This window comes from Bacillus sp. 01N45, assembly GCF_056399205.1.
Genome location: NZ_JBFTQW010000020.1, coordinates 1 through 50,920, shown reverse-complemented (window position 1 = coordinate 50,920; position 50,920 = coordinate 1). Strand labels below are relative to the sequence as shown.

39 protein-coding genes and 6 pseudogenes are annotated in these 50,920 nt (G+C 32.0%); 30 read left to right on the top strand and 15 right to left on the bottom strand.

What is annotated here, in order from left to right:
- The 8 genes from AC1DMU_RS27955 to AC1DMU_RS27920 all read left to right on the top strand — a co-directional run.
- Positions 1–1,791 (top strand): thioester reductase domain-containing protein (locus AC1DMU_RS27955; RefSeq protein WP_476941663.1); only part of this gene is annotated, 1,791 nt, incomplete at its 5' end.
- Positions 1,792–2,332: 541 nt separating this feature from the next.
- Positions 2,333–2,743, top strand: a complete 411-nt coding sequence (locus tag AC1DMU_RS27950; RefSeq protein ID WP_353842055.1) for a hypothetical protein — start codon at positions 2,333–2,335, stop codon at positions 2,741–2,743.
- Positions 2,744–3,127: 384 nt separating this feature from the next.
- Positions 3,128–3,937, top strand: a complete 810-nt coding sequence (locus AC1DMU_RS27945) for a class I SAM-dependent methyltransferase (protein WP_000651404.1) — start codon at positions 3,128–3,130, stop codon at positions 3,935–3,937.
- 746 nt (positions 3,938–4,683) lie between these two features.
- Positions 4,684–5,475 carry an enoyl-CoA hydratase gene (locus AC1DMU_RS27940; protein WP_476941662.1) on the top strand — a complete coding sequence of 264 codons (792 nt, stop codon included), beginning with the start codon at positions 4,684–4,686 and terminating at the stop codon, positions 5,473–5,475.
- A 176-nt stretch (positions 5,476–5,651) separates the two neighbouring features.
- Complete coding sequence (locus AC1DMU_RS27935; protein WP_476941661.1) at positions 5,652–8,210, top strand: glycosyltransferase; 2,559 nt, start codon at positions 5,652–5,654, stop codon at positions 8,208–8,210.
- Between the two features lie 19 nt (positions 8,211–8,229).
- Positions 8,230–9,360: an aminotransferase class I/II-fold pyridoxal phosphate-dependent enzyme gene (locus AC1DMU_RS27930; protein ID WP_088063440.1), complete on the top strand. Its 1,131-nt coding sequence runs from the start codon at positions 8,230–8,232 to the stop codon at positions 9,358–9,360.
- Entirely contained in the window at positions 9,353–9,919 is a 567-nt protein-coding gene (locus AC1DMU_RS27925; RefSeq protein ID WP_088063441.1) for an acyltransferase, read from the top strand. The genes AC1DMU_RS27930 and AC1DMU_RS27925 overlap by 8 nt, the downstream gene beginning before the upstream one ends.
- A 49-nt stretch (positions 9,920–9,968) precedes the next feature.
- A complete protein-coding gene (locus tag AC1DMU_RS27920; RefSeq protein ID WP_371878399.1) occupies positions 9,969–10,322 on the top strand; it encodes a hypothetical protein in 354 nt (117 codons plus the stop codon).
- Between the two features lie 833 nt (positions 10,323–11,155).
- Here the strand turns inward: AC1DMU_RS27920 and AC1DMU_RS27915 are convergent.
- From AC1DMU_RS27915 to AC1DMU_RS27905, 3 genes are all read right to left on the bottom strand, one after another.
- Complete coding sequence (locus AC1DMU_RS27915; RefSeq protein WP_098368421.1) at positions 11,156–11,800, bottom strand: GNAT family N-acetyltransferase; 645 nt, start codon at positions 11,798–11,800, stop codon at positions 11,156–11,158.
- Positions 11,801–11,894: 94 nt separating this feature from the next.
- Positions 11,895–13,547: a pyridoxal phosphate-dependent decarboxylase family protein gene (locus tag AC1DMU_RS27910; protein ID WP_476941660.1), complete on the bottom strand. Its 1,653-nt coding sequence runs from the start codon at positions 13,545–13,547 to the stop codon at positions 11,895–11,897.
- Between the two features lie 484 nt (positions 13,548–14,031).
- Positions 14,032–14,958 carry an aldo/keto reductase gene (locus tag AC1DMU_RS27905; RefSeq protein ID WP_476941659.1) on the bottom strand — a complete coding sequence of 309 codons (927 nt, stop codon included), beginning with the start codon at positions 14,956–14,958 and terminating at the stop codon, positions 14,032–14,034.
- Positions 14,959–15,324: 366 nt separating this feature from the next.
- Between AC1DMU_RS27905 and AC1DMU_RS27900 the strand changes: the two genes are divergently transcribed.
- A complete protein-coding gene (locus tag AC1DMU_RS27900) occupies positions 15,325–22,923 on the top strand; it encodes a non-ribosomal peptide synthetase (protein ID WP_476941658.1) in 7,599 nt (2,532 codons plus the stop codon).
- A 239-nt stretch (positions 22,924–23,162) separates the two neighbouring features.
- On the opposite strand, the gene AC1DMU_RS27895 is transcribed toward AC1DMU_RS27900, so the two are convergent.
- Positions 23,163–23,789, bottom strand: a complete 627-nt coding sequence (locus tag AC1DMU_RS27895) for an ATP F0F1 synthase subunit alpha (RefSeq protein WP_088063445.1) — start codon at positions 23,787–23,789, stop codon at positions 23,163–23,165.
- Between the two features lie 164 nt (positions 23,790–23,953).
- Between AC1DMU_RS27895 and AC1DMU_RS27890 the strand changes: the two are divergent.
- From AC1DMU_RS27890 to AC1DMU_RS27880, 3 genes and pseudogenes are all read left to right on the top strand, one after another.
- Positions 23,954–24,512 (top strand): annotated as a pseudogene (locus AC1DMU_RS27890) (pre-toxin TG domain-containing protein); the annotation flags it as partial.
- Positions 24,513–24,521: 9 nt separating this feature from the next.
- Positions 24,522–24,935, top strand: a complete 414-nt coding sequence (locus tag AC1DMU_RS27885; protein ID WP_000212604.1) for a CDI toxin immunity protein — start codon at positions 24,522–24,524, stop codon at positions 24,933–24,935.
- A 258-nt stretch (positions 24,936–25,193) separates the two neighbouring features.
- Positions 25,194–25,583 carry a hypothetical protein gene (locus AC1DMU_RS27880; RefSeq protein ID WP_476941657.1) on the top strand — a complete coding sequence of 130 codons (390 nt, stop codon included), beginning with the start codon at positions 25,194–25,196 and terminating at the stop codon, positions 25,581–25,583.
- Positions 25,584–25,797: 214 nt separating this feature from the next.
- On the opposite strand, the gene AC1DMU_RS27875 is transcribed toward AC1DMU_RS27880, so the two are convergent.
- Positions 25,798–26,472, bottom strand: a complete 675-nt coding sequence (locus AC1DMU_RS27875; protein ID WP_215559192.1) for a hypothetical protein — start codon at positions 26,470–26,472, stop codon at positions 25,798–25,800.
- Between the two features lie 471 nt (positions 26,473–26,943).
- Here AC1DMU_RS27875 and AC1DMU_RS27870 point away from each other — a divergent pair, with 471 nt between their 5' ends.
- Together AC1DMU_RS27870 and AC1DMU_RS27865 are read left to right on the top strand one after the other, a co-directional pair.
- Entirely contained in the window at positions 26,944–27,114 is a 171-nt protein-coding gene (locus tag AC1DMU_RS27870; RefSeq protein WP_215559193.1) for a hypothetical protein, read from the top strand.
- Positions 27,115–27,137: 23 nt separating this feature from the next.
- Complete coding sequence (locus AC1DMU_RS27865; RefSeq protein ID WP_215559194.1) at positions 27,138–27,272, top strand: IS3 family transposase; 135 nt, start codon at positions 27,138–27,140, stop codon at positions 27,270–27,272.
- Positions 27,273–27,358: 86 nt separating this feature from the next.
- Here AC1DMU_RS27865 and AC1DMU_RS27860 read toward each other — a convergent pair whose 3' ends face one another.
- Together AC1DMU_RS27860 and AC1DMU_RS27855 are read right to left on the bottom strand one after the other, a co-directional pair.
- The gene (locus AC1DMU_RS27860) at positions 27,359–27,655 is read right to left on the bottom strand and encodes a hypothetical protein (RefSeq protein ID WP_426936090.1); all 297 of its coding nucleotides are present in this window, start codon (positions 27,653–27,655) and stop codon (positions 27,359–27,361) included.
- A 682-nt stretch (positions 27,656–28,337) separates the two neighbouring features.
- Entirely contained in the window at positions 28,338–29,057 is a 720-nt protein-coding gene (locus AC1DMU_RS27855; RefSeq protein ID WP_426936091.1) for an S-layer homology domain-containing protein, read from the bottom strand.
- An 867-nt stretch (positions 29,058–29,924) separates the two neighbouring features.
- On the opposite strand from AC1DMU_RS27855, the pseudogene AC1DMU_RS27850 reads away from it, so the two are divergent.
- A pseudogene (locus tag AC1DMU_RS27850) lies at positions 29,925–30,122 on the top strand (5-deoxy-glucuronate isomerase); the annotation flags it as partial.
- A 237-nt stretch (positions 30,123–30,359) separates the two neighbouring features.
- On the opposite strand, the gene AC1DMU_RS27845 reads toward AC1DMU_RS27850, so the two are convergent.
- A complete protein-coding gene (locus AC1DMU_RS27845) occupies positions 30,360–30,566 on the bottom strand; it encodes a hypothetical protein (RefSeq protein WP_215559197.1) in 207 nt (68 codons plus the stop codon).
- A 260-nt stretch (positions 30,567–30,826) separates the two neighbouring features.
- Here AC1DMU_RS27845 and AC1DMU_RS27840 point away from each other — a divergent pair, with 260 nt between their 5' ends.
- From AC1DMU_RS27840 to AC1DMU_RS27790, 11 genes and pseudogenes are all read left to right on the top strand, one after another.
- Positions 30,827–31,426, top strand: coding sequence for a hypothetical protein (locus AC1DMU_RS27840; protein ID WP_426936114.1), 600 nt, complete (start codon positions 30,827–30,829; stop codon positions 31,424–31,426).
- Positions 31,427–31,684: 258 nt separating this feature from the next.
- A complete protein-coding gene (tnpA, locus tag AC1DMU_RS27835; RefSeq protein ID WP_000762752.1) occupies positions 31,685–32,083 on the top strand; it encodes an IS200/IS605-like element ISBth16 family transposase in 399 nt (132 codons plus the stop codon).
- Between the two features lie 11 nt (positions 32,084–32,094).
- On the top strand, positions 32,095–33,207 hold the full coding sequence (locus AC1DMU_RS27830) for an RNA-guided endonuclease TnpB family protein (RefSeq protein WP_426936093.1): 1,113 nt from the start codon (positions 32,095–32,097) through the stop codon (positions 33,205–33,207).
- A 199-nt stretch (positions 33,208–33,406) separates the two neighbouring features.
- Positions 33,407–33,634, top strand: a complete 228-nt coding sequence (locus AC1DMU_RS27825) for a hypothetical protein (protein ID WP_071732440.1) — start codon at positions 33,407–33,409, stop codon at positions 33,632–33,634.
- A gap of 74 nt (positions 33,635–33,708) precedes the next feature.
- A pseudogene (tnpA, locus tag AC1DMU_RS27820) lies at positions 33,709–34,013 on the top strand (IS200/IS605 family transposase); the annotation flags it as partial.
- Positions 34,014–34,583: 570 nt separating this feature from the next.
- Entirely contained in the window at positions 34,584–35,657 is a 1,074-nt protein-coding gene (locus tag AC1DMU_RS27815; protein WP_088065118.1) for a response regulator aspartate phosphatase, read from the top strand.
- Positions 35,654–35,779, top strand: a complete 126-nt coding sequence (locus AC1DMU_RS27810) for a hypothetical protein (RefSeq protein ID WP_017658030.1) — start codon at positions 35,654–35,656, stop codon at positions 35,777–35,779. The genes AC1DMU_RS27815 and AC1DMU_RS27810 overlap by 4 nt, the downstream gene beginning before the upstream one ends.
- 152 nt (positions 35,780–35,931) lie before the next feature.
- Entirely contained in the window at positions 35,932–36,321 is a 390-nt protein-coding gene (locus AC1DMU_RS27805) for a hypothetical protein (protein ID WP_088065119.1), read from the top strand.
- A 134-nt stretch (positions 36,322–36,455) separates the two neighbouring features.
- Positions 36,456–36,830, top strand: coding sequence for a metal-dependent hydrolase (locus tag AC1DMU_RS27800; RefSeq protein WP_476941664.1), 375 nt, complete (start codon positions 36,456–36,458; stop codon positions 36,828–36,830).
- Positions 36,831–37,012: 182 nt separating this feature from the next.
- The gene (locus AC1DMU_RS27795; protein ID WP_215559200.1) at positions 37,013–37,942 is read left to right on the top strand and encodes a DUF3994 domain-containing protein; all 930 of its coding nucleotides are present in this window, start codon (positions 37,013–37,015) and stop codon (positions 37,940–37,942) included.
- A gap of 732 nt (positions 37,943–38,674) precedes the next feature.
- Positions 38,675–41,956, top strand: coding sequence for a VaFE repeat-containing surface-anchored protein (locus tag AC1DMU_RS27790; RefSeq protein WP_476941656.1), 3,282 nt, complete (start codon positions 38,675–38,677; stop codon positions 41,954–41,956).
- Between the two features lie 78 nt (positions 41,957–42,034).
- On the opposite strand, the pseudogene AC1DMU_RS27785 reads toward AC1DMU_RS27790, so the two are convergent.
- The 3 genes and pseudogenes from AC1DMU_RS27785 to AC1DMU_RS27775 form a co-directional block, all read right to left on the bottom strand.
- Positions 42,035–42,274 (bottom strand): annotated as a pseudogene (locus AC1DMU_RS27785) (3'-5' exonuclease); the annotation flags it as partial.
- 190 nt (positions 42,275–42,464) lie between these two features.
- The gene (locus tag AC1DMU_RS27780) at positions 42,465–43,892 is read right to left on the bottom strand and encodes a serine hydrolase domain-containing protein (RefSeq protein ID WP_476941655.1); all 1,428 of its coding nucleotides are present in this window, start codon (positions 43,890–43,892) and stop codon (positions 42,465–42,467) included.
- A gap of 311 nt (positions 43,893–44,203) precedes the next feature.
- A pseudogene (locus AC1DMU_RS27775) lies at positions 44,204–44,332 on the bottom strand (3'-5' exonuclease); the annotation flags it as partial.
- Between AC1DMU_RS27775 and AC1DMU_RS27770 the strand changes: the two are divergent.
- The 3 genes from AC1DMU_RS27770 (at position 44,311) to AC1DMU_RS27760 (ending at position 45,888) form a co-directional block, all read left to right on the top strand.
- Positions 44,311–44,898 carry a colicin E3/pyocin S6 family cytotoxin gene (locus AC1DMU_RS27770; RefSeq protein WP_218923189.1) on the top strand — a complete coding sequence of 196 codons (588 nt, stop codon included), beginning with the start codon at positions 44,311–44,313 and terminating at the stop codon, positions 44,896–44,898. The pseudogene AC1DMU_RS27775 and the gene AC1DMU_RS27770 overlap by 22 nt on opposite strands.
- 14 nt (positions 44,899–44,912) lie before the next feature.
- Positions 44,913–45,458, top strand: coding sequence for a hypothetical protein (locus AC1DMU_RS27765; protein ID WP_088065095.1), 546 nt, complete (start codon positions 44,913–44,915; stop codon positions 45,456–45,458).
- 106 nt (positions 45,459–45,564) lie between these two features.
- Complete coding sequence (locus AC1DMU_RS27760; protein ID WP_088065096.1) at positions 45,565–45,888, top strand: hypothetical protein; 324 nt, start codon at positions 45,565–45,567, stop codon at positions 45,886–45,888.
- A gap of 396 nt (positions 45,889–46,284) precedes the next feature.
- On the opposite strand, the gene AC1DMU_RS27755 is transcribed toward AC1DMU_RS27760, so the two are convergent.
- Entirely contained in the window at positions 46,285–46,539 is a 255-nt protein-coding gene (locus tag AC1DMU_RS27755; protein WP_002165351.1) for a SunI/YnzG family protein, read from the bottom strand.
- A gap of 244 nt (positions 46,540–46,783) precedes the next feature.
- On the opposite strand from AC1DMU_RS27755, the gene AC1DMU_RS27750 reads away from it, so the two are divergent.
- Complete coding sequence (locus AC1DMU_RS27750) at positions 46,784–47,527, top strand: M15 family metallopeptidase (protein WP_088065122.1); 744 nt, start codon at positions 46,784–46,786, stop codon at positions 47,525–47,527.
- A 332-nt stretch (positions 47,528–47,859) separates the two neighbouring features.
- On the opposite strand, the gene AC1DMU_RS27745 is transcribed toward AC1DMU_RS27750, so the two are convergent.
- From AC1DMU_RS27745 to AC1DMU_RS27735, 3 genes and pseudogenes are all read right to left on the bottom strand, one after another.
- The gene (locus AC1DMU_RS27745) at positions 47,860–48,243 is read right to left on the bottom strand and encodes a DUF3221 domain-containing protein (protein ID WP_372471223.1); all 384 of its coding nucleotides are present in this window, start codon (positions 48,241–48,243) and stop codon (positions 47,860–47,862) included.
- Positions 48,244–48,371: 128 nt separating this feature from the next.
- Entirely contained in the window at positions 48,372–49,349 is a 978-nt protein-coding gene (locus AC1DMU_RS27740; protein WP_476941654.1) for a hypothetical protein, read from the bottom strand.
- A 62-nt stretch (positions 49,350–49,411) separates the two neighbouring features.
- A pseudogene (locus AC1DMU_RS27735) lies at positions 49,412–50,014 on the bottom strand (S-layer homology domain-containing protein); the annotation flags it as partial.
- Positions 50,015–50,920: the final 906 nt, after the last annotated feature.

Genomic DNA, 50,920 nt, shown 5'->3' with positions numbered 1-50,920 from the left:
GTTAAGATTAGAGGGTTTCGAATTGAGTTAGGTGAAATTGAAACAATATTAGGAAAACATCYAGACATTRAAGAAGTTACTGTGGTAGCGCAAGAAGATACATTTGGAGATAAAATCTTAGTAGCCTATATTGTAGGTGAAGGAGATGTACAAGAGTGGAGAAAACATGTAGAGGTACATCTTCCAAATTATATGGTACCGGCTCATTTTATCAAGATAGAATCATTGCCGTTAACTGTTAATGGGAAGGTAGATAAAAATGCTTTACCTGCATGGGATTCTATTATACAAACAAGCGATGGGTATATAGCACCTCGGAATAGAGTAGAGAGAAAATTGGTAAAAATTTGGTCAGAGGTATTAGGGATTGACTCCTCTGTCATTGGGATAAACGCTAATTTTTTTGAACTAGGTGGGCACTCTTTAAAAATTATGAGTACTTTAGTAAAAACATTTTCTGAAGGCTGGAATGTAACTATTAAAGATTACTTTGAATTAAAAACTATTAATAATATAGCTAAAAAAATTCAATATGGATATAGAGTAAATTCACATTCAGATACATTAGATATTAAATTGTTAACACCTCCGAAGAAGCTAAAGGAAACAAAAAGATATGCATTTAGTAATAATAGCAAAATACTTTTAACAGGAGCTACAGGATTCTTAGGTATACATCTACTAGAACAACTATTGGATACTACAGAATGTAAGATATATTGTTTAGTTCGTGGGGAAAATAAACTAGAGGCGAAAAATCGTTTATTAGACATGTTACAATTTTATTTTAAAAACAAATTTGTAAGATATCAATCTTTAGTAAATCAGCGTATCTTTATTGTGCAAGGTGATTTAGCTAAACAAAATATGGGATTAGAAAACGCATTATATAAGGAGCTTCATCAACAAATCTCAACTGTTATTCATGCTGCGGCTTTAACAAAACATTTTGGCGAGTATAGTGAATTTGAAAGAGCGAATGTCCAGGCGGTGAAAGAACTTCTTGCATTTGTTGGTGATACTAAGGATTTACATCATATATCTACGACTGGTGTAGCAGGACAATTTGTATTAAGTGAAAAGGAAATAATATATAAAGAAAGCGATTTTTATGTAAAACAAAATTACAAAGATAATGTGTATGTGAAAAGTAAATTTTTAGCAGAATATGAAGTGTTCAAGGCAATATTAAGGGGAACAGATGCTACTATTTATAGAGTAGGAAATCTTACAAATAGATATATTGATGGACAACATCAATATAACTTCACCGAAAATGCATTTATGAGCAAATTAAAATTTATATTACAATATGGTATCGTGACAGATGTATTATTATCAAGTGAAGTTGAATTTACACCTGTAGATTATTGCAGCAAAATTATCACAGGGTTTGTAACATCAAATGAAGTGCATGAAAATAGTGAAGATTGCGTAAATCATATATACAATCATCTTACGTTAAATTTAAAGGAACTTGTAAAGTTACTAAATTCAATGGGATATCCAATTAAAGTAATTTCTGAAACAGAGTATCAGCAATTTATTTTAGAAATATCTAAAGATAAAAAGAAACAGGAAGATATTCAAAATCTCATGACATTTGAAGAGCCAAAAGATAATTGTTATAAACCAATAAAGCTTGATTCGACTGAAACTCAAAAAAAGCTAAAATTATTAGGTGTTCAATGGCCTATTATTAATAGTGAATATATACAACAAATAATTGCTTATATGACGAGTGTTACTGGTAGTGGTTCTGTAGCAAATTGTTATACTTTAAAAAGCTGATTGGGAATATGAGAAATGAGCTATTTTAAAGGAAAGTAATTAAAAAAACATAGAAATTTTTTAGGTGAAATCATTGGAAAAGGGCGGCTTTTAGTCAGCGTATGAAAGTAAACTATCATATATTACTTTTAGTCTTCAATAGAGAGTAGCGTCAAGGAAGTCCTTCTATAAGAAAGTATGAATATGTCGTTTTCTTTAACTGAAATAGAAATGAACTTATTATATAATAAGTTCAAGAAAATTTTTCCTTTTTAATCATTGTTAAATAATCACAAACCTTTCGGGTTTACGATTCATTACAAGGAAGTGTATAACGCATATACGCTAATTTGTAATACGAATGTATTCCTGGAAGGTTTTTTTGCGTTGTGGGAATAGGATAAGTAATCAACTAGCAAGGATGTGATAGATTATCTTAAATTATTAAGAATTGTAGTGGGGAAATAAGAATTTTGGATTTCAAAATACAAAAGAAGGTGAAAAAAGATGAGAGGAGCAGTCTCTTCTTTTTTATTTCGAAAGGAGAAGGAAGTGGTTAAATATGAACATGAAAACTTTTGAAATGCGTGAAAAACGTTTAGCAGAACTACTAGGTGCAAAAGTACTATGGGAATTTATCAGTGCCGTCACAGAGGAAATTGAAAAGCAGGAATTAGAGTCTACACCAGGTTTATTAGAAGATCTATTCATACATGTGAAAGAAACAATTCAAATTCAAAATATGAATCAACACATAACAAAAGCCCCTGTAAAAACAGAGGCTGATGGTATAAATACAGATACATTATTTATGGAAGCATATGTAGAATTAATTAATCATAAGTTTGTTATTTCTGAATTAGCTGTAGAGCTTTCATCTGTTCTAAAAGAATTAAATTGTTTTGTTCAATCATCTTTGCCACTGCTTCAAAGTAAGCTTGATTCTCAAGAACCTCAATCTGCTTCTCTTTAGGGAGTGATTGAAGTATTTCTTTAATTTCTTTACACTCGTATATGTTATTCTCCGAGTCTTCGATTAATTTATTACGACGATTGGTGTATTCAAGTGCACCTAAAGTCGCTAATGCGCGAGGGTCTAATCCTAGAATTTCCATGTATTCCTCTCCTTTCCTCTACAATAATTCGATACGGGGAAGGAGATTCCTTTAATAATTTGGTAGAGTTTTTATAGTTATATAACATATTTTTTATTAGTGAGAATTTTATTTAGCAGGAATACAATAGAATTAGACTTAAAATGTTTACCTTCGTCTAAATACAAGTTATACACACATATATTGATCTTATAAAGGTATATATTACACATAATATTATGTTAAAGGTGGCGAATTGTATCATGAAAGATTTTGTTCTCGAAAAAGAAAACATTATTCGTAAATATGGTGAATGGACCGCTTATGATATTAAATTAACGGATACTCTATATACAAGAGATATTCGACAACCAAATCCTGCGTTAAAAAAAATTGTGACAATGATTCAAGATATCACACAATGTGATTTTAAAAATCTTCGAATCTTAGATTTAGCTTGTTTAGAGGGGCATTACGCTATTGAGTTTGCTATGCAAGGAGCAACTGTTGTAGGGATAGAAGGAAGAGAATCAAACGTACAAAAAGCTATATTTGCTAAAGATTTATTAAGGTTGGAAAACTTAACCTTTTATCAAGATGATGTAAGAAATTTAAGTGCTGAAAAATATGGTCAATTTGATATTGTTTTATGCTCTGGTATTTTATATCATTTAGATTGCTCAGATGTATTCCCTTTTTTAGAAAAAGTGTATGAAGTATGCAAAAGGTTTGTAATAATTGATACTCATATCACTCATACTCCCAATGTATCAGTACTCTATAAAAATTATGAATATAAGGGGCACACAATGCTAGAACACTCTGCTAATTCATCAATAGAAGAACGTTTAAAATCAAAATGGGCATCATTAGATAACATTACTAGTTTTTGGATGACAAAATCCTCTCTATACAATTTTTTAACGCGAACAGGTTTCTCTTCTATAAATGAATCCAGAAGTTTAGTTCAAGAAGATAGGGTTACTGTTGTAGCTTTTAAGAAATATCCTATAGAAATTAAAAGCTCTCCTGAAACAGAAAAATACATTGAACCCGATTATTTAGAATGCTAAAAATAACACGTTTAAGTTTAATATCCTAATCACTCTGTATGAGGTTGCACTATATGCCTCTCAAGCTAAAATCTTAAAGTATCCCTAAACAAAATTATCAATTTTCCAAAAGCTATTTATATAAATGCAACTTGTTGTTTCCGTTTTGAGAGCACTATAAAGTTTTTGCTTTATAGTGATGGGATAGCACTGCACTGCTATCAACTTAAAGAAATACTTCCGAAAACAAAAAATGAAAAGAATAATAAAAAAGCTTATCATTACGTGTTAAAGGATAAGCTTTTTTATTTAGCGTTCGATAGAACTCTTTACTTAGGAATTCCCCACTTCTAAATGAAGTGAAAGTGGGGGTAGTTCAATTGTAATTACAACAAATTAGTTAAGAAAGACTTTAATACAAGTGGTTACTAAAATAGTGTCTTTCTTAAACTGTTCTCATTTAATGTTCCTCATGTATCAGTCTTCTTATCTCATTTTTTCTAAGAGTCATCCCAGCTTCAGAAACTGTGTAACGGAAACCAAAGAAACATGAAGCCAAATTAATACAGTAAAAGAACAATTTAAAAATATGTTGTGATTATAAAATGGTGCCAAGAAAGGATTGCTCATTTTATGCTTCTACAGTTCATACAATAAATTGATGAATTTCTAAAAGCGGAACCATATTTGGAAATTTAGGCTGATGGTGAGTGAAGTAAAGATGCTTGGTGTTGTGAAAAATTAGGTAGTTTAAAAGGGGATTTTTTATGAAGAATGAACGAGTAGTAACTTGTAATAAAGAAGGAAGTATTGCAGTCGTTACAATTCAAAATCCACCAGTCAACACTTTAAGTTTAGAAGTAGTTCAACAATTAGTAGATGTATTAGAGGAAATAGAAATTGATAATGATATTTCAGTCGTAATTATAACTGGAAGTGGAGAAAAGGCCTTTGTAGCAGGAGGGAATATAAAAGAATTTCCAGATTGGATGGGCAAAGGTGAAAAATATGCCGAGATGAAATCATTTGAATTGCAACAACCTCTTAATCAACTAGAGAATCTGTCTAAACCGACTATAGCTGCTGTTAATGGGTTAGCGCTAGGTGGTGGATGTGAATTAGCACTTGCTTGTGACTTAAGGATAATAGAAGAACAATCTTTAATTGGATTACCGGAAATTACGTTAGGTTTATTTCCTGGGGCTGGAGGAACCCAACGCTTACCTAGATTAATTGGAGAAGGAAAAGCAAAAGAGATGATGTTCACAGGGAAATCGATTACAGCTAAAGAAGCAAAAGAAATAGGCTTGGTTAACTACATTACCCCTCGAGGAGAGGCGTTAAATAAAGCAAAAGAGATTGCAATGGATATAAGTAAATTTTCTCTTCCAGCTCTCGCCTATATGAAGTTGGCAATTCGCGAAGGGGCAGCAGTACCTTTACAAGAAGGGCTTGAGATTGAAGCGCGTTACTTTGGAAAAGTATTTCAAACAGAGGATGTGAAGGAGGGGGTAAAGGCATTTATTGAAAAAAGAATGCCGCATTTTACAAATAAATAGAATGGGACGAAAAAAGTTATCCAGGTTTATTCTATACTATGTCAACATAGATGCTGTTTTTAAAGCTATTTATTTGTTTTTCGCAACACCTCTCAGATCTAGTTCGTCTAATAAATAGATTTGTAGTAGCATGTATATTTCAAAAGTGAAAATAAATAAAAAGGCGGAGGAATAGAATGGAAAATGGTACAAATGAAAAGGAAATAAATCAAACACCTTTAGTAAGTGTATTAATTCCTACGTATAATCGTCCGCACTACTTTGAAAAAGCTTTATGTAGTGTATTAGAACAAACGTATCCTAATATAGAAATTATAATAGGGGATGATAGTACAAACGACGAAACAGAGAAAGTGTTACAAAAGTACTTGTATGATCATTCAAATATTATTTATATAAAAAATAGGTCAACTCTTGGACAATTTGAGAACTCACGTATGTTATTTCATAAAGCGAAAGGTGAGTATATAAATTTCTTAATGGATGATGATTTATTTCATGTAAATAAAATTGAAAAAATGATGAAATACTTTTTAAATGACCTAGATAATGAAATTAAGCTTGTAACATCCCATCGCCAAGTAATGGATGCAGAAGGAAACCTATTGCCAGATGTTTATTCAACGATGCGTTTATTTTATACAGATACGATTATAGATGGGTCACAATTAGGAAAAATGGTGATTATGAATCAAAAGAATTATATAGGAGAACCGACAACGGTTTTATTTCGTAAAAGTGATTTAACAGAGCCGTATGGTGTATTTGATAAAAGGCGGTATCTTTGCAACGTAGATGTAGCTTCATGGTTATCCTTACTGAGTAAAGGGAAAGCAGTATATATAGCGGAGACACTCAGTTACTTTCGATTACATTCTAATCAGCAGTTAAATGAATCTAATAAAATGATGGATGGGCTAGAAGATTTTTCTCATAGTATTATTATAGCTGGAGAAAAATATGGTTTCTTATCCTCCGAAGAGGAGTTAGACAGAGCTATTACAAATTTTCTAGACTATGCAAGAAGAATTGTTCCATCATCCATATTATATTCATTGGACTACTATCAACAAATCAAGCTAAAGAAAATAAATATTGAAAAGAAAAAAGAGCGTATGAATATCAACTCGCACCTCCCAAAAGTCAGTATACTAATTCCTGCCTACAATAGACCTCATTACTTAGAATTAGCCCTCAAAAGTGCTTTGAATCAAACCTATGAAAATATTGAAATTATAATTTCTGACGATAGTACAAATGATGAAGTAAAAACAATGATCCAGCCATACTTAAAAGAACATGAATGTATAACATATGTTAAAAATGAAAATCCATTGGTGGCTGAAAATTTTAATCAATGTATAGAGCTTGCTACTGGTGAATATATAAATTTTTTATTAGATGATGATTTATTTCATCTTGAAAAGATTGAGAGAATGATGAAATACTTTTTTGAATTAGAAAACATTGCATTTGTGACGTCGTACCGTGAACTGATTGATGAGAATGGAGAGGTATTACCCCCCTCAACATTGAATTTGAAAATTGCCACAGAAACTACAATTTTTGAAGGGGAAACACTAGGGAATTATATGTTGAAAAACTTGAAAAACGTAGTTGGAGAACCGACAACGGTTTTGTTTGATCGCAATTTTTTTGGAGGGAAATTTGGTTATTTTAAGGGGAAAGCGTATTCTTCTATTAATGACATTGCAACTTGGTTAGATATGATGAGGAAAGGAAAAGTAGTTTATATAGAGGAACCTCTTAGCTACTTTAGACAACATAGTGGACAAAATCAAAAACAAATGTACTTTATATTAATGACAATTGAAGAATGGATTGAATTAATTACAGATGCACATAATAGTGGGTTTTTAAATACTGAACAAGATTATAAAGAGAGCTTATCTTATTGTTTGGAGAATGCGGGATTTATACTTAAGGATGCAGTAAGAAGTGGAGAACTAGATCAAATTTATAATGAAAAGATAAAAAGTGGGTTAATTAAACTAGTTACTCAAATATTTGAGAAAAATATTTGTTATTGCCAATATTGCAATCAAGAATTTAAAAGTTTTTCTCCTTGGCCAGCACATTATGATTTTCTAAAATATGAATTTGAGATGTGGAATAAAGATACAGGTATCTGTCCAGTTTGCTATTCGATGGATCGTGACAGGTTGTACCGTGCGTACATTGAAACAGAAACAGATTTGTTAAGTAGGAATTATACTATGCTTCATATTGCACCTGAAGTGAAGGTAAGGGGATGGCTTAACCAGTTTGAAAACATTACTTATATATGTGGGGATTTAGAACCAAAGGATTCTTTAATGGAGGAAATTGATATTACGAGAATTGCATACGAAAATAATACCTTCGATGTTATTTTATGTAGTCATGTATTAGAACACGTGCCTGACGATGAAAAAGCAATGCGAGAATTATATAGGGTACTAAAGCCAAATGGATGGGGAATTATTCAAGTGCCAATCGTAATGAATGTAGATTTTATTATAGAGGATAAATCTATTGTAACGCCATTATTGAGAAAAATAGCCTTTGGTCAAGAAGATCATGTTAGGATTTATAATCGACCGGGATTTATTCAACGATTAACAGATGCGGGATTTAAGGTGGAATTGTATAACATAGCTCAGAAACAAGGAATAGAAATTGCTAGGAAATTCGGATTATCTGAAACGGATATGCTCTATATTGTCCGAAAATGATAGAAAGGAATAGATGCATATGGAGAATATTCCTTTTTTACGTGCGTCAATTGTACCTGCAAACGAGTACTTAGATGAATTAGAGCGAATTGATATATCCCACATATATACAAATTATGGACCTATAAATCAACGTTTTGAAGAAACAATTATGTCGGAATTTTTTCAGAACAGGGGAACAGTTACAACAGTAGCAAACGCAACGCTAGGGTTAATGGCGGCAATTCAATGTAAGAAAAGAAAAAAAGGAAAGTATGCTCTTATGCCTAGTTTTACTTTCCCTGCTACTCCATTGGCAGCTATTTGGTGTGGGTTGGAGCCTTATTTTATTGATATTTCATTAGATGATTGGTGTATGGATAAAACGGTACTTTTGGATAAGATTGATGAATTAAAAGAAGAGGTTGCAGTTGTTGTTCCATATGCAACATTCGGATCATGGATGGACTTGAAAGACTATGAAGAATTAGAGAAAAAGGGCGTTCCGGTTGTTGTAGATGCGGCACCAGGGTTTGGATTAATGCATGAGGGTGTACATTACGGTCAGAATTTTAGTGGTATGATTGTATATAGCTTTCATGCAACAAAGCCTTTCGGAATTGGTGAAGGTGGTATGATATATAGCCATAATGAGGAAGAGATAAATCAAATTAAAAGAATGGGTAATTTTGGATTTGATCATAATCGTGAATGTACGATGATGGGGTTTAACTGTAAAATGACTGAATATGCAGCAGCTATTGGGATTACAACGATAAATAAATGGAATCAAAAAATGCAAGAACGAACTCGTATCTCTGAATGGTATAAACAGTTATTACAAAGTACGGGATTAATAAAAAAAGGCTGGCAAGTTCAAAAGACAAAAGCAGTTATTCATCAATTTATGCCTATCCTCTGTTCAGAAAAAATTAACAATATGCAGATAATAGAAGAGTTGAAAAAGCAAAAGATAGAAGCTAGATCATATTTTTCACCATCTTGTCATCAACAAGATTTTTTTAAAAAATATAAGTCTACAGATTTAACAAATACAAATAAAATAGCAAAACGAATAATTAGTCTCCCTTTATGGGAAGGAATGACAAAAGAAATCGTAGAGAAAATTATAATGTGTTTAATGCAGAAGGGGATGTCCACAGATGAATAGTTTTTATAGTCAAGAAGAGTTGAGCGAAATTGGCTTTCTATCTGTCGGGGAAAATGTATTAATAAGTAAAAAAACCAGCATATATAATCCAGGTGCTATATCTATTGGAAATAATGTAAGAATCGATGACTTTTGCATTTTAAGTGGCAAAATTACAATTGGAAGTTACTCGCATATAGCGGCATATACAGCTTTATATGGAGGAGAAATGGGGATTGAAATGCATGATTTTGCAAATATTTCATCAAAAACAATTGTATATGCAGCAATTGATGATTTTAGCGGAAATACATTAATGGGACCGACTGTTCCACATCAATATAAAAATGTGAAAGCTGGAAAAGTTACTTTAAAAAAGCATGCTATTGTTGGTGCGCACGCTATTATCTTTCCAAATGTAGTAATAGGAGAAGGAGCGGCAGTTGGTGCGATGAGTATGGTAAAAGAAAGTTTAGATGAATGGTATATGTATGCTGGGGTGCCTGTAAGAAAAATAAAAGCTCGTAAAAAAAAGATAGTAGAATTAGAAAATGAATTTTTAAAAAGCCTTAATTCCTGAGTGTTTAAAAGATTTTGTTGCAGCATTTCTCAAAAAAATTAAAAAAGACATATATGAGGGGATATTATGTGATTACTGTATTATTTATGGGGCTATCTTTATAGTAGAGTCTACACCAGGTTTATTAGAAGATCTATTCATACATGTGAAAGAAACAATTCAAATTCAAAATATGAATCAAAGCATAATAAAAGCTCCTATCAAAACAGAGGCTAATGGTATAGATAAAAAGACATTATATATGGAAGCATATGTAGAATTAATTAATCATAAGTTTGTTATTTCTGAATTAGCTGTAGAGCTTTCATCTGTTCTAAAAGAATTAAATTGTTTTGTTCAATCATCTTTGCCACAGCTTCAAAGTGAGCTTGATTCTCAAGAACCTCAATCTGCTTCTCTTTAGGGAGTGATTGAAGTATTTCTTTTATTTCTTTACACTCGTATATGTTATTCTCCGAGTCTTCGATTAATTTATTGCGACGATTGGTGTATTCAAGTGCACCTAAAGTCGCTAATGCGCGAGGGTCTAATCCTAGAATTTCCATGTATTCCTCTCCTTTCCTCTACAATAATTCGATAGGGGGAAGGAGATTCCTTTAATGAATTAGTAGAGTCTTTATATAGCTATACAAATTGTTAATGATTAGTGAGCATGTTATTAAGCAGGAATACAATTGAATTAGACTTAAAAGAGCTTTTTAAAAGGAAGAGAAGAAAGGGGAATCCAGTAATTCTCACTCTTTTTTCTTAAATGCTAAATATCACACGTTTGTTTCCTTTTATCATGTATTTTAAATGGAATTCTTTAAGGAAGATTAGATAGCTATAGGGTATGTAATATGAATAGATAAATGAAATGAAAGAGACTTGTAACCGTCAGTATTATAGGGAATATTAAGGGGTTATCAGGTAATATGTTTTAAAGTGTTTAAGAGTGGGAGTCTGTGTATAACTCGTTACTTAAACAATAAAAGATTAGACATTAAAATGGGGAAAAGTATTTAAGTTCCTGGTATAGACGAAATAATGGAGCGTATGAAATGAAAACATGTTGAAATAAATAGAAGGGGATCTTTAGGTAGGTTAAGCAGAGAAATAAGGCATGCTGAGAAAGTGGCTATTGAATTCGAAGAAGTTAAATTGTGAAAGGTATCACTTATGTAAGAATATCTATTACTTATTTACTCTATATAAAAAAGCAGCTGCACAAAAGTACAGCTAGTCTTCTTCGCAAATTTATATGGCCTTAATGACGAATTGGGATTGAGGTATATATAGTAATTGTGCTGCTAAGGAAGTTGTTGTGTTAGCAAATGGGTATGCTTCCTTATAAAGAAAATTACTATACACTATTTCATTCATTTCATAGGTCGTACACAGTTTTTTTAGGATTTTTTGAGAAATTTTATTTGTACAAGCAGCAATAAAATCAAAATCTTTTTTACTTATCTCTTGAATGGCATGTGAAAGAAGGGTGGTGATTATCCCACTTCCCATCCAATCTGGATGACAAGCGCCCATATCTAGATAGACCAATTTTTCTTTATCTAAATGAGAAAACTCAATAGATTCTGTCTCTAATGTATCTAAAAGTTGAAAAATAGGCTCCATTTGTGGGCATAGTTCAGTCGCTTTATCTGTATCTATTAGTGGCTGGGTTACTTTTTTTGTTAAAAGAACCCCAACAATTTGAAAATTTTCTATTGCTACAAATGACATAGCTTGAGATACAGCTTGTTTCATCATTTCTTCGCACATTTTGTGAAAAGGAGCAAAAGGAATTTGTAAACTGCTTACAAGAGGTTCATTATTCACAAAAGAATGTGCAAGTAAATGTGCTGCATCTTTCACGTGGTGTGTATCAAGTAGCTCTATATTCATATGTTTTTCCTCTTTCCTGATGTAATTAATAGTAATTAAAAGTATTATTTAATTTAGTTAAGTTTAATTATTAAAGCGCTTACCAAAATGATTATTAAACATATGAATAAATCTGTTTAGTAGCAATCGAAATATGTTCATAAAGAAATGCTACAATCTCATCTATACATTCAACAGTTGTATATGGAGAGATAGAAAAGAATTTTAATGTGGAAATTGAATTTCTATCACAACTGTTTATTGCATCTACTACACAAGAACGAGTTGTATCACCAAAAAATACTCGATCGCGATTTTTTCCTAGATAATTAAATAGTTCTATATTTAATCGGTTTGTATCCTCAATCTCTTCTTTTGTTGCAAGACCTATTCGTTCTTTTTCCCAATTTTCTTGGCCATCTCCATTCATATAGAAACGGAAGGTTGTAATTGGTCCATATGTAAAATCATTTGTGATTGCGACTTGAGGCAGGGCCTTGCGCAACTTCTCTCTAAATAATAGATTTACACGAATATAATTTGCTAATAATTTTTGATATCCTTCAATTCCAAAGGCTAATAGATTGATATACATGGGAATAGCACTACCAGCTCGTGAGCATTCTAAGGTATAGCCTGTATGATAACTACCATATGATCTATTACCAAGATAAGGTGTATCATCTTGTTCAATGTCCATCAGTTGTAAATCAGTATGATTTTTTACGATTAAAATACTTGAAGCATAAGGTGTTTGTCCTAATTTATGAAAATCAAAACATACACTATCTGCAAGAGACATATATTGCATTTTATCTTGTACGTATTGTAAGGCGTTTTTTACATTAGGTTCAAATGAGAGTGGATTTTCTTCAAAATTATAATTATTAAAGAAGCTATAGAATCCGCCCATTGCAGAATCAGCATGGATATAAATAGGCTTTAATTTATATTTTTTCTGTATTGTTTCAGCACTCTCTTTAATTTTTTTTATATCATCAATGGTAAATGTATCTGTTGACCCCATAGTAGCTAGAATATAGAGGGGGATACCGCCATTTTTAATAACCTGTATCATTTTATTCTCTAAATCTTCTATATCCATAGAATTTGTATATGGATCAGTTTTCACTTTTATTAAGTGATTTGATCCGATGCCAGTTGCTTCAGCTGACTTTAATAAACTATAATGTGCATTTTCAGAAGCAAAGCAATATACATTTTGTGGAGCGCCATGTTCTTTTGCTGATGGGAATTGTTTAGAAATTGCTAAGCGCAAGCTCGAAAACACGCATCCTTGTCCACCCCATGTTGTATAGCCACCGCTATTATGCGGATTATAACCAATCAGTTTTGAAAGCATGGATACAACTTTTACTTCTGCTTCAGCTGCCCCTGGACCATATACATCCCAAACACCATTACCATTTAAAAGGGCCATGGTTATTACACCTAATAGTGAAGGTATACTTGGTAGTGGTACAGCGTTAGACAAGTAATATTTATTTGGATAAGGATGACCATTCATAAATTGGTTTAGCTCTTCTATAACCTCAGACATAGTGATTCCAGCTAGTGGAATATGACTTTGGTGAATTAAGCCATTGTAGTATCCTTCGGATTTTTCCTCACATTTACCTAAAGTAGCTCGCTCTTCATTTTTTAATCGGTCAAGATTTTTAATTATTTTCTGCATAGATTCTAATAAAAGTTGTTGTTTTTCTTCATTTCCGTCAACGCTCGGAAATAATTTTAAAATATCTTGCATGCAGTCACTTCTCCTTGTGAAAAACTGGATTTTTATTTTACTTGGTTAAACATAAGGGTGTAATAATTTGTAATTGCCCTTTTGAATACTTAGAAATGAGGAGCTATTTAGAAAAAAATGTAATTCCATAGAAGATTATATGAACTATGGAATTTAAAGTAAAGAAAAATTTTTTGATTTATTTTAAAAAAAGTAATTGTGAGATAATGAAGTTTCTAAAAATATTTCTGAATTAATTGTTTATTTGGTTTGCATGATGTCCTAGCATGTATTCAACTAATGTAGTAGATAATTTACTCTAATGTAGAACTATTATAAGGTAGTTGAATATAAGAGCTCAACTACCTTATAAACTGTAGATATTGTTGGAGAAAGAGAAAAAAATAGGGTGGAAGTGTTAAAAATATGTTCTAGTTGAGAAGAAGTAGTAGTATGGATTTGGTAGAAGAATCAGCATAATTTTTGTAGGTGAATAATGATCTGATCAAAGCTTTTTAATGAATTCAATTTCATTATCTAATAATAATGGACGAGTTAAGTGTGAAGAATTTTCTTCAACCTGAGTAGAATTTTTTGCACCAGGAATAGCAACTGAAACGGCTGCGTGACTTAAAACATAACGTAAAGCAACTTGCGCTAAACTTCGATTTGAACGTAAAAGTGAACGTAATTTCTCTACTGTGTTTAAGCTATCTTTAAACCACTTTTCTTTTGGCCAATCTTTTCTTAAATCATCGTCTGGAAATTGAGTTTCATGATTAAATTTCCCAGTTAAAATTCCCATCTTAAGTGGACCTCTTATCACAGCACCTAAATTATGTTTTTCAATATAAGGAAGGATGTCTTTTTCAGGTTCTTTATTCAAAATACTATAATCGAATTGTACGACATCTAAATCATTATTCTGATTAAAATGTTTTATATAATCTAAATCATTAGTAGAAACGCCAACAGCTCTCACTTTTCCAGATTTTTTTAAGGTTTGGAAAGCTTGTAGAAAGGCTTCTGTTTCTTCAGGTTTATCCCACCAAATATGACAAAAGTACACATCTATATAATCCGTTTTAAGCCGCAGTAAACTAGCCTCAAACGCATCAATGATCTTTTGAGGATCTCCATAAACGGCTGGTTGATTGGGGTCATAATGATGACCAATTAAACCACCTTTTGTAGAAAGGATTATATCTTTCCTGCGATTATTTATAGCTTTTGCAACGAGTGTTTCACTATGACCTAGTCCATAAACGTCAGCAGTGTCAATAAAATTAACCCCTAAGTCGATTGCTTTCTCAATTGCATCAATGGATTCATTATCTTTTACTGCTCCCCATTCATCTCCACCAATTGCCCAAGAGCCGAATCCTATCTCTGAAACTATTAATCCCGTTTTACCTAATAATCTATATTCCATTTTATACGGACTCCTCCTTTTCAGTGTATATTATTAGAAATATACATAGTGACCAGTTGGAATATTCTTGAATTTGGTTTCGGGGTGTAAATTAGAGTATATATTTTAATAAATATATATGAGATTACTTTATAAAAAGTAATTGGAATTATTAGTAAAATGGTTTTTTATGCTTAAATTGAATAAAAGTATGAACTTTCACGGTATAAATATGAATTTTATTCATCATTTCAATAACTATGCAATAAGCGAAATAAATGTTGAATTTAGTCGGAAAATATACATTTACAAATCGCAGAATGTGTACATATAGTTGTAATTGTAAATATTATCCGTTTTGAAATATTTATAAAAGGAGAAATTCATATGAAGGAAATACAAAAGCAATATGAAATTGTAGAAGAATTGGATGCAACAGTAGGGCAAGAAGCATTATGGATAGCTCATCAAATGGAATTAGAAAATGCTATGAACAATGAAGCTAACATAATAAAGCTAAAAGGAAATCTTCAAATAGATACCCTTAAGAAAGCGCTTACTTTAATAGTGCAATCTCACCCGGCGCTACGTATACTATTTATTAAGAGGGACGAAAAAATTAAACAATTCATTCAAAAGAGTATAGACTTTGATATACCAATTAAGGATTTAACTGCTTTTAAAAACACAGAACAAAAATCTATTTTTAAAAAATTTTTAGACTCTATAGTGAATGAGAAATTTAGTTTAGAAGAGGGACCTTTGTTTAAATTCCACATCATTAAATTTTGTGAAGATGAATTTATTTTACATATGATTTTTCATCACATTATTTATGATGGATGTAGTTTAGGAATTTTTATCCAACAATTGTCTCATACGTATTGTGAATTACTTCAAGAAAATACAGGTTTGGTATTAGAATCTCCTTATAAGAGCCTTGTAGAATTTGAGGAAGGTTTTATTGACAGTGCAATATATATAGAAGGATCATCCTATTGGAAAGATTATTTACAAGGTGAATTACCTCCTACAGAGTTTCCTGCTACTATTAATAAAATGAATGAACCGATGTATACGAACAAAAATATAAGCAAGAATATTGATGCCGATCTATTTTATCAAATACAATGTTTTGCTAAAAGAAATAACATAAGTGTCTATCGGGTTATGTTAAGTACTTATTGTGCCTTGCTTCATCAAATGACAAATGCTGAAGAAATTATTGTAGGTATTCCAATTAATACTAGACCACAAACGGAAGAAGGGAATGCTTTTGGTTATTTTGTTAATACATTACCTATACGTATAACAATAGAAAAAGGTGATACATTTAAGGGAATACTTAACAAGGTGAATAAATCTGTTCATTTGGCTATTAAGTATAAACATAATCCATATTCACATATAGTAAGAGATTTAAATCTAAATAATAATACACATCATAATATGATTTATTCAACAGCATTTAATACGGTAAGGATACCTCAATTGAAAATTCCCGATATTGAGTCCACAGTTTTAACAGATTGTAAAAGAGTAAATCCTTTTAACATGACCTGGAGAATAATGAGATATGAAGGGGAAACAGAGAATAAAATTGAGGTTGACTATAATTCAGCATTATATAAACCCGATAGTATGAATGATTTAGTTGAAAGATATATATATTTGTTACAAAAACTAATGAAGAATGTGAACGAACCTATCCATTCATTGGATTTACTTTTAAAAAAGGATCATCGTTTATACAAAGATATAAACTCAAATACTCTTGCATATCCTAATTTAAAAACATTAGATCAATTAATTGATCTACAAGCATTAAAATCGCCAAATCAAATAGCGATTTCAATGGGGGATAAATCGATTACCTATTATGAATTGCAGCAAAGGTCAAATCAAATTGCGAATTATTTACGTGAAAATGATATAAAAAAGGGACAGCGTGTAAGTATTACTATGGTGAGAGAGATCGATACAATTGTATGCATTCTAGGTATACTAAAATCAGGTGGAGTTTATGTACCAATCGATCCAAAGTTTCCTGAAAAAAGAATAGAATACATCTTAAAAGATAGCGAAAGTCAAATGATTATTACGAAGAAAGAATACAGGAGATTGGTTGAAAGTTTTGCGATTCATACAATTTATCTAGAAGATTTTCATTACGCTAATTCTATAGAAAATATTGCGCCTACACATACCATAGAAGATGCTGCGTATATTATCTATACGTCAGGTTCAACAGGTTTACCAAAAGGAGTAGTTGTACCACATAGAGGAGTAATTAATTTATCATATTCATTAATGAATCAATTTAATTTAGACAAAAATGATGTATTTTTACAATTTGCAACAATGATTTTTGATGCCTCCATTATGGAAATGTTTCCGATTTTGTTATGCGGAGGAAGAATGCATGTAATTTCTGAAATGGAAAAACGTTCTGCAGAAGAATTTATAAATGTAATTAACAAGAATGGTATTACATTTGTTCTTTTACCAACTGCATTTTTTAAATTAATAGCTGATATGCCTAAAGAAATGTTGCTTAAATTAAATTCCTTAAAATGTGTATTTGTGGGAGGGGAAACCATACCTGCTGAATCAGTTCGTAAATGGCAAAGTAAAGTAGGGTTAAAGATTCCAATTCTTAACGCATATGGTCCTACTGAAGCTACTGTATGTACAACCATTTATGAAGTAAATCATGAGATAAAAGAAGAAACTTCTAATATCCCAATAGGTAAACCAATTGCTAATAGTAAAGTTTTCGTGGTCAGTCCGTTCAACACGTTATGTCCGTCAGGAGTAGTAGGTGAATTATTCATTAGTGGTGATGGGGTTGCTAAAGGATATATAAATCAAAAGAAAAAAACAGAAGAGGCATTTATTTCTTTCGAAAAATCATATAATCGCAATAAAAAAATATATCATACTGGGGACTTAGTACGTCTTTTACCAAATGGAAACTTAGAATTTATCGGAAGGAAAGATAATCAAGTAAAACTACGTGGGTATCGAATTGAGCTTGATGAAATAGAAAGAGCATTATTTAAACACCCAGAGGTAAAAGATGCAGTAGTAGTAACTTATCAAAATGACAAAATTGCTAGCTTTTATGTATCAAAAGACAATACAGAGATAAAACAAGAGAACTTAAAAACATTCTTAAGTGAAAGATTACCAGATTTTATGATGCCAAATTATATATTTCATCTTAAAACATTTCCATTATCACCAAGTGGTAAGGTTGATAGAAAAAAATTAGAATTACAAATCCCATCTTTACTTGAAAATATGCAAAATCAATATATACCACCAATAAGTGGCACAGAAAAAAGGTTGGCAAAAACATGGTCAGAGATTTTAAATTTAGGGAAATATAGAATCAGTAGAGATGACGACTTTTTTAAACTTGGGGGACATTCACTAATTGCTGTGCAAGTATTAAATCAAATTCAAAAAAAGTTTCATTTGAAAATAGAAATTAGAGATATTTTTGAGCATACAACAATTGCTAGTCTATCTGCTTACATCGATAAATTAATGGAAGCAAATCATGATAGAGAAGAACAGAAGATGCAAATATTAAAAGTTGCAGATAAGGAAAGTTATCAGTTATCAAGTGCTCAAAAAAGAATCTGGTTTTTAAATAAATCAAACGCTATTAATAGAGTATACGATACACCACTACACATATATATTGAGCCGAGTTTGAAAAAAGATATTTTACAGGACGCCATAAGGTTTTTAGTTGAACGACACGAGATGCTCCGCACAGTGTTTATTGAAAAAAATGGGGAGCCTAGACAAGTCATATTAAAATCAATAGCGATTGACTTGATACACCATGAGATTGAACACATGGCTAAAAAGGAACAACAAGAATATATACGTAGAACAATAAATCAAACGGATCATACACCATTTGATTTGGAAAATGGACCGCTTTTCTGGATTAGAATTTTTAATCTTGATAAGAAAAAATCCTATTTATATATCAATTTACATCACATTATTACTGATGAGTGGAGTGTAAGGAATTTATTAGATGAATTAATGAAGGTATATAGTGCCTTTGCTAAACGAAGAAATCCTGAGTTGCCAACTATCTCTAATCGATATGTAGATTATGTTGAGTGGGAACAAGAGCAGTTAAATCTAGGTCGGTGGGATACAGAAAAATCTTATTGGATGGCCGAACTTGCAGCACCTCTTCCTATACTAAATCTTCCCTTAGATTTTAGTAAGTATCATCAAGGTACAAATAGAGGTACAGTATTTGAAATGAAGTTAGATAATAAAATGAAAGAGTCTTTGAAACAAGTATGTGAACAAGAGAATGTTTCGATGTATATGCTATTTTTCGCAGCATATATTCAATTGTTACATTATCTAACGGATCAAAAAGACATTATTGTAGGTACACCGGTTGTTGGAAGGAATTATCAAGAATTTGAACAAATACAAGGATTTTTTGTAAATACTTTAGCTATTAGAACACAATTAAATGATGTAAAAAATTTAAAACAGCTATTACAAGTAGTGAGAGAAAAATGTTTGAATTCTTTCCAAAACCAATCATACCCATTTGATAAAGTAATTGAGCAAATAAATCCTGATAGAAGCTTTGGAAATAACCCGATCTTTTCTACTATGTTTAGTTACCAGAAAGATATTTTGCAACAACATGATGCGTACAAGCTTCAATTGTTACCTAATAAACAAGATGTTAGTAAGTTTGACATTTCTTTAGCTGTTGAAGAAGGATCGGATTATGTAGAGATTTCATTTGAGTATAATATTAATCTTTTCAAGGAAGAGTCAATTAATAGGTTTACTCAAAATTTACTTAATATACTGGACGCATTTATTCATCAAAGAACAGTGGCATATGAGAATCTTTCATTCCTATCACTGGAAGAGGAATCTCTATATAGAAAGGTAAATCATACAGAAAGACCGTATCCTTATTTTCAAAATATACAGGAGCAATTCTATAAGCAAGTAGAAACACAATCAAATCGGATTGCTATAGCGACTGAAACAGAGTCTTTAACATATAGGCAATTAAATAGGAGTTCTAATCAAGTAGCGCAACATTTGCTTGATAAAGGTATAAAAAAAGGTGACAAGGTAGCCATATTTTTAGATAGAAGTATGAGTAGTATCGTTTCTATGATTGGAATATTAAAAGCCGGTGCTGCCTATATACCAATCGATGTTAAATACCCTGAGGATAGAATAAATTATATAGTAAGTGACAGCGAGGCATGTAGAATTATAACGAATTACAAATACAAAAATCATTTGAATTCAAGTAGTTATAACGTTTCAATAATAGAGGATATATATTGTACGACAATAAATGGTGATGTGAAAATTTTAAATAAACCAGATGACTTGGCCTATGTAATTTATACTTCAGGATCAACAGGCAAACCAAAAGGTACATTATTAACTCATAAAGGAGTATTAAATTTAGTTGAATGGAGAAATGAAGTATTTCATATTTCACCAAATGATAAAGTAACACAGTTTTATTCCCATAGTTTTGATTCTTCTGTATCGGAAATTTTTTCTACTTTGTTAAATGGGGCGGAACTATATGTATTAAGTGATGAACAGCGCTATTCAACTGCAGCATATGCCCAAGCTGTCCAAGAAATACAAGCAACTATTTCTGATTTACCAACAGTATTTTTTAATGAACTATCGACTTCATTAAATAAACTGGATAGTGAAAAGATACGTTCGTTAAGATTTATGATAATGGGAGGGGAAGCCGCATCAACAAATGCTATTAGGAGTTGGCAAAATACTTTTAAAAACCAAGTACAACTGGTAAATGAGTATGGTCCTACGGAAGCAACTGTTTCAGCGATGTATTATTTCATACCAGACTTAGAATGCGAAAATAACATTTTAGGTAGTATACCGATTGGCATTCCAATTTCTAACACAAAGGTTTACATATTGAACTCATATATGCAACATAGTCCGGTAGGGGGCATTGGCGAATTATATATTGAGAGTTTAGGATTAGCCCAAGGGTATTGGAAGCAGGAAGAAAAAACAAAACAGGCATTTATTGCAAATCCATTTTCAGAAGATAACAGTAAAAGGTTATACCGAACAGGTGATTTAGCAAAGTGGTTATCAAATGGAAATATAGAATTTATGGGAAGAAAAGATAAGCAGGTTAAAATTAGAGGGCACAGAATTGAACTAGGGGAGATAGAAGATGCAATATTACAATTTGAGGGGATAAATCAGGCTGTGGTAACACAAACGAAAGATGGAATGCTATTGCAAGCTTATTATAAAACAGTGGACGGTTTAGAAATAGAGAAAAATAAGTTAGCTTTATATTTATCAAATGTATTGCCAGAATATATGATCCCTAAATATTACTCTCATGTGTTAGAAATACCAATAACGGCTAATGGGAAAATTGATTTCGAAAAACTGCCAGAAATAGAGTTTGATAATGAGCAAAACGATGAGTGTATACTTAAGCCTCAAACTAAAGTGCAAAAAAACATTGCAAAAGTATGGTCTGAAGTTCTAAACATAAAATCTATAGGTTTAAAAGATGATTTCTTTAATTTGGGTGGACATTCTTTAAAAATTATGCCGGCATTAGTCAAATTAAAACCGTTATACCCTAACTTGAAAATTCAAGATTTCTTTAAGTATAGAACAATAGAAAAATTAGCCTCTCATATTGAAGAGATGGAAGATATGTCGTTCAAGAAAGAGAAAAATATGAATGTAGCTCGTATGGAAAATGAAACGAAAACGACTCCTGTTTATGAAACAACTAAATTAGAAGAATGTGAGTTAGATATGGTGAATTATCCAAAAGCAGTTTTTCTTACAGGGGCAACAGGATATTTAGGGGCACATATTTTAGAACGGTTATTACAGTTGCCATCTACGACTATATACTGTTTAGTAAGAAAAAATGAGAATCAAGTAATTGGTGCAAAGTTAAAAGAAAGAATGGAGTTTTATTTCGGTAAAGAAATCCTTCAAAAGTTAGAGGAGAGAGTAGAATTAATTGAAGGAGATTTATCTTTGATGAATCTAGGTCTAGATTCAAAGCAATTGGACCATTTAAAGAATAAGGTAGAGTCAATCATACATTGTGGTGGAGAAGTTAGACACTATGGAGAACGTGAGCATTTTCAAAAGGTAAATGTTCAGTCTACAAAATACTTATTGGAATTAGCTAAGAACACAAATGCACGTTTTCATTATATATCGACTTTAAGTGTAGTAGGTCAGGCTGAAAGCGATCCAAAAGAATTTGAATTCTTTGAGTCTAATTTTGATAGAGGGCAAAATTTAGATAATCTGTACCTAGAAAGTAAGTTTCAAGGCGAGAAAATGGTCAGAGAAGCAATGGAAAAAGGAGTTCGTGCCACGATATACCGTGTGGGGAATTTAGTGGGTAACTCTAAAACAGGTAAATTTCAATACAATATTAATGAAAACGCATTTTATAGATTATTAAAAGGGATATGCCTATCTAGCATAGCTCCTGACGTCAATACGTATGTAGATTTAACGCCTGTAGACTATGGAAGTTTAGCTATTACTGAATTATCTTATAAGGCCAATACAGTAAATAAAACCATGCATATCTGTAATCCAAATCAGCTTAAATGGGATCAATTTATTAATAGTTTACAATCTTTTGGATACGATATCCTGCTAATGAAACAAGAGAAGTATATAGAGAAGTTTTTTAATACGAATCTAACTACTGATGAACAGAAAGCTTTAGAGCTCATAATGCCTTTATTAGAATCTGTAGAAGAGTTATCAGTAGCTATACCATCTTGTTTATACACGCAAGGATATTTGAAGAATATACATTGTTTAGAGCCAAATCAAGAGTATATCAATTTGTTATTAAATTATGCTATGAGTATCGAGTTTTTACCAACCGTTAAAGAACCAATATTGCTATAGAATATACAATCGATTTTGAACAGATTGGTTTATAAATATGAAGTTTTGAATATTTGTTTACTTTCGCTTGTTTTTTGGAAAAGTAAAAAGAACTTGTAGTTTTATCTACAAGTTCTTTTCGATTAAAAGGTTTATACATTTAGTTAGTTGGATAATATTTCAATTCTTCATATTACTAACAAAAGAAATTAACCAAGACAAATAATTCTTTTCAATAAGAGAAAAAATACAATTTTATATTAAGACCAAATCCATCGATCATCAGTTAATGCTTGAGAATCATTAACTTTTTCAATCTCATCTGTTATCGACCACTCATTACTTCTTTCAGCGTTCGCCATATGAACTTTAACCTTTTCACCTACATTAAATTTCTGCCCGTGTGTCAAATAAACTGTAACATTACGTTTACTTCCGTCATTTCCAGTATATTGAACAATTACATAATTATATTCTTCTATTCCAGATTTAAACTTATCTACTTTTGTAACATGTCCTATTTCATATTCGTATGCAAAAACATGTTTTAAATAACTTCCCTGGTGTAATGTATCAGTACCTTGAACCTTTTCAATTGACTCTGCAACCATATAGTCCGTAAAATTACGCATCATTGCACCAGTAGCTTTTATTTGATCACCAACTTTTACATTTGGTGTAGAGTTGAAATAAATACTAATAGGCTCTGAATACTTTGTTGATTCAACAGAGATAACATTATCAGTAACCTCAACTACACGCCCTTCAATTGTTGATAAATTTGACTCGATAGAAGCTGCACTTGCTTTTGTTACTTCTAATCCTGGTAGATTTGTGCCTGCAAGAGCTGCAATTCCTAATGCACCAGCTAAAATGATTTTTTTCATACCTTATAACATCTCCATTCCGGTTGTAGTTAAATGCGCAGTTAGGTTTAATTGGTAAATAACTTTCGTATATCACCTAACATGTAATCATTATAGTTACAATAAGAATGATTATCAACTACAATTTAAATGTAATTTTGCATAATAATAAATCTTGATTTAATAATTTATCATTCGTATTGGGTATTATACCAATAATTGGTACAGGAAAAGAAATTGGACAACTTATCAAAGGTGAAGACTTAGTAACAGGTCAAAAATACGGTCCAGACGATTATGTATGGGGCACATTGGCCGTTGTATCTGGTGGTTACAACACGAGTTGTTGGTAAGGTTGTAGGGAAGATTGGCGATCTTGAAAAGAAAGGAAAGGCACTAGAAGCAGCTGCTAAAGGTGGTCGTTCAGGTGAGATTGTTCTTGATAAGGTTCAAATATATGAACAAGCAAGAAATAAAGCAATGAGCTTATTGGGGGATTTTGGGGCAGATTCACAACCATTTATAGGAACAATGGAAAAAAGCGCTGGTTATGGTAAAATTGTTGGCAGAGAGACAGCTGATCATAAAGCAAGATGGCGATTAGATTATGATCCTAGTAAAGGGATGCATATAAATGTAGAAGATTTTAGAAATGGAAAAAAAGATAAAGCAATTAAATATGCAATTCCTTTTGAAGGAGACGAAGAAACCTTTAAATCATTATTAAAATATCTAAATAAATGAGGTAATAAAATGGCAACATTGTTGGAAGAGTGTATTGAAGCATTAGGTGAAGACATTGAAATTTTAGAGAATACTCAAGGGAAAATGGTAGTAAAAAGTTTTGAAAATGCATTCCCTATTACACAATGGGGGAGAGTAGATTGGTCCAACATTGAAAACTATGGTGATTTATATAATGAGGATGAAATAAAATTATATCTACAGAACTGTTTTGGAACATATTCTCAGACAGTATATATTATTTGGGATAATGCTAGAGTACCAGTAATCAAAACAAATTTACATCAAGTTTTAAATGTAATATATGATGTTACAGCTGTTAGTTTTGATACCTGGATATATTCACCAGATATGGGGTATGTTATTGAGTATCATCATGATGGTGATATACGTATTGGAGACGTAAAAAATATTGTTAAATAAATAGATTTTTATAAACAAACGTAGGATCATTGATTCCTACGTTTGTTTAGTATTAAGTAAAAATTTAATCACCAGAGAGTATTAGAAAATAAGGGTAACTGTAACTATGAACGATTCTAGATAGCCTAATGAAGATGGATAGGTCAAAATGGCCCATAGTGTAAATGGTGTGGAAATACATTATGTAAAAAAATACAAAAACTGGTGAATTTGATGATTTTAAATTTAAAGATAAAAAATGAATAAGGGGCGTTTATTATGAAAGTAGCTTGTTTGTACAACACTGGAGATTATCTAACAAAGGCAACCGAGGAAATATTTAACTTAGTTATTAAGAAGGAGTATGTTGTTTATGGCATATGTAAGTTACAAAGTGGTGAATTAACATACTTAATCTTAGGAGAACGTGAAAATATGCCATCATGGTATCCAGCAGAATTATTTAAAATATCCGATGCGTTACAACCTATAGAATGGTATTGTGGAGAACACAGACATGTCAAAGATACAACTATAGATTATATATGGGGATATAAAGAGTTAGCCTTGGATGATACACATGCTCTTGGTTTAATAGAAAGAGAGAATAAAGATATGGAACTATTTTTAAAGCGTAAAGCTGAAATTGATGAATTTGAAGAATTGTAATAGTAAATGAATTGTTTAACTTATAAAAAGCGTAGAAATTAAAAATTTCTACGCTTTTTTGTACATAACATTTAGATAAACAGCTTGTTTTTTGAAAAAGTTGAAAGATGGTATTTATATTGGCGAGAATATCTATTACAATGGACCCTATATAAAAAAGTAGTTGCAAGTGCAACTAACTTTTCACAAAAATATTATTATGCAAATAACACCTTTAGCGTAGACTTGCGCTTAATGGTACTTGGGAATAAACTGTGAAATTGTTACCATAAGTACCGTGTTTAGAAAATGAGGAAGAAATTGAACCGTTCCAACTTTTGTAGGTAGATCCAGATGTATCTGCTCTTAGAAGTACGTTTGAAAAGCTAGCCTGGCTAAAAGAATTACGTCCAGCATCTTCAACACCCTGAACCATTTTTATTGGTTCGTATTGAGAAAATGAGCCATATACAGGCTGATTTGCATATCTAGGGCTTCCATTTACATACATAGTAACCGTACCATTTCCGTTATTAATTATTTTAAGGTTTACCCGATCACCATCTTTAATTGATGTATCATATTGTGTGTTCCAATACTTACTGTTTTGACCAGATTCATTATATCCTGAATTAAGAAATACTTTATATCCACTTGGTGTTTTTGAAATACCACCCTCAACTTTAGATGCTCCAATACCTAAATACCAATTCAAATATCCATCTTTAACAACAACTGATTTTGGTAGATTTATATCAGCTGCAATCCCGGTATAACTACTATTTGTAACACTTTTTACAGCACCTTCTGTAGCTGCAAAACTAGTAGTTGAAAACATTGATAGAGAAATTAGAAGTGAACCAACTAGATACATCATTTTTTTCTTACTTTTTCTAAATACTTGATTCATTTAGATCCTCCATATTTTAAATTATTAAATTGTATGGAAAGTTGGCCAACTAACTACAACTTACAAATTAAAGATATATCAGGTTTCATTTAATGTATATATTTTCCTGTTATGAGTCATTGAAATGTCAAATAAATTTGATTTTTTATATTTATCAATATAGATGGAGTTGACAGAATAAGGTGGTATTTCTATTTAAATGTAAGAAGATTTTGTTAAAAATCCTATAAAAACCTATAAATGTATTGAGGATAATATGTACTACGATTCATTTAGGAGTGAGGAATATGGAATGAATATAGGGGGATTTTTCAATGAGTTGATCTGAAATATTTAGAAATAGATTAAAAACAAAGGAAATAAATGAATCGTTTTTGTTAAGGAATTCATTGAAATAGTTCGTAGATGAAGGGGAATATATGATTTGAAAGACATGGATTTCCTATATAAAAGAAGAAAGGGGATCCAGCTATGGGAATTACAAATATAAGATCGAAGTTAGATAATGCAGCTATTGAAGAGGCTATAGAGGCATTAAAAGATGAAAATGAATGTTTACGTATGGAAATCGATTACTTAAAAAAGTTAAAGGCCTTCGTTCAAAAAGAGATGGAATTACAGAACAAGACGAAGCAAAAGTAATTTATCTTACAAAATTCGAAAGTATGAAACATATTAAGATAGTATTAGGTAATTATATAGTTCATTACAATCGCAAAAAAATCAAAGTACTGTTAAAAGGAATGAGTCCAGTACAATACCAGACTCACATTCAAATAGCCGCTTCATTTTTTGTTTAATTCTTCAGGTCCAGTTCATTATAGGCAATCGAAAGTTGGCTTGCTACGATTAGTGATTGTTATTCTTTAACTCATCTCATATTACGTTAGTTTAAGTATTGAGAGTAAAAGAATAGGAATAGAAAAATTAATGTTTTGATAAATAATTTATTAAAGAAACTTAAAGGAATAACAAGTTCTCCTATTGTAAGGATTTTAAGTTTATCCTTATTTAGTCCTTTTATTAATTCTTTTAATGTTTGGAAGTTTATTTTATTAACGAAAGACCAACTTGGCACAGCTTTTGTATCTGAACCTATTTTGAAAATGATATGAATACTATGTGCATGAAAACCGCTTATTATTAAAATAAGCATAAACCCTAAAATAATGAACCAAGTCATTTTTCAACATCTCCTTTCAGTATTTAATATTAAGATATTAAAACTGTTGAGAAAGTGTGCTGTTGTCCATGAAAAATATTGAGAATTTGTTGAGGAAATGTTGAGAATGTTGCAATGCGATTGATTGTAGGGGAGTTAGAGTTAATAATGCTTGTCAGATTATATGCGTGAAAAAAGGAAATAGGAAAGAGAACAGTTGCGTAGACTGTTCTCTTAAGGAGCGGAAGTGCGGAACATTTTCAATGACAATGATTCAACCATTCCGTTAATAGAATGTGTAAATATTTATAATTTATACAAGAAAATCAGAGATTCATTATGAATATAGATTGGCTGTTACCAATCTATTATTAGTATTAGGAATAATTACACAAATTATTCATAAGTTAAAATCTCAATTCATCGTAGGATGAGTGACATGCAAAGTAAAAAGAGCACTTTTTAAGGTGTGTATTAGGACTTGAAAGAGGCATCAATGATAATTTAGAAGGAGATATCTCTATACAACATATGGAGGTGCTATGAAAGGGTGACGATAAAAAGTAAAAAGAGCAGTTAGAATGAACTAACTGCTCAACTCCAGGGGAATTGGAGACTTAGTTTTTATAGTATTAGCAAACTTACGGTGTATTATTCAATAGTAGATATAGAGGGTTAATTATTAATATTGTATTAGTGCATTTTATCCTTTAAATATTGTTCCTCCATTAGTAACATGGGACTCTCTAATTTCTCCAACTTCTTCAACAAGAATAAGCGGTAAATTATTATTACCTTGTTTATTATTCCTGTTCATAGCATTATAAATAAATTGTGCGTACTGTTCTCTAGATACCTTCATATATGGACTATAGTTATTGTTACCTGTGCCTTCCGCAATATGGTTGGAATGAATAGCATGAATTGCATCTTTTGCCCAATATCCATTTGGTATATCTTTAAAAGTAAATGCTCCTGTTGCTTTTAGCTGAAATGCCTTCGTTAATACAGAAGCCATTTCAGCACGTGTTAAAGTATCCTTAGGGCGGAAGTTACCATGTTCATCTCCAGTGAATATTCCTAAGTTTGTGAGAGATAAAATCTCTTTTGAGTAATGGGTTGTGAGAGAATTGATATCTAAATAAGGGTTAGTATATGTTTCTTTATTTTCTGGTTTGAGGTAATTGTACATAAGGATGGCTACTTGTTCTCGTGTTACATCATCTCCAAATCCAAAGATCCCATTTCCGTATCCAAATAGGATTTGTTTTTCTTTTAAGTCATGTATCGCTGTATATGACCAGTGGTTTTGTGGTACATCAGCAAAGGCTTCTTCAGCATGAGCGGTATAATGTCCAACTCCAAGTATTGTTAAGGTACTAATAGATAGTGATGAGCATAATTCAACTAATTTTCTTTTCAAAACATTTCCTCCTTAAAAACGATATATTATCTTAATAAGTATATTGAAACCTATTTTAATTATATATAAATATAATAGGTTTAAAAGATATATTTTTGTGGATGAAAAATATAACGGTGCCATATTTAAAAAATTGCAAGATAGACCAGTAACTAGATTTGGTTATAATATTTTTGATTTTATAAAGAGGAAAGGGGTAGTTTCAATTATCGAGACAGTAAAAGGACAAGTAATAAGGATTACATTTGAAGAAAGTGTGTTGTTTTAATTGTATTAGGAGTTTTAATTATCGTATAACTTCGTCTTATATAGCTAGGGAAAATCAATGGATAAATTGGATAGAAGTCTTTGTATATCCTATAGGCTTAATTCTATGTATGATACTTGGACATTTTGGGTTACCAGAGTTTTCAATATTAGTAGGGTTAGTATGTATTGTATGAGGTATCCTTATGGCAGTAGGAATTAGTGTCATATAGAAATAATAAGAGCACAGAGCATTTAAATAGAATGCTTTTTATTTTGCATAGCAAAAGGAACCCAGAAGGGTTCCTTTTCTTATTCCGATCTATCTTAAGCGCATATAAGATAATATTATTTTACATCTTAATATTAGGAATTACAATAAATAATTAGAGATTACTGTGAGTTGGTGTAAATGGGAGAAAGAACTATGAATGTTCCTGCATGCTCTGGTTCTAATGAGCCTTGCATATGGACATCAAATGTCTAATAAGCAAATCGGTGAAATGTTTCTACCGGTGTATCCTCAAGGTTGAATAGCTTGTAAATATGAAACACTACGCTGGAAGATAGAAATACTTACAAATTTTAAAAGAATTCCTTTTGTGTACCAAGAAGCAAAATTATCGCGTTGTACATAATAGCTTTATTACAATTCCAGGTGAGCTAGACCACCCGCAAGCAACCGCGCCTGAATATGCAATGTATTTTTGTTGGATGATTCGACATCTTGAGAATAACCCATGGAATGATCGCATTATGGAGGAAGACCACAAGTGGTTATTAGAACCAAACGTGAAAATTTGGCCAGAAAAGGAATAAATAGAAAAACGAGCACTCCTATTTATAGTGATAGGGTGCTCGTTTTTCTATTTATACGCAGAAAGGAAGATCCTTTTTACTGTTACTGTCGGGCTATCGTTCTGCACACATTTAAAGAAGGAGAATTCTTTCAGTAAGTATGTAGAAATGATCCTTTATTTTGACGTTTGCTTCTGACCTGATAGTTATTTTTTATGGAAAAATCAGTTTACTGTTATTAAGTTTTTTCTTTGTAATTTATTTTTTGTTTGTTGTTCTATCTACATCTGAAATGGGTGAGTCTGTGCCATATAGGTCTTGGTTACTTTCGTTATTGTTATTGTTTGGATTATTTTTCACTTGAGATGATGTTTCTAGCAGTTGTTCTTGTTCCTTACTAGGGGTATTCAGGGCATCCGAAGGGACGCGATTAATCTGTTCGCTCAATAGATTTTCTTTGTCCATATTATACAGCTCCTTTTTGGAATGAGATAAAAAAATGGAATTATTAATAGACACTTCGATATTTTGTGTCTTTGAAAGGAATTATATACAAACTTATATTGCAAAGTTAACTAACAAAAAAATATTGGTGATGAATAAAGGGATACAGAATTCAAGTTCGAAAGTGTGGTTCTTCTATCTAATAAGATAAGATATGATTTGATATTTTCTTAGTTTTGGTTCGTTAAGTTTATATACTTAAAGTAAAGGGCTTAATTTCAATTAAGGGGGAGAATAATTTGGATGTATATAACTCAGTTGCTCCTGCACAAACAAAAAATGAAGATCTACCATTCGATATTTCCTGGATGACCGATTGGATTGTAGATTGGTTTGGTTCTTTGTTTAATGGAGGCAGTGATGTAATAAAAGATGGGGGAGACAAAATAGATGGGGCAGTTCATGCGAGTGTGCCTGCATTCTTTGATGTTATTTTCCTGATCCTTTCTGTAGTAATTTTAATATCATTATTAGTTTTTGGGGCTTCTTTATGGTTTAAACATATAAAGTGGAAAAAAAGATCAATATATTTTGGAGTAGGGTCTTTCATTCTCATACTATTAATAAGGATTTTACCGGTGTTAATGTTGACAACACGTTCTTTTGATTTTCAAACTTTTATGAGTAATATGGTGGGTTTAATCACTTCTATAATTTTAGGGACAGCTGTATTAATGTTTTTAATATCTCTAGCACTAGGTATGCTTTATAAGAAATTTGAACATCCGAAATATGGGAAATGGAGTTCAAGTTTAAGATATAGTTCCATTTTTATATTTGTAACGACATTGTTAGTACCAGCCTTACTGCGCCATTTATAATTTTGGTTTATATAAGGAGATAGAGGAATAGTGAAGGTAACATCTATATTTATTCCTTCTATATATACTAGTACTTATTCTCCTTTAGGTTTCTAATTTAACGAATTTCCGGAAAGAATTCTCCTTCCTCAAGCGTGTGAAGGGCGTAGCCCAACGGTAGGTGGGAGATGAATTTCGGTTTGGCGTAGCCAAAAGGTTTTCCTTTTTATTTTGCCTCTGATATAATCAGTCTTATAAATTATAAAGGCTGGTATATAAATGAAATTAGATAGTAATAACCATTCAGTATTCTTGTTATATTATCACCTTGTGTTGGTCGTGAAATACAGAAGAAATGTGTTTGATGATGATATGTCAGACTATGCAAAAGATATGTTTGTTCGACTATCTGAAAACTATAACATCACATTAGTTGAATGGAATCATGATGTAGACCATGTTCATATTTTGTTCAAAGCACATCCTAATACAGAAATGACAAAATTCATCAATGCTTATAAAAGTGCAAGTTCTCGACTTATTAAAAGAGACTTTCCACAAGTGAAAAAGAAACTTTGGAAAGAGATGTTTTGGTCAAGAAGCTTTTGCTTGCTAACTACTGGTGGTTCGCCAATAGACGTAGTAAAAACATATATTGAAAATCAAAGTGAAAAGTGAGGTGAAATGATATGACAAAGCAGAATAAAGCATATAAATTCCGTTTGTATCCAACAGGAGACCAAGCACATCTTATACGTAAAACCTTCGGTTGTGTACGTTTCGTGTATAACAGAATGTTAGCTGAACGGAAAGAAGCGTATGAAAAACATAAAGATGATAAGGATCAACTAAAGAAACAAAAGCTTCCCACGCCTGCAAAATACAAAGCAGAATTTGAGTGGTTAAAAGAAGTTGATTCATTAGCTTTGGCAAATGCTCAACTAAACTTGCAAACTGCCTATAAGAATTTCTTTAGTGGTCAAAATGACTTCCCAACATTCAAAAGCAAAAAAGATAGAAAGTCTTATACAACGAATGTAGTGAACGGAAATATTATGTTGCTTAACGGTCATATCAAATTGCCAAAACTGAAAATGGTACGTATCAAACAGCATAGAGAAATACCACAAGACCATGTAATCAAGTCATGTACGATTTCTATGACACCTACTGGTAAATACTATGTGTCTATCTTGACTGAATACGAAAAAGAGATTGTGCAAAAAGAAGTAGAAACAGTTGTTGGATTAGACTTTGCGATGGATCAATTATACGTCAGTTCTGAGGATGAGAGAGCCAATTATCCTAAGTTCTATCGTGAAATGTTAGACCGATTGGCAAAGGCACAACGAGTATTATCAAGAAGAACAAAAGGTTCTATTCGTTGGAATAAACAACGTATCCGTGTAGCTAAGTTACATGAAAAAGTAGCAAACCAACGTAAGAACTTCCTTCATCATAAGTCTAAAGAGTTAGCTACTCATTTTGATGTTGTAGCTATTGAAGATCTAAATATGAAAGGAATGTCGCAAGCACTTCATTTTGGAAAAAGTGTCGCTGACAATGGTTGGGGTATGTTCACTTCTTTTTTAGCTTATAAACTACACGAACAAGGCAAACAACTTGTGAAAATAGACAAATGGTTTCCTTCCACAAAAACATGCAGCAGTTGTGGAAATGTGAAAAATATGTCATTGTCTGAGCGAGTCTATTCTTGTATATGCGGTGTAAATCTCGATAGAGATTATAACGCAGCTATCAATATCAAAAATGAAGCAATACGCCTATTGGCGTTAGCGTAGATAGCAATAAAATAACCCTTGGAACAAGGGAGTTAGCTCGGCTGTCTTAGGACGAATTCGTTAGCTACCAAAAGTAACGACTAACCGAGAAGCCCCCACTTCAAACAGTCCGCTAGGACGTTAAGTGGCGGGTAGTTCACATCTAATAAGTTAAAAAGCTTTTGGTGTATGAGGTTTTGATAAGGGAGGATGAGTATTAGTGACTACGTTCATTGTAATGGTTAGTATTTTCTTAATTCTATTCGTAATTGGTCCTAAAGCGACTAAGAGAAAAGAAGAAAAAGATAGAATAGAAAAAGAACATAAGCAGAAAATGGAGGCTTTAGAAGAAGAAAAGTTGGATTTTGATATTAATGGAAGCAAAGTAAGGTTACATAAAAAGCCTAAATTAAAGAAAAGTATATATAAAATAAAGAGTAACAGATAGCTTTTTAATTAAAAGGGGAAAGGGATAGAATGGATAACGGGTTTCTTTGAACAAAGTAGGGAGCATCATACCGGACAGATTTAGAAGAGTGCTTTAGGGAGTTGGTACAAGAAATATGCGACGAATTAGAAATTGTCATTGTCGCTTTAGAGTGTAACAAAGACCATACACATATGTTTTTAAACACGCTGTCAACATTTATTCCTTTGATATTATGGAAAAAATCAAAGGAGTAACTTCAAAAAAATTGAGAGAGGAATTTCCTTACCCTAAACATTTTCCAAGTTTATGGGCATGTAGTTATTTTGTATCTACCGCAGGAAATGTATCGAGTGCAACTTTTAAAAAATATGTAGAAAAACAAAAAACAAGGAGCTGAGAAAGGTGCAAATTAAATGTAGTAATTGCGGATTTGAACAATTTATGAAAGACCATAAATTCAACAGAGAATATAGAGATGACTACAATAATGCCTTGTTTGTTCTGTGTGGGAGAAATGCTTGTGATACTTCTCAAATTAAAATTCCGAGTGGTTATATCAGAAAAATGATGTGGCTTGGTTCGTGGTCAATTGTAAGAGTTATAACTTTAGACGAATACAAAAGTCTTAAGAGAGCTAGATTTATTAGGAATTTAGTTGAAGAAAAATGTACCAAACGATAACAGTAAAAATCGAGCTACTTCCTACAAAAGAACAGGCTTTCATCATAAAGGCTATTGAAAGAGAATATATCTCTACAATCAATGCACTTGTATCTGAAATGGCACAGCAAAGAAAATATATGAAATGAAAGAAGCCATTTGTGATAGAGTGGCTCTTTTTGTATTAAAATATTTTCTCATTTTCTTCTATGAATATTCAAAAAAGTTTCTCAAGTTAAAATATTGTGAATATATTTATAAATGCAAGTATACCGTGATAATATTTGATAAAAGGGGGTAGGAGCAGATGAGTGTTAACCTCATTTCTAACGAAAAAATCACCAAATTATTAAATGACTGGTATCAAGCTATGATTGCACAACGTGTATTACAGTCCGAAAAGATAAAAGAAGATATTGAAAGTAAAATTAATTATATCAAGGAAGATCAAACAATATTAATGTATTACGCTTTACTAAATGCGCGGTACAGCCTTCTAATCCGTGATACGAAGGGTTCAAAAGATATTTTAGACAAAGTCGAACTTTTAACAGACGAAAATGAAACATTTTTAGAGTACTATTATCATTTATTTAAAGCTATTTACGCCATCAATACGGCCAACAATAGTGAAGCAAGGGTTCATTTTGAAGAAGCTGAAAAGCTTCTAGATTACATGCATGATGAAATTGAAAAAGCAGAATTTAATTATTGGTTTGCTGTTTACTACTACCATATAATGAAACCAATTCTAGCAATTCAATATGCTATGAAGGCAAAGGAAATATTTATAAATAACGCAGGATATGAATTGAAAATAGCTGCATGTTTAAATACTTTAGGAATGGCAAACATACGACTAAATGAATTTGAAAGTGCAGAAGAATATTTACTTTCAGCATTAGACACTTTCAAAAAATCAGGTGATGAAATTCTAATTAAACGCGTTAAGCATAATTTAGGACTTTTATATGCAAGTCAAAACATGCCAGAGTTAGCAGTTAAACATTTAGAGAATTCATTAGAGAATAACTTTAAAACTATGTTTCTTTTAGCGAGAGAACATTTCAAGCTAGGAAAGCATACTATTGCTAATGAATATATTGAACAAGGTTATAAGCTTAGTGATGTAGGTTATCGTCATCATTTCGAAATCTTAAGGGCATTACATAATAAAGCGCCACTCGAAGAATTTGAGAAATTAGTTATAGAAGGTATTTCGTATTTTGAAGCAGAAGAATTATATGAGTGGGTAAAAGAGTATGCTTCTCTTTTAGGTGACCAATTCTACAATTCAAAAAATCATGAAAAGGCAAGCAAATATTTACACATTGCTTTAGACGCAGACAAAATAAGCAAAGAAAGAAGGGCGCTAAAATGAAAAAAGCTATCTTATTAATGATGATGTTGTCCACCGTTTTTACTTTTGGTCTTACTAATGTAAAAGACGTACCACAACAAGAATCAATTGAAGTATTTATGGATCATGGGGAACATATTTAATTTTCTAAAAAGAGGCTAATAAAGTTTTATTTAATCTAATTATTAAACAGAGATCTGAGCGTATTACTGATGCTTGGATCTTTTTTTATAATAGGGGATTTGTGAACATAACTATCGGTTGATTACGGAAATAATGATTGTGGGGGAAAAAGATGAAATGGGGAATAGAAGCAATAAGAGGTTATGAATTAAATGGTAACGACTTAAATTGGTATACTTTTTTGGGGGAAGGATATCAAAGTACAAACTGGAGTTACTTATCTCTTTCTTATCTTCAAAACTTTTTAGAAACATCAGGTTTGAATAGAGATCTGATATTAGAACTGCTGCCAATTAATTTTAAAGGCATTGTATTGAGTTCTCTCGAAAAGGAGGACTTAGAATTTCTATTTTCTTTAACTGACCCCAAAAGGTGTTTGGAAATTTTGACTCAGTATAACTTAATGGATTCTGCGGCAAACTATACACCAAATATGGAATATAAATTGAGATGGTTAAAAGAGCGTTGGGTAAAAGGATATTATATTTTTGCCAACTGTTAAGGTAAGGCTTGAATAATAGAAAGGAAGATAAGATTGAGAGAACCAACTCATGTAGTAGCAGGGGCAGCATTCGCTTTAATTACACATAATTATGCGGGGATAGGGATGATCCATATTTATTAACGGGCACATCAATAATTGGAGCACTAATACCAGATATTTGTCATCAAGGATCTACTTTAGGAAGAAAAATACCTTTATTATCTTGGGGGATCAATAAAACTTTTGGTCACCGTACTATAACACACAGTCTAATCTTTTTGTTTGGTATAACGGCACTTCTTAAGTACCTAGTTCCCCAGTACCCCATAATATATATAGGAATGTTTATTGGGGTATTAAGTCATCTAGTGTTAGATGCCCTTACACCAAGTGGGATTCAATTGCTTTATCCTTTGAAAATGAAAATAAGATTTCCGATATATACAAGAACAGGAAGTATGATTGAACATATATTTTTCTTTTCACTTATTGTAATTGACATAACTTTAATTGGAGGCTCTTTTTAAAATTACATGAAAAATAGGGAAGAAATAAGGCACTCGAACAGCTATTTAATGTTCAAGTGCTTTTTTTATGTAGAGTCTACATTTTAATTAATGATGGGTAAACTTTCTATCATATTTATACAAATTATGTTATGGTACAATATGTTAATTAAATACAATTTTTTCTAAGGGGATGGGGCATAGTGAAAGCAAAGAAACTAGTAACGTTTGCGATACCGTTTATGCTATTGGCAGGTTGTGGTACCGATAAAACAGACGCAAAGCCAAAAGAAAAAGTAGAGTCTAAATCAGAAACTAAGGAAAAGTTATCAAAAGAGCAGTATCCAGTTCGTATGACGGGTTTATCTTCTGAATTAATGAATAAAATTTCTTCTATAACTGAGATAGCATTAGATAAAACGAAGGACGAAAAGGAATTAGTAAAAGGGTTAGTAAAAGAAGAAGCTGAGTTACAAAAGACTATTACTAAGTTTAATAAAATAGAAGCGCCTAAAGAGTATCAAGACTCACATAAAGAAATATTAAAGGCGGTAGACTGTTATAGTAAGGCATATGCAATTCAGGCTAAAATGGCAAAAACGGATGCTAAAGACATAGATAAATCAAAAGCAAAAGAAACAATGGATTTAATCAGAGAAGGTAATGGTTATTGGAAAACTGGTTTCAAACCAGTTGAAGATGCTACAGTAAAAAAAGCAAACGATCTTGGTTTCGGTACAGGGGCAAAAACTGATACTCCTTCAACTTCTAAGTCCGATGATGATAATGTGCAATTATCCGCAGACGGTAAAGAGTTATTTGGCACGTGGGGTAGTTACAGAGGTTCTGAGTTTCATAAAGGTTTAGACCTTAGAGAAGATAATTCATTCACGGCCTATGATGATACCGGTAAGTCTTCTTATGAAGATAACCATATGACAGGTACATGGTTATATAATGCAGACAAGAAGCAAGTAACTATGATTCCTACTGAATTTGTTAAAGATGGTAAGAAGATAGATGCTAGACAAATGAATGCGGTAGTAGATTATACAGTTGAGTTTCTTAGAGCAGGTTCTTTAAGAATGGTAGATAATAAAGGTAACAAATTAGAAGTAGAAAGACAGAAGTAAATATTGTTTACAAAGGGGGGATTCATGAATTATGATACTGTAGCATCACTACAACGGATGCGACAATTGCAACAAATGGAAGCCGCTGCAAGTAATAAATTGATTTTAAAGCGTGCTGATTCGTATACACCAAATATTCCCCCCATAAAAGGCAAAGTAATGTCATGAAAAAAGAGCCAGATTGTATGGCTCTTTTTAAGTATTAAAATGTTTCCCCATGTTCAGCATTTTGAGTAATGTTGTTTGAGGTAAAACCAAATCTGAAAAACGGCTACCAATCCTAGAGTGATACCTAAAACTTAAATTACTTTCCTCATTATTTTAGTGCCTCCTTTTCCGAGTTTTTGAGACTGTAGTACCTACAAATAGACTTGAAATTTAGTTTTCATAATTATTGTTGAGCCCTAGCAGAATGAAGAACAGGGGAATTAAATCTGCCTATTCCGCTAGCTAAAAAAATGTGGAAAATTAATAACTTGAGTAAAAGAACTGCTATTAACATACTTAACATACATATTTGTTTTGTTAATTGTGGGCGTGTTTTGAGATTTGTATATAGTAATTTCATTTGAAAACTTGAAAAACATTAAAATATGTAAATTTTTCGAATTTTTAATTAAATCTATTTAATATTTGTAATTTGTTGTTTTATAATGATACTCGGGTTGGTCGTGAATGTTTTAGATATTGCGATATACAATCGGATTAATTTATTTTAGGGAGGTTTCAAAATTGGGTAAGAGAGTTATTATAAGAGTTTTTACATTATTATCAGTACTAGCATTATGCCTGAATGTGTTTTTACCAAGGGCTAGTGCAGAGGTTATGACGCACGAGAAATATTCAATGAACTGGAGTTATAGTAATAGTTTAGGTAAGTACATTCGAACTGAAATGATTAAAAATTCAAGTGGTCAAATTGCTTATTGCTTAACTCTGGGACTAAAATCACCAAATGGTGAAGATCTTCCTGAAATGGGGAAAACAGATAATATAGTATATAGGGTCCTATTAAACGGTTTCCCGCAAAAAAGTGTTGAGCAGCTAGGAGTAGCTAATCAAAATGAAGCACATTACGCGACTCAGCTTGCAGTTTGGAATGCATTAGGTCAACTTGATGTAAATGAACTGAAACATGAAAATAAAAATGTTGAAAAAGCGGCTAAGGCAATTATCAATGCTGCTAATAATAGCGGCGATACACAAGATATCTATATGAATGTTATCCCAGCTGAAAAGCAAAAAGCAGAATTAAAAGGTGAGTTCTTCGAAACGAATCTATATACAGTACAAACAAATGCTAAGAGTGGTTCTTATAAAGTAGTAGCGAAAAATGCACCTAATGGAGTAAAAATTGTTAGTGAAAATGGTGAAGTGAAAGATCAACTTTCAGTTGGAGAGAAATTCCGTATCCAAATTCCTAAAAATACAAAAACAGGTGAATTTAATCTAAGTGTTGCTGCAAACTTAACAAAAGTTCAAGCAATTGCTTACCGCGGTACGGATACTGTTCAGAATGCTACAGTATTACTAGAAAGAAATGAAGAAAAGCTTAGTAGTGACCTTGCAGTAAATTGGGAAGCTGCTGGTGCTTTAAAAATTAAAAAGGTTGGAGAAAATGGAGAAGTATTAGCTGGTGCAGTATTTGAGGTTTTTAATGCAAATAATGAATCAGTTGGAAAAATCACGACTGGTGCTGATGGTACGGCAGGATTAAATAACCTACCAATTGGTACTTATACTGTAAAAGAAATAAAAGCGCCAACAGGCTATGTTTTAGGTGATAAACCACAAACTATTGAGGTTAAGACAGGAGAAACAGGGGTTGTTCAAATAGTAAACAACAAGGCAAAAGGGAACATTGAAATAAAAAAACTTAGTGATTCAGGTAAAGTGCTACCTAATGTTGAATTCACTGTTTTTACTGAAGATGGAAAAGAAGTGAAAAAGGCAGTAACAAAAGAAAATGGAATTGCAAATGTTGAAGGCCTTACATTTGGGAAGTATTATTTCTTAGAGACAAAAGCACCAAATGGATATATTGGAAATAAAACAAAGTATCCTTTTGAAATTAAAGAACACAATAAAACACTGACTTTTACAGTAGAAAACACCGAAGTAAAAGGTAGTGTAAAACTACTAAAAGTAGATAACGAAGATATTAGTAAAAAATTAGAAGGTGCAGTATTCGAGTTAAAAGATGCAAGTGGAAAAGTAATTGGTGAATATAAGACAGATAAAAATGGTGAGATTAACGTTAAAGATCTAGCGTATGGTAAGTATTTATTTGTAGAAAAGACTTCACCAAACGGTTACGTTCTTGTTAAAGAACCAATTGTGTTCGAAATAAAGGAACATGGAAAAATTATTGAGCTATTAGCAGTTAATCATCTAATCAAAGGTGATCTGGAAATTACAAAGGTAGATGTTGCGGATGGAAACAATAAGCTTCCAAATGCAGAATTTACGATTTATAACGAAGCAGGAAAAGAAGTAGTAAAAGGTAAAACAGATGATAAAGGTATCGCTAAATTTGAAAAGCTACCATTTGGAAAATACACATATAAAGAAACTATTGCACCAAACGGTTACATTTTAAATGAAGAGACGTTTTCTTTTGAAATCAAAGAGAATGGTCAAATAATTAAACATATCGTCAAAGATGAGAAGATTCCTTCAATTAAAACAACAGCAACTGATAAAAAAGATGGTACAAAAGAAATGCACACTTCTAAGTCTGTAACAATCCAAGATAAAGTGGAGTACAAAGACCTACAAGTAGGTAAAGAGTACACTTTAAAAGGTAAATTAATGGATAAAAAGACTAATAAACCATTAGTTGTAAATGGTAAAGAAGTAACTGCTGAAACTAAGTTTACACCAAAAGAAGCAAACGGTTCTATTACACTAGATTTCACTTTTGATGCAACTGGTTTAGAAGAAAAAGAAGTAGTAGTATTCGAAGAGTTACTGAAAGACGGAAAAGTTGTTACTACACATGCTGATATCAATGATAAAGGTCAAACAGTTAAGTTCGTTAAGCCATCAGTAAAAACAACTGCTACAAACAAAGCTGATGGTGGAAAAGAGATTCATTCAAAGGATTCTATCACAATCCAGGATAAAGTGGAGTATACTAACTTAGTTGTTGGTAAAGAGTACACTGTAAAAGGAAAATTAATGAACAAATCTATTAACGAACCATTATTAATTGATGGTAAAGAAGTAACAGCTGAGACTAAGTTTATTGCAAAAGAAAAGAATGGTTTTGTAACATTAGACTTTACTTTTGTTGGTGCTGAACAGCAAGGAAGAGAAGTAGTAGTGTTTGAAGAATTATTACATGAAGGTCAAGTAATTGCAACTCACGCTGATATTAACGATGTAGGTCAAACAGTTCGATTTGTAGAACCTTCTATTAAAACGACAGCTACAAACAAAGCTGATGGTTCTAAAGAGTTAGATGCTTCTAAATCTGTAACAATCCAAGATAAAGTGGAATACAAAGACTTAATCGAGGGTAAAGAATACGTTGTAAAAGGTAAACTAATGGATAAAGCAACAAAAAAAACATTATTAGTTGATGGTAAAGAAGTAACAGTAGAATCTAAGTTTACTCCAAAAGAGAAAAATGGTTCTATCACACTCGATTTCACATTTAATGCTTCTGCATTACAAGGAAAAGAAGTGGTAGTGTTTGAAGAATTGTATCAAGATAATGTCTTGGTAGCTATACACGTTGACATTGAAGATAAGGGTCAAACGGTGAAATTTAAAGAAGTAAAACCGGAGCAACCAAAACCAGAACAGCCGCATCAAGATAAAAATAATCCAACTTCAGAACAACCAAAAGAGCAAGTGAAAGAACAACCACAACCTAAGAAAGAAATTCAATCTAAAATTGGATGGTTACCGCAAACAGGTGCTGACCTAACAAGTTGGATCTCTATGGCTGCAGGTGCATTACTGTTAATTGTTGGTGGAGTTATTTTCTTAAAACGTAAAAACGCATAAAAATTAAAAAATAAGCACATCTGTTTTTACAGGATGTGCTTATTTTTATGTTAGTAATTTAGCCCTATTTACAGTATTTTAATCTATTTGATTATTTTTGAGTTGTTGAAATAATTCCAGGACAGCAAAACAGTCAGCTGCTGCTCGATGCTTAATCGTTAATTCCGTTGCATCACTTAATGAAATCCATTTTTTTGAATCAACATAATCGCCGTACATTTTCATAACACATGTGGATTTAAAATCCTTAAATTCTACATTGTTAGCAATACAAGTATTTTCTATCATGCTTAAATCAAATTCAGCGTTAGAAATAATAAAGTTGTTTAAAAATCTTTATTCCACGAATGGAGCAGGTTAGTGGAAGCAATAGTAATTAGGTTTGACTGGGAAAATTGTCGATGATATTAAAAAAGACACCGAAGTGTCTTATGTTTTTCAAATTAAGCATACCGATAAATTGAAATTTAATTACTTAACATTTTGCTTATCTTGGGAGCGAGGTATTTTATCGGTGAGTGTATACAAACCATGTAATGCTTGCTGTTAATAATGCTGACGAAATCAAAGCTGTAAGAATACTATATGTTTGCCAAATAAGTATTGTTGACCAATCGAAAGCACAGCACAGTATACCCAGGGCAATCGTAGCGATCAGGAAAATAACTGTTACGGTTATTCTCTTTTTTGTCATTGGCTGCCGTTCATTCGTTTTCCTTCTGCGTAATCCTAAGAGAAATAGCAAAACGGCCAATAGGCAAAGAATAATTGTGATAGACGACAAAATGATATCCAAAAGCTGTGTGCCGCTTATTTCATATGACTGAGTTAGATTGCCTTCTAATATATCTTTAATTTTTAGTACTATGTTTATATTGGTATTTGCGCCGTTGCTCAGCAAGGAGACGGCTGTTCGTTCATTTAGCAGTATGGCTACTTCGGTTCTGAAATTTGGATTGCCCCCAGTGTGTTCTATAATCGTTTGTTCGGCGTTTACGGACCAACCTGCCGCATAATACATACCGTTGACAGCTGGAACAGACATATCACCCCTATGTGATTTTTTGATAACCGTGTGAAATATTCCGGGTATGTCCTGCACAATACCCATCTGTATGCCCATCCAACGCGCCATATCTTTTGTATTAGAAATGATGTAGCCTGCCGGTTTATTCCCAGCATAATCCGGAGCTTTAAATGGAGTTGTCATAAAAAAGGAAGAACGGTAGCCCTGTGCCAACTGCCCAGTCGCTTGAGCATCTTCTTTATAAACATACGTCTGGTGAAGACCTAATGGCTGAAATACCTGTTCCTTCATAAAGTCTTCATAACTTTGTCGCGACACAATCTCAATAACCAAACCCAATACGTCATAATTAACGGTTCCATAGTTATACTGTTCACCGGGAGGGAACGCCAATTCAGCATCCACGAGCATTTCCACAGTCTTTTGCAACATATCCGGTGTATTGCCTTGTGGAATATTTTGAGTATGCATAATATTTGTTAGACCACTGGTATGGTGAAGAAAGTTATTTAGTGTAAGACTTTGCATATCAACAGGTTTCCCTTGATACTTTAACGTAAACCAAGGTAAATATTTTTGGACAGGGTCAGTCATTGAGAGCAGCCCTTTCTCTTCCAATAGCATAATACCCATACCGGTAAAAGCTTTACTGACTGAGGCTAACTCATAGAGTGTATTTTCACTTGCAGACAAACCCTTTTCACGGTCTGCATATCCTGAAGAAAAGTAGAACACTTCATCATCAGCAAGTATTGAGATTGACATTCCCGGCACACCTGATATACGACAGGCATCATCTAGCAACGCTTGTATTGCCGCAGATTGTGAATCTGACAACGCATAACTTTGTGTTGCGAATCCTGAGGATAATATAAATATCGTTAACACAAAAACAATAATCTTTTTCATAAACTCTCCTTTTTGGAAAATTATAAGAGAATAATATAAATAACCTCCTTTTACAACTACGAAACTAAATTTTAATTTATCTTTCTATTCACCTATATAGTATCAAGTAATTGTAAAGAATTACACTTAAACGAACAGATGCGTTAGTTCAATAAGAAGTAAACAACTTTATTATTCATTTTTTAAGTATTATATAAACAGATGGATGTAATTTGAAACAACTTTAAAGAGCCTTACTACGTAGAATGTAGTAAGGCTCTTAGCTTTTAATAATCAAAATTCAATAACTTTATTATTATTACTATTATACAATAAATAAGTAGAGTTTTTCCTGCAGTAACTTCACATAATTTTTTATACATTACTGTCCACGATGGTGCATCGTGGACAGTTTTATTAGTAATACCATGAATGGAGGTTGCTTCAGCTGGAATATTTAGAAGAACAAAAACGTTCCGCTAAACAAACTTCATTATTCCTTGATTTAGCTCCTGGAATTGGAGAAGTAAAACAAGGTATACAGCTCTTTACGGGCGAGGAAATGTTTACTCATGATAAATATGCGCCAAGTGACTTTGTATGGGGAACACTTACTGCAGTTACTGGTGGTACAACAAAAGTAATTGGCCGTACCTTTGGTAAACTAGGCGATCTGGAGAAAAATGCACAGAAACTTGGTAATGTAACAAAAAATGTATCAACAGGTTCTTTCGATGTAGCAGCCTTTGATAAAAAAATCGCAAAAATGAATATAAATGAAAAAGCCGCTGAAATAAAAATAGCCTCAAAAGGCATTGCTGAGCAAAATGGTTGGAAAAAAGACTCAAAACTGAGCAGAGTAAATAAAAGGGACGTATATGTTGATTCAAAATCCAATAATCTTTATGCTTTAGATACACAACATGGTAGATTTGAAGTACTTAATAAAAAGGGGAAACATCAGGGAGAAGTAGACTTTAATTTAAACTCAACGAAACCTGCGGGACATGATTTGAAAATGGGTTAAGAAAGGATTCATATATGAATGAATTAGTAAAAAAAGCAATACAACATTTTTATGTAAATGGAGCTGTAAATGAATATTTACTTAGGTGTGAAAATAAAATTGAATTACCTAAAGAATTAACTGTATTTATTCATAATGCACACATTCAAACAACACCTGTCAACATTGATGATATTTGGCCAGCAGAAAAATATGTATTCGATTTTAAACCATATAAGAAAGAGAATTTAAATATTTACTACAGCAGTACTTTATTAATTTCAAAATTGGCACCTGTATTTTACTTACAGCATGAATTTTCAGTTGACTGTCCTGGCGATACGTCACTCATGTCAACTTTAGATGGATATGACACACAGCCCTATACGAGTCAGCAATTGGAATTTGACCAACAAGTTATTCAATCTTTAACATCGAAGAATTATACACAACTATCCTATGCAGAAGTAAATGAGGTTGTAATGAACCTCAAATTCCCAGAGGGGGTAACAATTTTTGGACCTCAGGTGACTGTAGAATACGCTATGTTTCATGATGTACTTGATTTATGTCCAGAATAATAGTCACTACTTCATATAGTAAATATACTAGTTTCATACGGTGCAAAATAAACATCGTATGAAACTATAAATACACTACCTATAAAATAAGTTAGGAATACTCAAGTTGAATATTAAATATGATGAATACGAATTATTGGAAATTTTCGAGAGTGAACCAGAAGATTATTTTATTCCTGGTGCAGGTGCATATAGATATAGTAAAATAGACAAACTGGGATTTGAATTAGTAATGATTATGTGTTATTACGAGGAAACTGTTGAATTAAAAATGTGTTATGAAAATAATTGTATATTTGAAACCAATATGGATTCGGCTAAACGAATCTATACCCGCAATGATTCATTGTATGTCCAAGGTGGCGTAGGAAACAAAACAATTGAAGTGAAATTCAAACCACATTTTACGATTCAAATAGAGGAACTCTAAAACATAAAATATTAGAATATATTTTAAGAAATACAAAAGGCGCCCTTGTAAGGGCGCCTTTTGTATTTCTTAAAATGACATAATATACGTTTACCTTAGTTCTTTAGGTAGTTAGGGTTTGACATACTAACTTAAAAGAAAAATGTTGAGCAGTTCATCTTCATTATACATCAATATATCTGAATTAAAGATGCAATTTTGCATCCAAATTTCTGCAGCATCAATTACATGTTACCCTCAAATATAGCAAAAGGTGACCAAGATAATAATTTTCGTTTTGAAGAATTCAAAATTGTTAGCAGCCATACTAATGAATTTAATAAAATAAGGAAATTTCTATGACTTCTCCCCTTTGCTTTATTCAAACTTTGTTTGAGTCTATTTATATGACCATATTTAAGCAAGAATAGCTTTTAAAATCGACACTTTGTTTGTAGTAAATAATACATAATTTTGTTTTACAGTTCTAATTAATATACGATCAGTTGTCCCGTATGCAGTTCCGATACGGATTGCACTTGGTTCTTCAACACCCGCATAGGTAGCATCTTCGGTAACCTCAATCACATCACGTAATGGAATCGTGACCTCCGCAAATTGCCATGAAATAATTAACTCTTCTTTTGTTTTTTTGACATCAATACCTAGCATTATACCAAGACCTTTCTATAATAGAATGCTACACTTCTTATCTTATTATACAAATTTTTAGATTATTTATCTACATGTATGAATAGAACTGATATTTTAAGGGTGTCAAAAGAACGGGAAGATATACTATCAATCTATTAAGGAACACGTTATGAAGAAAAGTTCACAGGGAATTAATATGGATTTGATATGGTTGAAGTATGATGAATGAGTAACAGTAGGAGTTGCAGGAAGGAAATGAATGATGAGACTTAAATTAGTAGGAACCTTAACTTGTATAGTAGTAATGTTAGGTATCTTTATCATTTACACCAATATATCTATTGGTAAAGAACCATATAAGACAAACCATGAAACTAGTGAAAACTCCATAAATAAAGAAAAAAATAGTAAGCAAAATGGGACTTCAAATAAGATAGCAAGTTCTTTTGCTAGTGTACAGGCTGTAGTAAATAAGGAATATGGTTTACCCGAAGACTATATGCCAGAGGATTTAGTTGTCCCAAATGTACCGTTTTCATTTAGTGGAACGGTAGAAAAGAGTCATCTTCGTAAAGAAGCAGCGGAAGCGTTAGAAAAACTATTCCTTTTAGCTAAGCAGGATGGAATCCAGTTGAATGCTGTTTCAGGATTTCGTTCCTATGAGTATCAAAAAGGCCTGTATGCCAACAATGTTAAAAAGAAAGGGCAAGAGCATACGGATCGCTTCTCGGCAAAGCCTGGACATAGTGAACATCAAACGGGATTAACGATGGATGTTTCTTCTAAAAGTGCAAATAATGAGCTAGAGCTAACTTTTGCGAATACGAAAGAAGGAAAATGGCTGAAAGAAAATGCGCATCGTGCAGGTTTTATTATTCGTTATCCAAAAGGTAAAGAGGGTATTACTGGATATGCTTATGAACCGTGGCATATTCGCTATGTAGGAGATATTGCTGAAAGTATATATAAGAAAAAACTGACTTTAGAAGAATATATGAATCTGTGAAAATAGAATTAAAGAATTAAATTTGCTAGCGATAGCAGTAAGAGTGTAAAAGATAGGGGTATGAAACAAGGTATTTCTTAATGCTCTTAAAGGGTATGCCATGGGATTGTAAACGATACTACTATTTTAGAGATGAAAGATGGCGAATAATATCTTTACAGTAATGTGAGATGTAGGATCTTGCGTCAGGTGCAGAATGATAAGTATTAGGTTAATATATGATGGAAATCAGAAAGCAACGAAAAAGAATATAAAGATTACGTATTCGGTTTTTTACTAAATAACAGGGCATCATTCTAATTAGAATGATGCCCTGTTATTTTTAGCATAATCTATTGAATTACTTTTTCAATTTTAGGCATTACAGCAATTGGTGGTAAAGATTTGGTCCATGCAGCAGCATAAACATTTAACTGTTCACCTATAGTGTAATTTTCACCATCTGAAATAGGGACCCTTAAAATCTTATTTTGATTTACTAACTCCCACCAATCATTTTGGTAAGAGAGAGCTTCATCTTTTGTAGATGTAGAAGCAACCACTAAATAATTGTTTTCTACTGAAATGACATATCCAGTAAAAGGATCTTGTTCTTGTTTATGAATAGAATAAATAGGTGCAGTGCTTACAGACGCCTTATTAGAATCTGCAAATGCCGGTGTTAATCCGAAAGTAAATCCACATCCTAATGTTAAAGCTGTTACTGTTGGACAGATAGTAAATCACGATTAATATACTAGGTCTTACGAGCACGATAGAAAATATATAACTTCATAAAAAGAACTCCTATGTTACTTAGGAGTTCTTTTCGGATGAAGTTAACAAAATTATAGAATGTTGAACATTATTTTGTTTTTTCAACAATAGGAGAAATAGCTTTCACAGGAACACCAGCAAGTAAAATAGGGCTAAACTCAAAAGATGCAGCATAAACGTTCACCGTATCACCGATTACAATATCTTGTAATACTTCGGTTGAAGTTTCAACTTCATAAGTTATGTTGTTACTTGAAACTAAGATTGAATTATCAGATTTCCCTGTAACATTTCCTGTAATTTTTTTGTATTGATTCTCTAAAATATTTTGTTCATTTCCTTTTTGAATAATCGCGTTTCTTGCCTCGAAAGGTAAGTCCATTAGAAGAATAGGGGCCATTTCAAATGCTTGAGCATAAACATTTACTGTATCACCTATCTGAATGTTTGGTAATACTTTTGGATTAACATGGGCAAGAATGGTTTGATTTTCACTTGAAATTTCTAAGCTATCTTCGGATTTTTTTGTCACTGTACCAGAACGTTTTTTTAGTTGTGCTAAGAGTTTTTGTTCTTTATCTTTACTCATTACATGGTTTTGTTGTTGTTTGTTAGATTCTTCGTTTATTTTAGAAATAGAACTTACATCAGTGTAAAATACAGTTTGTCCATAGATTTTTTGATGTTTCCATTGATCTTTGTTAGCAACTTTAACTTTGTCCCCGTTTTTAAAGTTAGAGTTACTACCATTTGGGAAGTCTATAGTCACTTCTTGATTATTTCCATTAGCATCTTTATATGCAACAGTCACATAATAAGGATCTGCATCATTTATTACCCCAATTACATGGTTTTCTTGTTGTTTGTTAGATTCATCATTTACTTTAGAAATAGAATTCACATCAGTGTAAAATACAGTTTGCCCATAGATTTTTTGATGTTTCCATTGATTTTTGTTAGCAACTTTAACTTTGTCACCTTTTTTAAGGTTAGAGTTACTACCATTTGGGAAGTCTATAGTCACTTCTTGACTATTTCCATTAGCATCTTTATATGCAACAGTCACATAATAAGGGTCTGCATCATTTATTACACCAACTACAGTATTTTCTTCTACTTTTGTTTGTGGATTTGATCAGATTTTGCAATAAATTGTGCAGCTTCTGCACGGGTAATCGCTCTATTAGGGGACCAGCTATTTCCGTCTTCAGTGCCCTTAGAAATTTCTGTTTGTATTAAAATATTTGCATATCTTTCTCCCCAATGCCCTTTTAAATCCTCAAATGTAGTTACACTATTTTTAGCAACTTTATTTTCTAATTTATAAGCATTTGCCACCATTGAAGCCATGGATGCACGATTAATCAAACCTGTTGGAAGGAAGTTACCATTTCCATCTCCTTTAATAACACCTGCTTTTTCAACAGCTGCAATGTAAGGTGCTGCCCAGTGGTTTTGAGCATCTCGGAAAGATGGTTTAGCATTCTTATTAATTTCTAATCCAAGCATTATAGCCATTATTTTGGCAGCTGAACCGCGGTCAATTGTTTCAGCAGGAGCAAAAGTACCATCGGGTTTTCCGTGTAATGCGCCTTTTTCAACTAGGTAATTTACAGAAGGGCTTGCCCAATTTGGGACATCTGGAAATTTATGAGTATTTGCAAATGCACTAGATGAGTAGGATAGTAGACTTCCAGCAAGAATTCCTGTAGCAATTAATTTGTATTTCAAAATGTAACACTCCTAAAAAATAGTATAGCTTGGTAAATCTGTCATTTATAGTGAATCTTATAAGTAATATGAATTAGTTTAAATAATAGAGTAGGTTGGCAATTTCGTTATATTACAGGTAAATAATAATTAGTTAATTTAAATTATTATTTCGAAAAAAATCTATAGGCATACACTTATAATAGGGGGCTATTTGATATATTTACCAAGCTTGTGTAACCAGTATAGTTACTTATATATATGAGTGTCAATTAAAAAAGAATTACATTTTTGTAAGGTAACCATGTTAATAATATAGTAAGTAATTATTATGTAAGGTGAATAATTACTCATTATAATAACTATAAGGATGAATTAAATAAAGAGGGATGTTTAGCGTTATTTACCAGTTATTTATTGTGGTTTTTATTTTCGTTGGACTTCTATTATCATTTGTATTATTTGGTCATCATACTGCGGGGTTTTTAAATTTAAACAGTCACGGTGGCCTCTTACCAAATGGTGCAACAGGTTTAATTATATCTATGTTGGTCGTTATCAATTAATTATTGAAGATAATAAATTAAATAATTTGGATTTATATGTGGGGTATTTTTGTACATCTCCTGAAAAAGGCGAATAAGAAGTACTCTCCTAAAATTTCTAACGAAGTACTTCGTATATACTATTTACTGTATTTTAGATAGTAAATTTGATCGCACTAATTCTTGATTGAACTACCCCCACTTTCACTTCGTTTAGAAGTGAAAGTGGGGGATTCCTAAGTAAAGAGTTCTATCGAACTCTAATTGATTAGGCTAACCCCGCAGTCCTTGCGGTTAGAAGCCTTATTGCTTCATTCTTTATATTGATACTTGCGTTAATATCCCTATCATGGTGTGTACGACAAGAAGGACCAAGAAGGAC

Coding starts and splice junctions, on each gene's coding strand:
- AC1DMU_RS27950 (WP_353842055.1), top strand. CDS start 2,333: ATGAACATGAAAACTTTTGAAATGCGTGAAAAACGTTTAGCAGAACTA.
- AC1DMU_RS27945 (WP_000651404.1), top strand. CDS start 3,128: ATGAAAGATTTTGTTCTCGAAAAAGAAAACATTATTCGTAAATATGGT.
- AC1DMU_RS27940 (WP_476941662.1), top strand. CDS start 4,684: ATGAAGAATGAACGAGTAGTAACTTGTAATAAAGAAGGAAGTATTGCA.
- AC1DMU_RS27935 (WP_476941661.1), top strand. CDS start 5,652: ATGGAAAATGGTACAAATGAAAAGGAAATAAATCAAACACCTTTAGTA.
- AC1DMU_RS27930 (WP_088063440.1), top strand. CDS start 8,230: ATGGAGAATATTCCTTTTTTACGTGCGTCAATTGTACCTGCAAACGAG.
- AC1DMU_RS27925 (WP_088063441.1), top strand. CDS start 9,353: ATGAATAGTTTTTATAGTCAAGAAGAGTTGAGCGAAATTGGCTTTCTA.
- AC1DMU_RS27915 (WP_098368421.1), bottom strand. CDS start 11,800: ATGAATATAGAGCTACTTGATACACACCACGTGAAAGATGCAGCACAT.
- AC1DMU_RS27910 (WP_476941660.1), bottom strand. CDS start 13,547: ATGCAAGATATTTTAAAATTATTTCCGAGCGTTGACGGAAATGAAGAA.
- AC1DMU_RS27905 (WP_476941659.1), bottom strand. CDS start 14,958: ATGGAATATAGATTATTAGGTAAAACGGGATTAATAGTTTCAGAGATA.
- AC1DMU_RS27900 (WP_476941658.1), top strand. CDS start 15,325: ATGAAGGAAATACAAAAGCAATATGAAATTGTAGAAGAATTGGATGCA.
- AC1DMU_RS27895 (WP_088063445.1), bottom strand. CDS start 23,789: ATGAAAAAAATCATTTTAGCTGGTGCATTAGGAATTGCAGCTCTTGCA.
- AC1DMU_RS27885 (WP_000212604.1), top strand. CDS start 24,522: ATGGCAACATTGTTGGAAGAGTGTATTGAAGCATTAGGTGAAGACATT.
- AC1DMU_RS27880 (WP_476941657.1), top strand. CDS start 25,194: ATGAAAGTAGCTTGTTTGTACAACACTGGAGATTATCTAACAAAGGCA.
- AC1DMU_RS27875 (WP_215559192.1), bottom strand. CDS start 26,472: ATGAATCAAGTATTTAGAAAAAGTAAGAAAAAAATGATGTATCTAGTT.
- AC1DMU_RS27870 (WP_215559193.1), top strand. CDS start 26,944: ATGGGAATTACAAATATAAGATCGAAGTTAGATAATGCAGCTATTGAA.
- AC1DMU_RS27865 (WP_215559194.1), top strand. CDS start 27,138: ATGAAACATATTAAGATAGTATTAGGTAATTATATAGTTCATTACAAT.
- AC1DMU_RS27860 (WP_426936090.1), bottom strand. CDS start 27,655: ATGACTTGGTTCATTATTTTAGGGTTTATGCTTATTTTAATAATAAGC.
- AC1DMU_RS27845 (WP_215559197.1), bottom strand. CDS start 30,566: ATGGACAAAGAAAATCTATTGAGCGAACAGATTAATCGCGTCCCTTCG.
- tnpA (WP_000762752.1), top strand. CDS start 31,685: ATGAAATTAGATAGTAATAACCATTCAGTATTCTTGTTATATTATCAC.
- AC1DMU_RS27830 (WP_426936093.1), top strand. CDS start 32,095: ATGACAAAGCAGAATAAAGCATATAAATTCCGTTTGTATCCAACAGGA.
- AC1DMU_RS27815 (WP_088065118.1), top strand. CDS start 34,584: ATGAGTGTTAACCTCATTTCTAACGAAAAAATCACCAAATTATTAAAT.
- AC1DMU_RS27810 (WP_017658030.1), top strand. CDS start 35,654: ATGAAAAAAGCTATCTTATTAATGATGATGTTGTCCACCGTTTTTACT.
- AC1DMU_RS27805 (WP_088065119.1), top strand. CDS start 35,932: ATGAAATGGGGAATAGAAGCAATAAGAGGTTATGAATTAAATGGTAAC.
- AC1DMU_RS27780 (WP_476941655.1), bottom strand. CDS start 43,892: ATGAAAAAGATTATTGTTTTTGTGTTAACGATATTTATATTATCCTCA.
- AC1DMU_RS27765 (WP_088065095.1), top strand. CDS start 44,913: ATGAATGAATTAGTAAAAAAAGCAATACAACATTTTTATGTAAATGGA.
- AC1DMU_RS27755 (WP_002165351.1), bottom strand. CDS start 46,539: ATGCTAGGTATTGATGTCAAAAAAACAAAAGAAGAGTTAATTATTTCA.
- AC1DMU_RS27750 (WP_088065122.1), top strand. CDS start 46,784: ATGAGACTTAAATTAGTAGGAACCTTAACTTGTATAGTAGTAATGTTA.